The following is a 40,771-nucleotide window of genomic DNA, read 5'->3' on the forward strand; positions in this document are numbered from 1 at the left end:
AAAATGAACCAACAGCAAACTATGAGCTTATCGAGTACAAAGGCGACAAAATGCCCGTAGCTATTCATATTATAATGAACAACTTCACCAATTACGAATTCCAACTCGAACAAGGCGATATGCTCTATCTCTTCTCCGATGGCTATGCCGACCAATTTGGGGGCGAACATGGCAAAAAATTTATGTACAAGCGTTTTAAAGAACTTATTTTAGCAAATGCCCATAAACCTATGAACGAACAAAAACAAGCATTCGAAGAAACCATTGTGCAGTGGATTGGAAATGGAGAACAGACTGATGATATCACTGTGGTTGGAATAAAAGTATAAAATTATTTTTTACAAGTTAAATAAACTTCAAAATATAACTAACCAAAATAATCAAAGTATTTATAATAAACCAAAAAATTAATATACGAGCTCCATGTTTAAATTGAAATTTAAGATGTAGAATTAAAAAAATAAACATTAAAATAAGAGGAATTAAAGCAGGGAACAATTGTAAACTCTCAACAATATTACCCTTAAGCAAAGCTATTAACGAGCGTTGCATACCACACCCCGGGCATTCAATGCCCAAAAATTTCTTATAAAAACAAGCCCCCTGGTGATCTTCAAGCCATTGAATAATAGAATAATACCAATGCATTATTCATCATAATTTTTATAATCTTTAGGAATAATAAAAAGCGACTTATCAAGAAGCTTTTTTTGTATTGAAATAACGCGTAAAGTCATTTTTTGCTCACGTAGTGTTGTTCGTTCTTCGCTAAGCATAGGAAAATAACCATAAGAATCGGGTATTTTTAAAAAATAGCTGGCATGTTTTTCTGACCTGTTCCAAAGTCGAAGAAAATCTACAAAAAAATCAAAATTATCTTTTGCCACCCAGTAAGCAATTTCAGTGTTTTGTTTTTTATTGCGAACACGCCACTGGTAACATTTATAACCCAAAATTTTCTTACTATTATTTGTTTTTAAAATTGTATAATCATCTATATTTAATTTATTTTCATGATATTCATTAACAGGTAAATATAAATACATTTTTCGCTGTGGATTAACGGCTATGATGGTCTTTTTTTCAAGATTATAAAGTATATAATTTTCGGGGGTTTTACAGTTTTTGCATCGATTATGCTCATCCATTCGAACTAATTTATCCTTTACATAATAAGTGTAATAAAGCGTGTCCGAAAACATTTCCATCGAAAAGAAAATAATTCCCTCGAAACTTTTACTTAAATCAGAAACAATTTCTGTTTTTACACTTGGTTGTGCCATCAATCCTAAAAACGATAAACAAAAGCAAAAAATATTAAAATACTTCATTCAAAATAATATTTAGTTTGTAAAAAAGTAATTTTTTTACGAATGATGATATTAAAAGTTTCGTTTATTTTGCATTAATTATGAACAATCTAAATCATTTAGCAATAGGATTAAAAGGAGAATCGATTGCCTCGCAATTTCTTATCGAAAAAGGGTACGAAATACTTAAAACCCGATGGACTTATAAGCATAAAGAAATTGACATCATTGCAAAGCATGGCAACATATTAGTGGTTGTAGAAGTAAAAACCCGAACCAATAATCAATATTCACAACCCGAAGAAGCTGTCGATATAAAAAAACAACATTTTTTATCCGAAGCCGTCGAAGCATTTATTCAAGAATATAACGATTTTGATGAAATTCGTTTCGATATAATAGCTATTATTTTGAAACAAAAAGAATATACCATTTACCATATCGAAAACGCATTTGAACCTATATAAGCTATGAGAGTAATAATACAGCGAGTCAAACAAGCTAAAGTTGAAATAGAAAACAAAACGCATTCCCAGATTTCTAAGGGATTATTGATTTTTGTCGGCATCGAAGAGCAAGACACCGCCGAAGATGCTACTTGGCTTGCTCGTAAAATTGTCAATCTTCGCATTTTCGACGACGAGAATGGAGTGATGAATAAATCAGTTAAAGAAGTAAATGGTGAAATATTACTTGTAAGTCAATTTACTTTACACGCTCTTACCAAAAAAGGCAATCGTCCTTCGTATATTCGTGCCGCTCGACCCGAATTAGCAATCCCTTTATATGAACATTTTCAAAAGGAGTTGGTATTAGAGCTTGGCAAAAAAATTTGCACCGGCGTGTTTGGTGCCCATATGCAAGTATCCTTAATCAACGATGGGCCTGTAACCATTTGGATTGATAGTAAAAACAAAGAATAGCCTTATTTTTTATGCGTTCTGCGTATCCATGGAGGTAAAAGAAATACACCTACAAAAAGATAGGGATAATAACTAACCATTCGCCAGGATAGAGCAAGCAAAGCGACAAATCCTACAGGTATAAATACCGATAAATAATCGGAAAAGACGACTTCGGCAAAACCGCTTGCACCCGGACTTGGAAGCACTAACATCATAACCCACATTACCAATTGACGTGCAAAAATCTCAAAATGCTCGTATAAAGTTATACCATTATTTTGCAAATTGATACCGGCAAGCAAAGCAAGCAACAAAAAATTTACCACCCAATAACGAGCCGTCCATGAAATAACCGTAGCCCCAAATGTTTTTAACCAAAATATAAACGATTTACCTTTTAATTCGTTCGATGCTAAAATAATATCATCTCCAATATGATCTGCTTTTTCTCGCCATTTCTTTAAAAACCATAAGCGAAATATAGCCGTCAGAATATTTTTTAAAGCCTGAGGATTTATAAATAAACCATAAGCAATAAAAGCATCGAAAATAAATTTAATGCCATAACCAATAAAGGCAAAATACAAATAATTGCCAGCAAACGCACTGCTACTAATAAAAAGCTGATGAATGCCAACCGAAAAAACAATAAGAGGAAAAAATATTATAAAATAAAGCTCATCTAAAAAAGCCGTTGCCATAACAAGTGCCGTGCTTTTTCCTAATGGAATTCCTTCTTTGTAAATAAAATAGGTAGCAACGGTTGTTCCTCCAACCGCAGAAGGCGAAATGGCAGAAGCAAATTCCCAAAGCATAATAATATAAAAAACTTTTTTCCACGGTAGTTTTTTATCGCTCAGTATTCGCAAACGAATCATGTACCCCACATCGCGCAAAAACATCATAAAAAATGATATGACAATAAAGAGCAAAACTACATGATTGAACGAAAAGGTATCAACCGCTTGTTGATTCCAATCTTTGTAAATTAAATAACCCACAATAGCCAAACCAAATAAAATAGGAAGAATAATTTTTATGGGCGATACTTTACGTAATATAGTAGGTTTAGCTTCTGTCATTTTTTTTCAGCATAAAAGTAATTATTTTTAAACAAATTTTTTACGACTATGAAGCATAATAGTTTTTTAATAAGCATCCTTTTTTTAGTTTATTCAATTCAAATAAGAGCATCGCACAGCGATTCTATTGATGTTGTTCATTACGATATACATTTAGAAATTACCGACTTTACCAATCAAATAATTAGCGGTTACGTGGAGTTAACGGTGGTTTCAAAAATAAATAATCTTCAGCAGGTGAATTTAGACTTGCTCGAAATGGTTATCGACAGCATTACGGTTAACGATGTTAAAATTCCTTCTTTTACTTACGACGACAGAACCTTACAAATACCCCTTTCGTCGGCAATCAATGCCAATGACACCGTGCGGATAGCGGTTTTTTATTTTGGACACCCTCAAGAAGACCCAGGTTCGAGCCATTGGGGAGGATTTAAATGGACTTCGAATAGTGCGTTTAATTTAGGCGTGGGCTTCGAAACCATTCCACACGTTTTTGGGCGTTGCTGGATTCCTTGTAACGATGATTTTGAAGATCGAGCTACCTACGATTTTTATATCAACGTGAATGCGGCACTGAATCATATGGCTGTATGCAATGGCGAATTAGTCGATTTTCAAAATACATGTAGCGGTAAAAGACTTTGCCATTGGCGCATGCGAGACGAAATTCCCACTTATTTGGCTTCGGTTGCCGTTGCCCCTTATGTTTGCCTAACCGATACCTTTAATGGAATGTTAGGACAAATTCCCATTGAGCTTTGGATATTGGAAGCCGATACATTAAAAGCTAAAAACTCTTTTGCAAATCTTAAAAACATACTCCAGCTATACGAAAGCAAATTTGGACCTTATCGTTGGCAGCGAGTAGGTTACGTTTCGGTCGATTTTTCAAGTGGTGCGATGGAACATGCCACCAATATTGCCTATCCACGCTTAGCCATCAACGGCAATACCACATACGAAACCTTGTATGCTCATGAGCTTTTTCACCATTGGTTTGGAAATTTAATTACATGCAGTAAAGCAGAAGAGATGTGGATAAACGAAGGCTGGGCAACTTTTAGCGAATTTTTACATGATGAGACCTTTTCAGATTACAACACTTATCTTACTAACAAAAGAGCTATGCAATATAATGTTTTACGTTATGCTCATATCGAAGATGGTGGTTACTATGCCCTCAATAATATTCCTCAATCGAATACTTACGGAAAATCATCGTATGACAAAGGAGCATTGATGGTTTTAAATCTTCGGCATTTCTTGGGCGATAGTTTGTTTTATGCCGTTATGACGAATTATTTGGCTGATAGAGCTTTTAAAACAGTCAGTTCCGAAGATATGCGCGATTATTTAGCTCAACACGCCAATCCCAAGGTGCACGATTTTTTCGACACTTATATTTTTACACCCGGATTCCCTCATTTTTCGGTCGATTCGTTCAAAGTTGAGCCTCTCGGTTTGCAATATCGACTCATCGTGTATTCTAAAGAAAAATTAAGAGGACGTTCTACGTTCTCATCTTATGCTCAAACCGAAGTTACAGCGTTAGATAACGCTTGGAATATGCGTACATTCAGAATCACCCTGCAAAATGGTTATGGCATCGACACTTTTTATACCGATATTAATCCTATAACTCTGATAACCGATCTTTTTGAACGTGTAAACGATGCAACCACCGACCAATATAAGGTTATTAAAACAGCCACCAATTATACGTTCGACAAATGTAATTTTGTCGGAATTGTATCTGCCATTTCCGATTCTGCATTAGTAAGAGTTGAAAACAATTGGGTGGCACCCGATGGTTTTAAAAATCCTATACCCGGCTTATTTATTTCGCATGAGCATTATTGGTCGGTAAATGGCATTCTACCCCAAAACTTTGTCATGAAAGGACGGTTCCAATACATAAGAACAACCACACCCGAAGGCGGCGGATTCGATAATGAGCTCATCAACAACAGCATCGATTCGCTGGTATTATTGTATCGCCCCGACAGAGCACACGATTGGCATATCATCCCATTTACAAAGACTGGCACCCCTTATTCAGGATATTTAACCACCGATACCGTGCATACCGGCGAATATACTTTTGGTATATGGAATTGGGCTGCATGGAACAATATGGGACAAATTACCAAACCTAAACCCGAAATACAAATCATACCTAATCCCACCACGGGCGATTGTGCGCTAAATTATGCTTTTGTTCCCAACACCTTGCTAGAAATAGTAAATGCTAATGGACAAGTTGTTTTTCAAGATAAGATAAAGCATGCAACTGACCATTATTGGCTTTCAATGGCAAATTTAAAGAATGGTATTTATTGGGTTAAAATATCAAACACAAGCAACATGCCTGTATTTACTAAGATTGTAAAAAAATAATATTCCAAAATATTCATACCGTTTTAAACTACTTTCGGTTTAGCTATATGTAAAAAAAGAATTTTGATTGAAAGTTTACTGCACATCATACCCGTCCAAAATAATTTATAAAATTAAAAAAGTAGGGGTTGGTAACACTTCAAAAATGAAGTAATTTAGACCTTTGCAAAACTCTCGATGTATATAATACAACCATTTATCGAGAATAGCTATAAATAATGCAAACTATTTTATATCTTTGTTTGTTTTTGGTTTTAACTGTTTAAAACAATTTCAGATAAAAGCTATTTTTATGAGTATATTTTCAGCTTATCTGCCTTTATTACCATTATTGCAAAGTATTTTCTTTTTGATTTTATTCTTATCGTTTTTTAAAAAGTCTTTGTCTTATATTTTATTAACATTAAATTTTATTTTTTTATTTCTAGGTTTTACCATTGAGTATTTTAGTTCTTTAGCCAATTATTCAGTTTCAAGCTGGTCTTATTATATATTTTTTTTGGTTTTATTATCAGTAAATCCTCTTTTTTATTTATTTATTAAAAGTATTTTAACTGAACATTTTAAGTTTAAACTAAAATATCTGTTTCATTTTTTACCCTCATTATTATTTTTTATTCTATCTATTTTTATAATTTACTATTTACCTAAATATATTTTTATACGTTTAGTAGAAAACAATCTAATAAAAAATGATTACAATAATATTTACTTAATCATATTAACAAATATATATTGGATAGTACAATATGGTATTTATAATATTCAATTATTATTCTATTCAATATTAATATTCATTATGTTAAGAAAATACATGTTAGAAATAAGTAAAAACTATTCTAATGCTGAAAAAATGAAAGTTAAATGGATATATGTCTTAATAATAATTAACTTATTATTTAATATTTGGGATATAGCCTCTATATATATACATGTTTTTCAGAAGTTTCCAGACATGTATTATTTAATGAACTTTTTATATATTACATTGTTTGGAATCAATGCCTTAAAGCATCAACTTTTATTAACTAAAAACGATAAAATTCATATTTTACAAAGCGTAGAACTATTAGATGATATTCAAGATAAAGATGATAACGAGCAATCATTTAAAATTGTAAAAGAAAGGGAACTCATTGGTAAATTAGAATACTTAATGAACCGTGAGCAACTTTTTTTAAACCCTGATTTAAAACTTAATGATATTTCTCAAAAGTTAAAAATACATAGAAATGTTATTTCTAAGGTTATAAACCAACATTGGAAAGTAAATTTTTTTCAATGGGTTAATAATTACAGATTGGAAAAAGCTAAAGAATTATTATCGAGCCATGATTTCAATCATTTATCTATTGAAGGCATTGCTAAAACAGTAGGCTTTAATTCAAAATCAGTTTTTAATCCTTTGTTTAAAAAAAAGTATGGTATCACGCCGTCCGATTTTAGAAAAAAATATGCTAAATAATGTAATAATATAAACTCTTCATTTTTACACATAATACACAAAATCAGGTTAATATACAAATAAGAACGTTTAAATTTAAAACTCGAACGTTTAAAAAGAATATTTAATTTTAATATATACTACTTTTGCAAAAACATGGTTATGAAAAATTATCTTTTAATAGTATGTGTTTATTTTGTATTGCTCAATTTTAATTACATCAAAGCAGCAAAATTTACGGTAACAAATACAAGCGACTCTGGGACAGGTAGTTTAAGAGAAGCCATAAATTCGAGTAATTCAAATTTTGTGGCCGATACAATTATATTTAATATACCAACATCCGATTTAGGATATAACCCACAAACCAATACCTTTACCATATCAATAAATAGTTTGTTGCCTTATTTAATCGGTGGTAATTTATTTATTGATGGAACAAGTCAGCCTGGTTATTCCGGGTTACCTAAAATAGCAATAACAACTGGTAATCCTTTGTCCGTCCCTTGGGCTTTAGGTATATTTTCTTCGAATAATAAAATCAAAGGGTTACAAATTATTGGTTTTTCTATTGGAATTTTATTATCTGAATCTACAGGCACCAATAACCATGTTGAATCTTGTTTTATTGGCACAAATCATAATGGTACTTCAGCAATGCCTAACACAAACGGTATTGTTATAAACAATAACGCTAATGGGAATGTTATTGCAAACAACATTATTTCAGGTAATACAGCCAATGGTATTGTCATTAAAAAATCGAACAATACTTCAATAATTGGAAATAAAATTGGCTGTGATTTTAATGGCACCCATCCCATCCCTAATGAGAATGGAATAACAGCCGATTCATCAAGCAATAATGTTATTGGTGGATTATTAAGTTCAGAACGCAATATTATATCAGGTAATAGCCAGAGTGGTATTCTGATTACAGGCAGAACATCAACAAATAATATTGTACAAGGCAATTACATTGGCATAGATGTTACAGGTACAGCCAAACTTTCAAATTTATATGGAATAACTGTAACTAAGGCATACGGCAACATTATAGGAAGAAATAATATTATTTCTGGCAATATAGATATTGGTGTTCTCTTTACAGGGAAGCACACAAGAAACAATATAGTAAAAGGAAATTTTATTGGTACTGATTATACTGGGACTCAATTATTAGATAATCATAAAGGTGTTGTTATTAAAAGCTTAGCAAATTCTAATATTATAGGAGGAAATACGGCATTGGATAGAAATATAATTTCTGGTAACATAGAAATTGGTGTGTATATCGAAGCAGCTGATAGCAATAAAATTACCGGAAATTATATAGGTCCCGATGTTACCGGAACAAATAAAGTTCGAATTCCGGACGTAAACGGCAATGATTCTTTGATACAAGGCAATGGAGTAGAATTTAATATTGTTGCAAAGTATAATATTTTAGGAGGACCATCATACGGCGAAAGAAACATAATATCGGGACACAAAGTTTATGGTGTGGTATATTATGGTCATTGTAATAATAATACTACTATAAACAACTTTATTGGTACCGATGTTACAAGCAAAAATTCTTTGCCTAATGCTACCGGAATTTGTTTCGATTGTGCTTCAAATCATAACGACGTTATTAATTGTGTATTGTCTGGCAATATTGGATATGGATTATTTTATGTAACCCGAGGTACAGAATATAATAGATTGTTAGGCAATATGATTGGAGTCGATTCATCTGGAACTCAAGCGGTACCAAATGATATTGGCATGGTAGTCTCTACAGGTACAGCAAATAATATTATTGGAGGAAATTCGCCAAACGAAAGAAACATTTTTTCGGGTAATAATTTGAGTGGACTAATGATAACAAATCAATTGACCGAAAATAATATTATTAAAGGCAATTATTTTGGAACAGATATAACGGGAACAGTTGCAATTCCAAATTTATATGGAGTAATGTTCTCTACATTTACAAAACATAATACGTTAGACAGCAATCTCATTTCCGGAAATTTATCATCAGGTATTATTATATACGAAGAAGCCGATAGTAATTTAATAATTAATAATAAAATAGGTACAGATATCTCAGGCATGAACGCTCTTGCTAATCAATCTGCTGGAATTTATATTGACCAAGGAGCGAAATACAACACGGTAGGAACCCTAAATAAACCAAATATAGTGGCATATAATATCGGAGGTGGAATATTGATTAATAATGAAAATACTAAGTTTAATAAATTATCAGGTAATGCTATATTTGATAATGATGGGTTGGGAATTGATATTTTCCCATTTGGCATAGTAAATCAAAATGATTTGGGCGACTTAGATGATGGACCTGCTAAAATGATGAATACACCTCTTATCAATTATGCAGAATACAATGGAGTTGATACATATGTTCAAGGAACAATAGATACACAAAACCCATCGGGAGTTACTATTGAAGTTTATGCCGCAAAACCTGATGCATATAATTGTGGACAAGGTCAACGTTTTGTTGGGGCTGCCTTGGCTGATGTAAATGGGAATTGGAATTTAACTACTAATTTGCTTTTAGGAACAGATGTAGTTACCGCAATTGCTATTGATAATGAAGGTAATACTTCAGAATTTTGTCAAAATGCTTCAATTATTACCAATATCAGTCAACATGAATTTTTGCAAGTAGAAATGTTTCCTAATCCTTGCTCGGATAAATTTGTAATAAGAATACCTAATTCATACAATAATTTTTGTGTTTCAATTTATGATATGCACGGAAGAATTATTAATAAAATGATAGACTGTAAAAATACTAAAGAATACATTTGGAATTTAGAAAATGACCAAAAACAAAGAGTAGTCTCTGGACAATATATTATTTCGATAAGTTTTAACGATGGTTCTTCGATATCTAAATTAATAACTGTTTTATAATTAAGAATATGAGAAAGTTTATTTTACTTATCCTTTTAATATTTAGTGTTAACTTTTTATTAGCTAATACTTACGTTGTTACTAACACAAACGATTATGGAACAGGCTCATTAAGAGCAGCCCTGCTCAATTGTTTATCTAATCCAGGAACACCCCATACTGTTGTTTTTAATATTCCAACTTCCGATCCGGGATATAATCCAACCACGGGTGTTTGGACTATTGTGTTCTACGACGAAGGTTTACCTCCTTTAACCACGGGTCATATTACTATTGACGGTACTACACAAACCAATTATGCAGGGAATACAAATCCCTATGGTCCCGAAATTTGCCTTAATGGAAATATGAATACCGTTGAATATTGTATTACCATTCAGAATTCGGCTTATAATGTAATAAAAGGGTTAATAATTAATGAATTTCTTTATGGCATTCAAATTTATGGATCGGGCTCTCATCACAATTCTATATTAGGATGTTATTTAGGTTGTAATCATGATGCTACAGTTAGAAAAGGGAATTATAATGCTATCGAAATTATAAGTGGAGCTAACCAAAACCAGGTTGGTGGACGTACACCCGATGAGCAAAATATCGTTTCGGGCAATGAATATGCAGGTATTAGAATAAGTGATGCGCACTATAATCTTATAATTAATAATTTAGTTGGGGTTAATCGAACAGGAAGTTCCGAATTACATAATTATGATGGTATTACAGTTGAAGGAGCTTCAACATATAATCAAATTGGTGGTGATTCAACTATTGAACGCAATGTAACTTCTGGAAATGTTGCCTATGGTATAGATATTTTTGGAGTTGGATGTATGGGAAATAAAATACAAGGAAATTTTATTGGTACAGATATTACAGGTTCGTATGCCATTGCAAATACTTATGGTCTATTATTTGACGACCGTTCTCATCAAAATTTGGTAGGTGGTTATAATGTAGGCGAAGGGAATTTAATTTCTGGAAATACTGCCTTTGGAGCTTATTTTTATAATAATGGAACGAATAGTAATGCATTAATTGGTAATAAAATTGGAACCGATATAACTGGAACATATGCTATTCCAAATGAAACAGGTGTTCATATTGATGGTTGTACTTTTGCCAATTTAGTAGATAGTAATTTAATTTCCGGGAACTTAGCAAATGGCATCACTTTATTTGCTACATATACCGATTACAATACCATTATCCGAAATAAAATCGGCACCGACATTTCAGGTCATTTACCATTAGGTAATGGAAACCAAGGTATATTAATAACACAAGGTTCTGCCAATAATACTATTGGTGGTACGATTCAAAATGCTAATATAATTGCATTTAATGGAAAAAATGGCGTAAAGATTGAATCTGAAAATTCAGATCATAATCTCATTTCATGTAATTCAATTCACAGTAACGGAAATTATGGTATTGAGCTTTATCCTGTTGACGGTTTTAATCCAAATGACCTTAATGACTCCGATACTGGTCCAAACGATTTATTAAATAGCCCAGTAATTGATACAATAATATATTCTGGTTCGCAAGCAACCATTCAAGGACATATAGATGTAATAAATCCAACTACTACTAAAATTGAAATATATAGAGCGTTACAAAATATAAATTATTGTTCAGAAGGTAAAGATTATCTGGGATACACTTATTGTAATAATTTTGGCTTATGGTCGTTCTCGTTTAATTTTTTAAATGCGAACGATTATTATACTGCTTTAGCTATTGATAATGCTAACAATACTTCAGAGTTTAGTAGGGAGTTCCCATTACAACCAACAACTTTAGTAAAACCGAAAGATATAGAAAATAGAAATCTGCGTATATATCCCAATCCAGCTTACGACAAAATATATGTAGATTTTGATACTAATAATGAAAATAAAATGTCATATGAAGTCATAAATATGCTTGGAACTATTGTAAAAGAAGGCGAATTTTGCCCTTTAACGAACAAGGTTATTGAAATTAATAATTTAGCCGAAGGGAAATATATTGTTCGTTTAAAAAATGAGCAAAATATACTTATTGGTAGTTTTGAAAAAAATATCTATTAACTTAAGTTTATTTATGATTTATGAAATAGCCATGAGAACAAATTCACACAAACCGAAAATGAAATTTACACACAAACAAACATCACTATTTGTTCGAATGGCGTATTCCATGTAACCTTAGTATATAATTTAAAAAATAATTACACATGAAAAGATTATTATTTATATGCCTAATTTTATTAGCAAATTACTCTCAAAGTCAGGTTTTAACAATTGAGAACAAGATTGATAGTATTTTAAGTAAAATGACGTTCTGGGAGAAATTGCAACAATTATACCCCTATGATGTACTCAACACGGGCGATAATCCACGTTTGGGAATTCCGGGTTTCTATATGACTGATGGTCCACACGGTTACAGATATCCTGAATCAACAGGTGGAATGACCTATCCGGTTCCAACCGAGGCAATGGCTACAAGTTTTCCAGTAAATATGGCCATTGCAGCAACCTGGGATACCGATTTGGCTTATCGAATGGCAAAATCAATGGGAAACGAATTTGTAGCAAAAGGAATCAATCAACCATTAGCACCAACCCTATACTTGTGTAACGATCCTCGAAACGGAAGAAGTGGCGAAAGTTATGGCGAAGATCCCTATTTATGTGCAAAGATAGGAACGGCTACAGTTAAAGGCATTCAGGCTACACCATCTATAGCAACCATTAAATCGTATATATGCGAAAATGCTCAGAATACCCGCATGACAGATACTATCACCGTCAGTCGTCGTATGCTCATGGAACATTGGGGATGGCCTTTTAAACAAGCGATTCAAGATGCAAATGCAATGTGTGTGATGAGTGCTTATGTAAGGGTAAACGATACAGCCGCATCGCACAATTATACATTAAATACCGAAATTCTTAGAAATGATTGGGGATTCCCATATTATATGGTTTCCGATTGGGGGTCGGTTTATGATGCAGAAAAAGCTATAAAAAGTGGCTTAGATATTTGTATGGGAAGTTGGCATTATGCATTTGACTTATGGCCCTTGTTTTATTCAGGTTCATTGCCAGAATCTTATTTAAATAAAGCAGTGAAAAGAGTATTACGTACCAAGTTTTTATCTGGAGTTATAGATTGGCAACCCACAGTTCCAACAAACGTTGTTAGTGGTTCAGAAAGTCAGGCTATTAATTACGAAGCAGCATTAAAAAGTTTAGTTTTATTAAAAAATTCAAATAATATTTTACCGTTAAATAAAAATACCATTGGTTCTGTTGCTGTAATTGGTCCAAGTGCTGCAATTACTCAACTCGATGGTTACGGAAGCAGTTATGTTTTTCCAACCTATACTGTTAGTCCTTTACAAGGAATTATACAAAAAATTGGTGGTTCAAAAGTAAAATATGCCAAAGGGTGTGGTATAAACGATAATGATTATACAGGTTTTAATGATGCCATTAATAAGGCAGCAAATTCTGATGTTGTAATTTTTATAGGAGGCTTAGATTATACTCAAGAAGGCGAAACTTTAGATAGAGTCGGAGGTTCTGTTGAATTGCCAACAATTCAACAAATCTTAATCAATTACTTAGCTTCAGTTAATCCAAATATTATTGTTGTAATAGAAAGTGGTGGTGTTGTTAGTCTAAGCCAATGTTTAAATAATATAAAAGGTTTAATCTATGGTTTTTACCCAGGGCAAGAACAAGGTCATGCTATAGCCGATGTTATTTTTGGAGACTATAATCCGGGTGGTAAACTTCCGATAACGATGCCAGTAAATGATTCACAATTACCTCCAAGAAACAATAATTTTAATGACGATTGGGGATGTGGTTACCGATGGTTCGACAAACAGTCTATTACTCCTGCATTTGCATTTGGTTATGGATTGAGTTATACTACTTTTACATATAATTCTATGAATATTCTGAATCCCAATGTTACAGAAGGAGAAACCATTTCTATTGATATTACCCTTACAAATACTGGTAATCGAGATGGAGATGAAGTAGTTCAGCTCTATATATCACATCCTGTAAGTGGCTTACCAATGCCCGTTAAACAATTAAAAGGTTTTAAAAGAGTTCATATAAATAGCGGACAAACCATAACTTTAAATTTTAAACTAAAACCAGAAGATTTATATGTGTATGACGAAACAACAGCCTCATATAAATTACTAACAGGAACTTATACTATTAAAGCGGGCGGAGCATCTGATAATCTTCCGCTAAATGGTTCATTTACAATAATGCCAGGCATTCACAAACCAGACCTAAGCGTATCTTCTCTGCTTTTTTATCCTCCATACCCACACCAAGGCGATACCGTTTTCTTTTTAGCCAATGTTAAAAATCAAGGAATAGCAGATATTAACAATGAACATCTAACAGCTGAAATTTATCTCAATAATCAGCTAATTGCTGAAATGGATACCTCTATATCCATTAAAATAGGAGGCATGAAACAGATTGATGCCCATAAGTGTGTACTTGGAAAAAATTTTTGGATAGCCGATGCACCCGGTCAATATAACCTGTCAATAACTCTAGACAATACTCAATTAATTGATGAAACCGATGAAAATAATAATGTTTTTAATAATATTTTAACGGTCTATAATAGCATATCAGACTCCCTTGAAATTAATTTAGCATGGAAAAAACCAGTTATATCATCTTCTTTTTCAGATTCTAGCTTTTTGCCTCAATATGCTGTAGATGGGCTTAGAAACTCGCGTTGGGAATCTGATAGTGCTATCAATCCGTTTTTTCAAGTAGATCTTTTAGCACCTTATCAACTTTCATTGGTTAGGATAAAATGGGCTGATGCCTATGCTAATCAATATACTCTATTAAGCTCAATTGATTCTCTACAATGGGATACTATTGCAGTAAGCTATTTTGGGAATGGACAAGTAGATGAATTTAATACCAATAAATTGGCAAGATACCTAAAATTGGCAAACATCTGTCCTGCAACGAATAGGGGTATTTCTATTTTTGAATTTCAGGCATTTGGAAAATCGTATCAATCATCAATTGAAAATAATACTGTAAATTTATTTTCAGATTTAAATGTGTTTCCCAATCCATGTAATATTAATGATAAAATATATGTTGCAAAAAATAACTTGAATTATGTTAATGTTTATATTTGTGACCTATATGGAAGAAAATGTTACGAAGAATTAAATAAAAACGGAAATATAATTCAAATACCTACTGATAATTTGAAAAAAGGAATATACATTATTAGGATAGATGATTTAAATAAAAACTATTCTGTTTTCAAAAAAATAATGATTATTTAGGAACTATGTTCAATAATAATTTGAGTCCTTTGCAAGGCTATTAACATGCAAATATCTGATTGTTAATAACTTATTGATATTTTTATTTTAAATTCCAGAAATAATGCTTATTTTAGCGTTATGAAATTAGAAAAATCAGGAAATAAGACCTTTGCAAAACTTCTTTTTTGGTCGAGTCCAACCTTTCTCTCGTCATTCTGAGCTTGTCGAAGAATGACCCCCATGCACATTTAGTTTTATGAATGGTTATACCTCGAAAGACTCTCAGTATGCCGATGGGTATAGAATTGATTGCTCTAAAAATATTTCTATTTTTATTAGACTGGTTGAATTTGTTTATTCATCGTACTTAGATTTAATTTTATTTTACTACCTCTCAACTCAAACTTTATATATACAAAAAACACTTGAATATATATAAGCAACTCATTAAATGGTTTTAAAAAAGTATTATCTCGAATACACTTTTTGTTTAATCCTTTATTGTTTTAACTAATTTTCATAAATTTGCAAGCATAAAATTAAATCATGAATAAAACATATTTCGCACACGAAACAGCTGTTATTGACGAAGGTTGTACGATCGGCGAAGGCACTAAAATATGGCATTTTAGTCATATTATGCCACAATGTATCATTGGTAAAAACTGCAACATAGGTCAAAATGTTGTAGTATCGCCCGAAGTTGTTTTAGGAAACAATGTAAAAGTTCAAAACAATGTCAGCATTTATACAGGCGTTATTTGCGAAGACGATGTATTTCTTGGTCCATCAATGGTTTTTACCAATGTTATAAATCCTCGAAGTGCTGTTGTTCGTAAAGACCAATACAAAAAAACCATTGTTAAAAAAGGTGCAACCATAGGCGCCAATGCTACTATTGTTTGTGGCGTTACAATAGGCGAATATGCTTTTGTAGGAGCTGGTGCTGTAGTAACAAAAGATGTTAAACCATATGCCTTAGTCGTTGGTAATCCTTCGCGACAAACCGGATGGATGAGCGAATACGGTCATAAACTCCATTTTAATGAAGAAGGTATAGCCATTTGCCCCGAAAGTAAAGAAAAGTACAAATTAGAAAACAATCAAGTTATTAAACTTTCAACTCATGATTAAAAATTTTGCCATCATTGGCATAGCCGGCTATATTGCTCCACGCCATGTTAAAGCAATAAAAGATACAGGCAATAAACTCATTGCAGCCCTCGACCCTTTCGATAGCGTAGGCTTTTTAGATTCTTATTTCCCCGAAGCCGATTACTTTTCTGAATTTGAACGCTTCGACCGTCATATAGACAAATTAAAACGACAAGGAATTAAAACCGATTACATTAGTATTTGCTCGCCTAACTATTTACACGACTCACATATACGTTTTGCACTCAAAAGCGGAGCCGAAGCAATTTGCGAAAAGCCCCTAGTCCTTAACCCATGGAACATCGACGCACTTACAGAAATCGAAAAAGAAACCGGCAAAAAAGTAAATACTATTTTACAACTTCGCTTACACCCAAGCATTATTAAACTCAAACAAGAAATCGATCAAAATCCTAATAAAATTTACGATATCGATCTAACTTACATCACAAGTCGAGGCAATTGGTATTATTTTTCATGGAAAGGCGACATTCAAAAATCGGGCGGTATTGCTACCAATATTGGCATTCATTTTTTCGATATGCTCATCTGGCTCTTTGGTTGTGTTCAAGATCAAAAATTATACTTATCTAAACCCAATAAAGCTTCAGGATTTATCACCTTAAAAAATGCTCGCGTGCGTTGGTTTTTAAGCCTCGACCTTAACGATATTCCACAAGAAATTAGAACACAAGGCAAACGTACTTTTCGTTCAATAACCCTTAATGGTAATGAGATTGAATTTAGCGATGGCTTTACCGATTTACATACAGAAAGCTATAAAAATATTATTGAAGGTAAAGGATTCGGATTATGCGAAGCACGCCCTTCTATAGAACTCGTTTATAATATTCGAAATGCTCCTATAAGTGAATTAAAAAGCGATTTTCATCCATATTGTATAAAAAATAAATAACTATGAACCTTTTCGAACAACTATTAAAAAAAGAGACGAAACTATCGGTCATTGGATTAGGTTATGTGGGTCTTCCTATTGCCCTTGATTTTGCAAAAAAAATATCTGTCGTAGGTTTTGACATTAAACCCGAACGCATAGAAATGATGAAAAAGGGTATAGACCCAAGCAAAGAGCTCGACAACAAGGAATTTGAAGGATGCGATATTCTTTTTACAAGCAATTTAGAAGATTTAAAACAAGCCTCTTTTCATATTGTTGCAGTTCCTACACCTATCGATAAACACAATTTGCCCGATTTGCGTCCTGTTTTGAGTGCAAGCGAAACAGTGGGTAAAATACTCAAAAAAGGCGATGTAGTCGTTTACGAATCGACCGTTTATCCAGGATGCACCGAAGAAGATTGTATTCCTGTACTAGAAAAATTTTCCGGCTTAAAATACCCCGAAGATTTCAAAGTAGGTTACTCCCCCGAACGCATCAATCCTGGCGACAAAGAACACACTTTTAAAACCGTTGTAAAAGTAGTTTCGGGCTGCGATGCTCCCACACTCGACATTGTTGCTAAAGTCTATGAATTAGTGGTTGCCGCAGGAGTACATAAAGCCTCTTCTATAAAAGTTGCCGAAGCAGCTAAAATTATTGAAAACACTCAACGCGATGTAAACATTGCTCTTATGAACGAACTTTCAATTATTTTCAACCGCATGGGCATTAACACTTACGAAGTACTCGAAGCCGCTGGCACTAAATGGAATTTTCTAAAGTTTTCGCCTGGACTTGTTGGTGGACACTGTATTGGCGTTGACCCTTATTATCTCACATACAAAGCCAAAGAATATCGATATCATGCTCAAATCATTAATTCTGGACGTTTTGTCAACGATTCCATGGGCTATTATGTGGCAAAGCAAACCGTAAAAAAAATCATTGCTGCCAATAAAAATGTTTTAAATAGCCGCGTTTTAGTTATGGGCATTACATTTAAAGAAGACGTTGCCGATCTACGCAACTCACGTGTTGCCGATGTGGTAAACGAACTTAAATCGTACGGCATTAAAGTTGATATTGTTGACCCCCTTGCTGACAAAGAAGAACTCAAAGAAGAATACGGATTTGAATTATCCGTTGAGCCTAATGGGAAATACGATGCTGTTATTGTAGCCGTAGCTCATAAACAATACAAAGATTTAAGCGAAACATATTTCGAAAACTTACTAAACGAAAACGGCATTTTAGTCGATGTAAAAGGCATATACAGAAAACGTCAACATACTCTAACTTATTGGTCTTTATAAAATGGGAAAAAAAATCTTAATCACAGGAGGCACCGGTTATATTGGCTCACACACAGCAGTAGAGCTTATACAGCAAGGATACGAAGTTTTTATTGTAGATAATTTTTCAAATTCGCATAGTTCTGTATTGCAAGGCATAAAAAATATTACTGGTATTGAACCTCATTTTACAAAACTCGATCTAACGCTCAAAACCGATGTAGATAATTATTTTGAACTTCATCACGATTTAGATGCCGTTATTCATTTTGCTGCCCTTAAAGCAGTTGGCGAATCGGTAACCAAACCCCTGTTATACTATAAAAATAACTTATTATCGCTTATTCACGTACTCGAAAACATGGTAGAATATCAAATCCCTTATTTAGCCTTTTCATCTTCGTGTACGGTATATGGCGAACCTGATAAATTACCAATAAAAGAAAATGCTCCTATTAAACCAGCTATTTCGCCCTATGGCAACACAAAACAAATTGCCGAAGAAATTATTCAAGAAACTGCTAAAGCTTCTGAAATTATTAAAGCCTCATTATTACGCTATTTCAACCCCATTGGAGCCCACCCATCTGGTTTAATTGGTGAACTTCCTATTGGCATTCCTAATAATTTAGTCCCCTACATTACCCAAACAGCAGCTGGTATTCGCGATGTATTAAGAATTTATGGCGACGATTACGACACGCCCGATGGCACTTGTATTCGCGATTATATTCATGTAGTTGACTTAGCAAAAGCTCATATTGCGGCACTCAACCGCTTATTAAAGTCAGAAAACGAAAGCGATTGCGAAATCTTTAACATAGGAACAGGACAAGGAAATTCTGTTCTCGAAGTCGTTCAAACATTCGAAAAAGTAAACAACATAAAACTAAAATACATTATAGATGAACGACGCGAAGGCGATGTCGAAAAAATTTGGGCTGATCCGTCTAAAGCGAATAAAATGCTTCATTGGAAGGCAGAATTTACACTCGAAGATGCACTTCGTGATGCTTGGAATTGGGAAAAAAGGTATCGTGGAATACAATAATGATATAATTTAATAAATAAACATGCAAACCCAAAGAAATATACTAATAACCGGTGGAGCAGGTTTTATTGGCTCCCATGTAGTACGATTATTCGTCAATAAATACCCTAACTGGCATATATTTAACCTCGATAAATTGACCTATGCCGGTAATCTCGAAAACATTAAAGATATTGAACATAAACCAAACTATACCTTTATTAAAGGCGATATTTGCGACACCAACTTAATTCAACGTATTTTTGAACAATATAACATCGATGGTGTAATACATTTAGCTGCCGAGTCGCATGTCGATCGCTCCATTGCTAACCCTATGGAATTTATACAAACCAACATTGTAGGTACCGTTACACTTTTAAATGCTGCAAAACATTACTGGCACAATCAATTTAATAATAAACTTTTTTATCATATTAGCACCGACGAAGTATATGGCTCATTAGGCAATGAAGGTTATTTTAAAGAAACCACACCCTACGATCCACGTAGTCCCTATTCTGCAAGCAAAGCAAGCAGCGACCATATAGTTAGGGCATATTTTCACACCTATGGATTACCTATCATTATTTCAAATTGTTCAAATAACTATGGTCCCTACCAATTTCCTGAAAAGCTTATTCCACTTATGATTAACAACATTAAAAACAACAAACCCCTGCCAGTGTATGGTAAAGGTGAAAACATTCGCGACTGGCTATTTGTAGAAGATCATGCACGAGCTATTGATTTAATTTTTAATAAAGGTAAAACAGGCGAGACCTATAATATTGGTGGCGAAAATGAATGGCAAAATATTCAACTTGTAAAAAAACTTTGCGAAATACTCGATTTTAAACTACAACGCCCCAAAGGTACTTCTGAAAAACTCATTACGTTTGTAAAAGATAGAGCCGGACATGATTTACGTTATGCCATTGATTGTAGCAAATTAAAACAAGAATTAGGATGGCAACAGCAAGTTGACTTTGAAACCGGGCTTCACATTACTGTTGATTGGTACCTAAATAACGAAGATTGGCTTCAAAACGTAATTACCGGAGAATACGAAAAATATTATCAAAAACAATATTTTCAACGATAATGTTGCAAAACATAACAACAGATATACATTCGCACATTTTACCATGTTTAGACGATGGAGCTAAAAGTATTAGCGAAACCATCGAAATTTGTAAAATGATGCATCATTTAGGATATAAAAAACTTATTACTACTCCTCACAATCAAAAAGGATGGTTTCATAATCCACCCGAAAAAATATATGAAGCCTTAAATAAAGTGAACGTTGCCCTTTCTATTCATCGTATTCCAATAGATATAAAAGTTGCCTCTGAATATTATCTCGACGATCTTTTTATTCAACAAGTAAAAGCTAAAGAATTGTTAACATTTGGTAAGCAATATGTTCTAATCGAATTATCACCTTTTATTTGTAGTAAAACATTATGGGACGATATTAAAACTATTTTCGATTCGGGTTATATTCCAGTTTTGGCGCATCCTGAGCGTTATATTTATTTTTATAATTTTAAAGAAAAATACCATAAGTTAAAAGAAATGGGTGTTAAATTTCAATTAAACCTTATATCGCTTTCTCCTACTGTATCAAAAGAATTGCGATGTCATGCTGAGTATTTAGTAGATCAAAAATTAATTGATTTTTGTGGAAGTGATAGCCACTCTATTAAGAATCCTACCATAATAGCAACATTAAAAACAAGCACTCCATATTATAATAAACTATTAGAATCAAACTTGTTACTTAATGAAACTTTATAGTAAGATTTTTATAACTTATAATAAAATAAAAAGGCGATTCAAAAAACAGAATCGCCTTTTATAATTATTAGAAAAAATAACTTTATTTTACAAACTTAGAATTGAATACTTTACCATTATTGCTTAAAGCCACAACCGAATAAATACCATTTGTTAAATCTTTTACATCTATTTTAATTTCTTGCTCTGCTGATAATGCTAGTTGTTTTACTACTTTACCTTGCATATCGTAAATTTTCACATTGGCAATATTTTCATTAGCAGAAATCATTATAAAATCTTTTGCAGGATTTGGATATAAGCTTGCTTGCATAAAACTATTTTCATTTACACTTTGTGGAGTTGGAGTTACCGAAGCCCAAGTTGTTCCCACTCTAATTTCGTCAATTTCTGCTTTAGGAGTTCCACACGTATTGGTATTATCCCAACCATTTCTAATGCATATGGCTGCAATTGCCGATGCTGTAGAAGTAGAAGCATTATTTGACACAAAACCTGTTGGTTCATTTTGCCCTAAATCAGTTGGGTTTACCCATAAATATGCTGTATTTGCAGAAATGTCATATTTTACAACAGCAAAAACGGGTGTATTAAAAGGCAAATCTACCGTGCTTACAGTATATGCATTAACAGCAACATTTAGATTAGAAACAGCAAGATTAAAAGTACCTGGTGTACTGCCTTTTTTTATTCCTAAACGAGCAGGGAAAACAGTTACATTCGAATTTCCACTTGTAGTTGCAAAATGCATAAAATAATTCACGTTGGTTTCATGCAAATTTGTGCTATCTAAAACATTAATAATAGCTGAATAGTAAGCAACATTGCCTGAAATAGTAACGGGATGGTTAACATCTCTCGAAAGTTGTGTGTTATTGCCAATAATGTAAATTTTATTGCCAGTAGATGCTTGTAAGCCGTTATATGACAAACTACCTGCAATAATATCGATAGTACCATTAGTACCACTATGAGTATACCATCCATTGCTTTCGCAATCGGGTGTAGCTCCTATTGTAGTACAATTACCACCAATGTTTCCTGTACCTGTAAAACCATCGTAAAACTGACCAAACGAAATTTGACTTATGGCTAATAATGCCACTAAAAATAAAGATTTGTAAAATTTTCTCATAATTAAATACATTTTATTAGTTTTGAACAACAAATATACAACGAATATTGATAATATTAGATATTTTGGAGTTATATTTTTGTAAACTCTTTTTTAATTTTTTCGCACACTTCATTCAATTCACTTGGACTAAGTTTTAATTTTTCATGCGAAAAATTAATATCTTCGACATGATTGATAGGTATTAGATGTATATGAGCATGAGGAACTTCTAAGCCTATAACAGCAATTCCAATACGTTTACATGGTACTGCCTTTTCGATAGCCTTTGCTACCTGTTTAGCAAAAATGATCATTTCGCCCAACATATTATCGGGTATATCAAATATATAATCGATTTCTTGTTTAGGAATAACGAGTGTATGGCCTTTAGCAAGAGGATTAATATCTAAAAATGCCATAAACTTTTCGCTCTCTGCAACTTTATAGCATGGAATTTCACCTACAACAATTTTTGAAAAAATACTGCTCATATTATCTCGATATTTCTAGTATTTCAAATTTTACTTTGCCATTTGGAACCTGAACTTCTACAATATCGCCTACCGATTTTCCTAATATTCCTTTTGCAATCGGTGTATTTATAGAAATTTTTCCTTCCTTCAAGTTTGCTTCGCTCTCAGAGACAATGGTATATTCAACTTCCATTTTATTGGATAAGTTGCGTATTTTAACTTTAGATAAAATTTGTACTTTGCTATTATCTATTTTTGAGTCATCAAGAATTCTACTATTATTGAGTGTTTCTTCGAGTTTTGCTATTTTTAATTCGAGCATTCCTTGTGCTTCTTTGGCAGCATCGTATTCGGCATTTTCGGATAAGTCGCCTTTATCGCGGGCTTCAGCTATCATAGCAGAAATTCGCGGGCGTTCAACAGTTTTAAGATATTCTAATTCTTCTTTTAATTTTTTATAGCCTTCTTCAGATAAATAAAATACTTTGTTCATAAGAGTTTCGATTTTAATAGAAAAAAAGAATTCTTCTTTTTCAAGAAGAACCCTTTTTAATGCAAATATATAAAAAAATATTATTACAACGTTACTTTTGCTCCAATAGAATGTACTCCGTTAAATGGGTTTGTTGCTCTATACGAATAATCAATCGAAAAAGTACTTCCTTTTTCTTTGTTCATGGGTATCTGAATGGATACTCCTGCTGTAGGACCTGTAAATGCGGTAGTACGAGTATCATAATCGAATATGCCTTTTTCGTAGATATAGCCACCTCGTATCATAATCATTTCTTTAAATGCAAACTCTATTCCGCCATGTATTTGATCTTTTGTAAATGAGTTTGACGTAAAATTACCAGCAATAGATAACCGATAGTCGCTTGATATTTTGGAAGCTACGGTATCAACTTTGGTTCCTAAATGAAAATCGAATGTCGCTCCAATGGTTATTAAAGCAGGTAGTTCGAAGTCGGCCGAACGCGATAATACCGTCATAACTACATCATTAGGTGGCACATTCGATCTAAACGATAACCCATCGCCACTATAACGCATGGTGGGACCCCAGTTTTTGAGTGATATACCTAAATGCAAATTGTCTCGAATTTTTTTACCTAATTTATTAACACCTAAACCTGTGAGATATTGAATACCTGCATCTACACATACCCCATTGGCTGCAAGGTTAGCAATCTTTTCGTTTATTACCTTTACATTTAATCCGCCATAAATACTATTTGAAAATTCTTTAGCATAAGCTAATCCAATTATAGTATAGGATGGATGGAATGTACCAATGCCACCTTCGGGAAGGTCGTAGGTTGTAATATCAATTTCGCCAAAATCCATATTCATAAATGACAGGCTTAATACTCCGGTTTCGCCAACTTTTTGCGATAATCCAAAAGCATTGATATTAATACCGGTTCCGGCTAGCCAATTTGTATGTGAGAAAATTAATTCTGTTTTTTTGGTAAATGCTGTTCCGGCAACGTTTAGGCTAAGTGCTTCTAATCCTTTGGCACCACCTGTGTTGGCCCCTCCCCATCCTGTACTTCTAGCCCAAGGATTAATTAACAATTCGCTTGCACCAGCTTGACCAGCACGCTGTTCATTACCTGCTTTAGTATATTGAGTAAATGTTATTCCCAATATTACTAAAACTCCAATAACTATTTGCTTTTTCATATAGCTCATCTTTTTCATTATTTTCTATTAGAAATTATTTAAATCGATGGGACGTAATGCACCAAACCATTTAATAACTTTTTCACCTATACCAGGCGCATCAATATGAACAATGTACATACCACTTGCTATGGTTATATTATATTCATTTTTCAAATCCCAATCCTGATAAGAAACAGGGCTGTCTTTTTTAAAGCGACGAATTAATGTTCCGCTCACATTGTATATACTAATAGTACATTTTTGTGGCAAGTTTGTTATTCTAACTTTATTATCAACTTGCGAAGTTTCATAACCACTATAACCATAGTATGGATTAGGTACTACTTTAATTAAATCGAGTGCATTTTTTGCAGTAGCATTGTCATTAGTAATAGGGCTTACGTCTTTTAATGAGAAGTAATACATGGGATAACCGTTATTGGGGTCGGTGGTCGTTAACAGTTCGTTTGTTTTCTTTTGATATGGGTTGGCAACTGAAATATGAATTTTAACATCGCCTTTAATAAACCAATAAGGATCGTTATTATTACTGGGTTTTACTAATTCAGAATTGAGTAAAGGAACAGATACCCACATTGCATTATTCCATACCATAGACATTCTTGTTTCATATTGAGAACCACTAAAGCTTTGAATTTGTTTGAGTTTGCGAATTAAGTATCTTCCTTCATCGTATCTTGGCATAGTATCAACGTATGTGGTACTATTGGATGGTTTATCGTTATGACCAAATACCCAGATATAGTGCTGTCCTCCGATAAATAATCCATTTAAATCGCCGGTTTGGAAATAAATATTGCTAGCATATTCAGCAGTGGGGTTCCATATCATATCAGTACCATTTTGTGATGCATAACGTGAGTTTTCACCAAAAACAATGTTTAAGCGTTCGCCTGTTTCCATATCGATAGCATATCCGGGGAACCATCCCATACCTGTTGATGATATATAATTTGAATAATTAGCATTAGTGCTATCGCCAATATTATTAGTCCTTCCTTCTTTATCAACTGAAGGATGGCGGCGTAATTCAAATTTTTTAGCTCCTCCTTCGCTAATTCCTGCCGCATAGTTACCCGATGCTAAATCTAAATCGGCGGTTTCAATAACAGGACAACGACTCCATTTCGATTTATCTTTGGTAATAACAACCATTATACTCGACAACCTGTGTTTACTAGTAGAAACCTGAGAATCTACGCGTTTATAGAATTGCATTCCTTTTGTTTGTATGCTTGCATTAGAAGCAGGTTTTGAATCTTTCATAGTTAGAGCATAGGGTGCCCATGTGCCTTCTACAACTTTTTCGTAAAAACCCTTAGAATCTGGTGTAGATGATGTTGAAGCATAATCATTACAGCTTACATCGTTAGCATCGCTTACAGTACCAGAACGAATCCAATTGGGGAAGTCGCAACCATCTACATCAGGTATAAAGTTTACCCAACGTTCCATGGGGTTTTCGTAACTTATACTGCTGTTAATATAACCGTTCTGGAATGATTTAGCATCATCTTTTAATGGCCATGGCACTTGTGTTATGGTTACTGAAATACCCCATTTGGGAATAAGTTGTTCATTTTGAATATCGATGGCAGATTCTGAATATACGGTATCGCCTTTTGTAGCATTATTAACTTTGTAAATCATCCATCTTGTTTTTGTTATGCTATTATCGTTAGTATTAATGGTAGTTGAATCGGGTAAAAATTTAAGAATAAAATCGTTGGGTTTAACATTCAAGGGGTCAACTACTTTAATAGCAATAGGACCGTAATTATTTTCATATTCAACACTATCTGTTTTATGTAATGGCGAAGTAAGTATTCTATTAATAGTATTATCGGTAAGTTTTAATTCATTATTACCGTTTCCATGTCCATCTAATTGTATTATTTTAGGACCATATCCATATGTGGCATTAAGTATGGTTCCATTATTAGCAGGATTTGAGATATGTGGCATAGCCGAATAGGTTTGAATAGGTTTTCCATAACCCGAACGACTGGGCAAATATGGTAATTTTTGACCATCAAGTTTATTTGGATCGTTAGGATCGTAGGTTTTATAATTATTATATGCATAAGCGATAGCAACATAATAGTATGTTTTATGATTTACTAAACGTTTATCGCCTGTAGCAAAAGCATCATCTGTTAATCTAAAAGTATGTTGAATACCAGCATCTGCACCTTCAACTTTTACTTTAGGAACAGAATAACCAATTTGATTATCGTATTCAAAATTAACAATTCGTGAAACGCTATCTTTAATATCGCATTGGAATACTAAACGAGCTTTAGTTACATCGTTAATGTCATTTACTGAACATGATTGATCTTTTAATTGGAATACTTGATAACCTTGGAATCGGTATTTGGTATCGCAATTTGGGTTATCAGTAGGGCATACAATAAATGGATCTTCTTCAACGTAATCTTCGCTTGTTTTTAAGTTATTATTTGAACCTTTTATGTTGTAAATATGGAAAATTAACTCTCTATCTAACTCAACTATTTGTAATTCGGGTGCATGAGGGGCATCAACAATTTTAAAACATACTTCGAACAAACGTTGTGCTTTATCGTCAGCGCGTTTAACTTCTCCTACCGAAGCCCATGCGCCTCCCTGATTAGCGCGTGCCCATACCATACCCACAGTAATATCATTTGTTGCTCCTGGTAATAATGTAAATGGTCCAGCAGATTGTACAAAACGGCGGTCAGCAGGTGTATTGTTTTCAGATTGTTCTGACCATACAGGTACTTGAACACCACCTGTTCCCCAATAGCAGGGATCGGTATCATCGGGAAACATAAAATCAGCAGGAGTAGTACCACCATAACCTGTTCCTCCATAGGTCATACGCGAACCGTCTTTCCAATAACCTCTTAAATAACGATAATATTCAACCGCAGTAGAAGGGTCGGACATAGGACCACTGGCTTGATTATTAAAATATAAAAATCTTCTCATTCCCCAACGTTCATCGTCAACCACACCATCTTCGAAATTCAAACCATTTATACTTCCTTCGGTTATGGGTGCTCTATTACAATCAAGTTGCTTTTTACCAGTTGAAGGATTTTTATACCAGTTGCTAGCATTATCAATTCCATCAGGGTCTTGGTAAGGACCTTCAAAAAAGTCAACTCCTACAGCTGGAGGTTGTGTTCCATAAGTTTTTCCATTACCATCACCATCTTGTTCGTCACCATTATACAGATAACCTAAACCTCTGTTTACATCAGTTCCAACATAGTCGTCTGAATGGTCACCTAAATCAGCATCAGTCCATACACCAAAGTAGGTATCTTGTAAGGTATAAGTTGAACGATTGATAAGTGCATAATTTCCAAAGGTCATATTATTTAATTCGTCGTTGGTAGCAAATGCAAAATATTGTGCTTGAATTTCCATACCAACACTAGCACCTTTTGACTCTGTATGAATATTACCACGATCGTTATATACCCACCATAATGTAGCATCGCCATAGAGGCGTGGGCGACGTTTATCGGGTGTAGTTCCACAAGGAACAATTTTATCAAGATCGTAAAATGGATAATCGCCATCTTCGTAATTATAAACGCCGTCGCCGTTTTCATCCCAGAAAGGAGCTAAGGTAGGCATATAATCAGGTTCTGTATTATTGCCTGGCCAATTTTTAATATTATCGGGTACTTCATACCCTGCAAAGACATCTTGTAATAATTGTTGATTATTATCGCGTACAGCTCTCCACCATGAGCGGAAACGAACAACTTCATCTTTGGTAACAGGAAAATGTTTATCGTAACGTGTACACATTTCGGCAGATGTATTTCCTTTATCATTACCAAAAGCTTTCAAAGGTCCTGTAAAATAATCTTGACCAACTTGTCTGTATCGTGCAGCGGCTACACGCAATTGACCATTCACGTCTGTACCTCCAATCCAAATGGCTCCTGCAAACAAAGCATGTTTTCCGCTAAACTTAGGTACTTCATAAAAGGGATTATCCAATAAATCCCACCACATGTCGCCACCTGTAAAAATCATGGTGCGGACATTATTATATTCAAAAATAGTACGTCCACCCGGTGTAACACATCCAGCAACAACCGACTTTTCGCCTTCGCTATTTTTTGCACCTCCAATATATTTGTAGGCAAACGTATATGTGCTCAAAAGCATGCTTGCTACAAAAAAGACTTGAATTTTTTTACTATGTCTCATATTTATATCTTTTTATTTCTAAAATTAAAAACTAAATAAAACACCTAAACGAATAGTGCGTGCAAACGAATAGTTATATGGATAATTAATATACATAGTATAATAATTTCTGTATGCAGTTGGGTCAACTTGTGAATTAATTGTTACTTGATTTTTTGCGTTAGATAAATATCCATCATCGTTTGCATTACCAGTGGTTTCGTAAACATTAAGAATACCTTTATTGTTTAATAAATTATTGATTTCTAGATAAACATTGAGTCCAGCAGTTTTATTTTTTTCAGCTCCATATTTAATTTCAATATCTTTATCAAAGCGAGCATTAATGGTTAAGCGTGCTGGTTTGCGAGCACCATTAAGCGATCCTACTAAATAACCCGTATTTAAATCGCGTTTGCTATAGGGACTTCCGGTTCCATAATTAATTGTAAAGTTAGCACCTGTATTTTGTAAGAAGTCCATACCAAACCATTTTGGTCCATTGTATGCAGGGCCACTGGCAAAGCGATAATCTAAGTTTCCGCTAATAGCATGACGTTGGTCAAAATCAAGTGGAATGGTAGCTCTTAGGTTTGGTTGTCCTGTTTGGATAAGTGCTTTACTTGTTTCGGCATTTGAACCAGTACCATTAGCAAATTGCAATGTATAATTAATACGTAAAGTAACATTACCTGTTCTACGTAAATCATAACCAACGGTTAATCCTTTTACGGTTCCAAAGTCGATATTCGTATATGTCATATATCGAACAGGATAAGCTCCATTTACATATTGTACTTGTATCATATCACGCATTTCGCGATAAAATACTGATAATTTTAATGATGAAGTATTGGATAATTTTTGTTGGAACCCTAACTCATAATCGATGGTTTTTTCTGTTTTTAAGTCAGGATTGTTAATAGCATCAGAACCTTGTTGTATAATGTATAGGTATTCGATAGGGTTCATACGCACATAGCCACTTGGACGTTTGGTAAGAATATCGTAATGAGCGAAGAACAAAGCAACGTCAGAAATTGGAAACGAGAATGCAACACGTGGCATTACATTGATTTGAGGTTCATAGTCCTTAAAGGCTTTAACGGTCATACCTGCTTGTGGGTCGGCTAATATAGGTGCCATGCCATTTGCTGAAGATATTAACGATGGGTCGTTAACTTGAGTACCATTAGCATCGTACCATTTAGCATCTTGTATATTAGTTCCTACCCTATATCCAGTAATTTTTGATGGATTGGCCACATCGTCGGCGTAAACAACTGCATCTGAAGGCATATTGCCTGGGTGTGCTCCATTAGGATTTAAACTACCTGATACTTCGCTTAATTTTTTAGTTTCATATAATGAGAATGGGTCTTTTAATACCATTTGGTTTGCATCAAAACGGTCAACGCGAACACCTATATTAAATATAAGGTCGTTAAAAGCAAATTTATCTTGTATATAGGCAGCACCATAAATAGGTTGGAATGAAGGTATTTCGCGTAAATAACGACCATTTTCATCTTTTTTGGTAAAGAAATCGTTTAAGGTAGGTTTGCCTGATAATTTTTTACCATGAGCATCGAAGCCGTAATAAGTAACAAGGATATTACCATTATTTAATAACTCATCAGCGCTGAAAAAATCGATTTTATAAATAGATGGATCGTAAGAGTCAAAATCAATCCAATTGGTACCATTGATAGGCATTCCTAATGCTTCGCGGAGTTTTTGGTCGAATTGATATTGAGTAGCAGCAGAATAAAGACGATCGTACCATATTGTATCTTGAAATACTCCATTGGCATCGTATACAGGGTGAGGATTCGCTTTGTCTAACTCTAGTATGTGTGCATTGGTAAATGCTCGTCCATATGTCCATAAGGCCATGGGACTAACACCAAAATAACGGTCATCGCGTTGTTCAAATTCGAAACCTAATGATATTTCATGATCTTTCACGTCGGCAGAGCCATTGGCAGAAACACGATATTGTGTTTGATTAAGTTTATAATATTGATTATATGGAGTTCCTGGCGATGTGTAAAGTCCATAAACACTTCGAGGTGCTTGTCCATTTAATAAGCCACCACCAGCCTCAACCAATACTGAATTTGAGTACATAAAGCTCATCGGATCGTACAATGAATAATAGTAAGAAGTATAAGCGGCTAAGTCGGGGTTAATATCGGAAGGAGTAAATGAATATCTTAAATCTCTGAAACCATCGTGTTGCCAAACTCCAGAAGAGTATCCGGGAACCGTATCGGTATATGAATAAGAACGGACTTGTGTAGTTGTAAATTTACCAACATACCCATAATTAAATAATTGATCTTTATGACGAGGGTCTTGTACAATTTCGTTGAAATAATTATAGTCTAATTGTAACTGATAATAGGCATTTTTAATAAGTGCAGTAGCATTTTCTTTTTCGTCAGCACTTTGGAACTTTTGTGTAAAACGTACAAATCCTCGTAAGGTATTGTCGATTGCTTCGCCATTGTTATTTGAATTAAATAAGGTATTAGCGTAACTAAACAAACGATTTTGCTGATGATCGTAGGTAGCACCCACCGTTAAACTTACATTTTTAGATAACTTAAAATCTACCTTACCTTGTAACATCATTTGTTTTTGCGATACATCGGAGCGTGCTTTAACCTTTTCGAATTTATCACTACCTAAAAATTCAGCATTTAATAATGTACCGAATCCTGTTTCGTTGGTTCTATAAGGATTGGCTAAAAGATCATCGACAACTCCATCTTTGGCTTTCCAAATACCAATAACCGAAGGAGCATTATCTTTTTCGTAATTAAAAGAAGCTGTTAAAAAATAACCGGCTTTTACATCTTTTTTCGTTTTGGTAGAATCGTAGGGATCTTTATATTTTTTTGAGAATAAAGGTCCTGTAATTGAACCTTCAGCTAAATAATAGCCATAAGGGTCAAGAAATTTTGATGTTGATAATTCTACTGATCCATGTGTTTCACGCGAAGGTTCCTTAGTTGTAATACTAATAATACCGCCCGTTACGTCGCCATATTTAGCAGGGATCCCACCCATAATAACGTCAACCTGTGCTGTTGCTGATTTAGGTAATGCTGTAGTACCACGAACCTTAACACCATCTATAATGTATACGGTAGCTTCGGCACGAGCACCACGAATACTCCCCACTTCACCACGTTCGCTATATACTCCCCCTACGGTGGTTGCTACGGCTTCTGCCGAACGTCCGGGCATTTTGGCTATTTCTTTATCGGTAACACTACCGCCCGATTGGGTTTGGTCTTTGCTAATTAAAGGAACTTTATATTCTTTAACTTCTACTTCTTGCAGTTGTTGAACAGCAGGCGAGATTCGAAAATCTTGGAATGTAATTTTACCAGCCATAATTTTCACACCCCTATATTGTAAAGGATGATACCCCACATATGATGCTTTAACATCATAAGTTCCAGCAGGAATAGGTTTAATTACAAACTTTCCATCAAAATCGGTCATACCACCAGTAATTACTTGACCATTTGCTTCGATAGAAACGTTAGCAAATGCAATTGCCTCACCCGTGGTAGCATCAATCACTTTACCTTGTAAAGTTCCAGATTGTGCAAAAATGGTAGCCGAAACCAGCAAACCAAAACAAACTATAACTAACCTTCGCAACATAATAATTTGATTATTATTTATTTAACAATTATTTTACGTTTATTTAACACCTTTTAACAAGCGTTCAAATATAAATATTTTTATTTAAATCAACAACTATGATTTTTTTTTTAAGACAAAAGTTTTCATAAAAAATGTTGCAAATTCATATTTTATTAATTATATAAAAAAAGAGGCTGTCTCGAAAAAACAGCCTCTTTTAAATTATTGATTATTTTTAAACCATTATTCGATAGTAACTTTATGCGAACGTCTATATTCACCATTATTTACTTCGATATAATAAATTCCTTTAGAATACCCTTTAAGGTCGATTAATTGTTGATGAACTACATTATCTCTTTCGTATATTTTTTGTCCCATCATATTATATACTTTAACGGTATATACGCTTTGATCGCCTAAAGTTAAATTAAATAAACCATCAGAAGGATTGGGATATACCTTTTGCATAAACATGGCTAGTGGCATTTTTTCGCCTAAAGTTCCAACAAAACTTAAATCATCAACATATAGTGTTGAATTTTCTTGTGGTGCATAGCCGGCAGAAGAAACACAAATAACTTGAAAAGTATCGGGCACAACTGTAGGTGGATCATATTGAATGGGTTGATTAAATGGTGTATAATCGGTAACCGATTGATTGGTCATAACTCCTGCCATGCCTATAGTATCGCGCGAAGTTCCATTCCATTTGGTCATAATAACTGCAATAACCATGGTATCGCCATTCACACTATTGTATTTAAACCAACCTGAAAAAGATTCGGGTTTTACGGTCATTGGAACTCCACCAGTTATACCAGAACCTCCCAGTAAGTCTATGTTTCCTGTTACCGCAATACCCGGCAATAATCCTAATAATGAGGCATTTATGGTTTTTAATTTCATTGCATATGACCCCGTATGTTTATCGGTTGTTTGAGTAACTGGAGCATATGAAAAAAAACCTAAATTTAGATTTGTTGTTCCCCAACTATTGGGTGTAATAGTATCGGTCCATTGCTCAAAGCCATTATTTGGAATAGTTGGCTGAGCCATTAAGAAATTCATGCTAATAAAGCATGCAGAAACAAAAAGTAAAAATTTTTTCATAAGCATATAGTTTTATGGTTAAACTGGTTTCAAATATATACCGTTTTATTGATTTATGCAAATATTAGTTTGAATTTTTTTAATATTTATTCAATTGTTATTTTTTTTTTTTGATTAGTCTTGAATTGAAAAAATTACTCTACTTTTGAATTTAAATTATTAAAATAAATGATACCCAAAAAGTGGTTTACATTCATAGCGATTATAGTTATAGTATTGTATGCACATACATTACATTTTCCACATTTGCTTTATTGGGACAATGCTAATTATTCTTATACGCATCATCCAATTATTCAACAACTTAACATCAATCATCTTATTTCATATTTTACACAAAGCTTCGACAACCATTACCATCCTTTAACACTCATAAGCCTTTCAGTTGATTATTCATTGGGGCATGGAAAGCCCATTTATTTTAGACTTACAAACCTTATCTTATATATTGGAATTGTTTTATTTCTTTTCGTTTTTATTTTAAAACTATTAAAAAACTTAAAGGCAACTTTATTTGTAACGCTTTTTTATGCTATTCATCCTTTTAATGTGGAATCGATTGTTTGGATTTCTGAGCGTAAAAATTTACTTTTTATGTTTTTTCTTTTACCGTCGCTTATATATTATATAAGGTATATTGAAGAGCCAAAACGGAAATATATTGGCATTAGTTGCTTTTTTTTCATTTTAAGCTTATTATCAAAATCGCAAGGCTTACCGCTAGTGGGATTACTATTTATTGTTGATTATATAAAACAAAGGTCATTTAATAAATATTTATTTTTTGAAAAAATACCATACTTAGTTATAGGAACTATTTTTTTGTTTTTTATGTTTTATTTTCATGTTCCAGAAAACTTTGTTAGAACCCATCCTCACCAATTTAGCGATTATTTTTTTAGTGGCTTTCGTAATATCTTTTTTTATATCTATAAAACTTTTATCCCCTTTAATTTTTCACCATTTTACCCGTATCCACAAAATCCAACTGCATCTTATTGGTATTTTCCTTTATTGTTTATTTTGATTTTATTCTTATTATTAAAATATTTTAAAACGAATCGTCTTTTTATAGCAGGTATTGCATTTTATATAATTAGTATTTTCCCATTGTTAAAGTTTTTTTCTATTCCTTATGGAAACTATATAGCAGCCGACCGTCATATGATATTGCCTCTCATAGGATTATCTGTTGTAGCATGGAGTATTATAGAACAAAAAGCTAACAGACCCTTTTTAAAATATACTTACTTTGCCTTTCTTTTAATATTATTTATTTCTACTTATTATTATAGCTCACAATGGCAGAATAGTAAACACTTTTATAGTTATTTAATTAAACAATACCCTCAAGTTATTTCGGGTTGGGGCAACAGAGGTCGTCTCTTTTTAAAAGAACATAAATATAAACTTGCTATTCAAGATTTTAAACAAGCATTAAAATTAAAATCGGACAATTCCAATTTAAATATAAATCTAGGCTTAGCTTATGTTCATTTAAATCAATTTGACAGTGCTTATTATTACTTTTCAGAAGCAATTCGCTGCGATTCGAGCAATTTTAAAGCTTATAGCAACCGGGCCTTAACCTTAATCAAACTAAATAAACCCAACGAAGCTTTAATAGACATAACCAGTTGTGTAATTTTACAACCCAATTTTGCTGAGGGTTGGTTTAATAAGGCTTTAATAGAATTTAGACTTCATTATTACCAGCAAGCCATCGAAAGTTTGAAGCAATCTCGAAATTTAAAAATGGATGAGCGTAAAATTGTTTTACTAGAAGAACAAATAACTTCAGAAATGAAAAAATTAAATCATTCTTCTTTTTATTAATTTTCAAAAAGATTATTTTTTACTGCATCAATATTTCTCCTTAATGCTCTTAAACCTATTCTACTAATAGGAGTTTTAGATAAAAATTTCTTAAAACGTCCTGTTGTAATGGTAAGCCATTCGTCATTTGTCCAATAGACATGTGGTTGAAGCTTAAAAAAATAATTTTGCTGAGCACTAACACGTTTATTAAATGGACAGACTAATTGACAGATATCACATCCGGCAATATAATAAGTAGAGTTTTTATGGGGCAATTGAGGGTCTTTATTTTCTAGTGTTAAGTATGAAACACATTTAGCCGCATTAATTATTTTAGGTTCAACAATAGCGTTAGTTGGACAAGAATTTATACAAATATTACAATTGGTTGGGCATTGCAAATTTAACGCACGATCATATTCAAGCTCCACATTTAGCGCAATACCACCTATAACCACCCATGACCCCAATTCGGGATGAATTAAAAGCCCATGCTTACCAATCCACCCTAATCCAGCCGAAACCGCATACGATTTTTCAAATATAGGAGATGTATCGCAAAAAATATTTCCATCTATATTATTGGATATATTAGCTTTGATATAATTAAGCAATTCGGCTAATTTCGATTTAACTATATAATGATAATCGTTTGAAAAAGTATAGTAAGCAATTTTAAATTTTGAGTAATTTGTTTTTATTTCTGGAAGATAGAAGGCTAAAACAATAATAATTGATTTTGTTCCTGGAAATAAAAGTTGAATATCACGACGTTGTTCAATTGTATTTTTCAGATAATGTAACGAAGCATGATAACCATTTTTTAAATATAACTCAAGTGCTGCCTTATCAAATTCTTTTAACTCTGGTTGAGCAATACCAATTGCATTAAAACCCAACGAGAGTGCTTTTTGCTTAATAAGCCTCGTCCATTGAGTTTTTTCCATGAAACTAAAACTCACCGTTAGATCTTCCTGCCATATAGCCCCTCATTATTCCACGTGTTGAATTGCGAATGAACATAATAATATCATCACGTTCTTTCGATACGGGCAATTCTTTCTCAATATATTCGAGTGCTTGCGAAATATTTAGATTACGTAAATACAAATAACGATAAATTTCTTGAATTTGTTGAATTTGTTCGTTGGTATAATTTCTTCGTCTTAAACCAATAGAATTAACTCCTACATAACTCAATGGTTCACGAGCAGCCTTTACAAAAGGTGGCACATCTTTTCGAACTAAACTACCTCCCGAAATATAGCAATGAGCTCCTATTTTTACAAATTGGTGAACAGCTACTAATCCGCCTAAATTTGCAAAATCTTCAATTTCAACATGTCCGGCCAAAGTGGTATTATTGGCTAAAATACAATTATTTCCGACTATACAATCGTGTGCAACATGAACATAAGCCATAAGCAAACAATTACTACCAACTACTGTTTTATAACTGGCTTTGGTACCACGATTGATGGTTACAAATTCTCTTATCATGGTATTGTCGCCAATTATAGCTACAGTATTTTCGCCGGTAAACTTTAGATCTTGTGGTACTGCTGAAATAACTGCACCCGGGTATATTTTGCAATTTTTACCGATACGTGCACCCTCCATAATTACAGCATTCGAACCTATCCAAGTTCCCTCGCCTATTTCTACATTTTTTTCAATAGTAACAAAGGGATCGATAATTACGTTATCAGCAATTTTTGCTTCAGGATGAATATATGCTAATGGTTGCTTCATACTATTATGAAATTATAATTATTCTTTTTTTGCAATTTGTGCCGTTAATAAACCTTCGGTAACAACAGTTTCACCGACAAAAGCAGTCCCTTTCATAGTAGCAATACCACGACGAACAGGACTCATCAACTCTAACTTGAAAACCAATGTATCACCTGGAATTACTTTTTTCTTAAAACGAACTTGTTCTATTCTTAAAAAGTAAGTAGCATAATTTTCTGGATCTGGAACGGAATTTAACACTAATATACCACCTACTTGTGCCATTGCTTCAACAATAAGTACTCCGGGCATAACAGGCTCATTAGGAAAATGACCAACAAAAAAACCTTCGTTATAAGTTACATTTTTTAACCCTATAACACTATTTTCGTCTATTTTCAATATTTTATCAACTAATAAAAAGGGATAGCGATGGGGTAAGCGTTTTTGAATTTCGGCAATATCCATTATAGGTTTGGCATAAATATCAATAATTGGTAATGCTGGTTTGTTTTTTTCTTTACGAATAATTTGCGTAAGATATTTAGCAAATTCAACATTGGCTTTATGCCCTGGTTTTTTGGCAAATATCTTTCCCTTGATAGGCATTCCCACTAACGATATGTCGCCAATAAAATCGAGTAGTTTATGTCGTGCTAATTCGTTCGAAAAATGTAATGAAGTGTTGTTTAAAAGTCCTAACTCGGGTTCATATTCAAGATGAGGTTTGTTTAAAACATCAGCTATTTTATTAACCTCTTCTTTGGTTAATTTTTTGTCAACTACTACAATAGCATTATTAAGATCGCCTCCTTTTACCAAACCATTTTGAGCTAAATATTCTAGTTCATGTAAAAAAACAAATGTTCTACAAGAAGCTAATTCCGTTTTGTAAAAAGGTAAAGAAGTTAAAGTTGCATACTGATTGTTTACAATCTCAGACGGATAATCAATTAAAACAGTAGCATTAAATTCATCATCGGGCAAAGCTATAAATTCGCTACCTGTATCGGCAAAAGTAAAATTTATAGGTTGTTTTATCTCAAAAAAAGTTTTAGGTTCGTCTTGTTCGAATATTCCAACATTTTCAATTCCATTTACGAATGCAATAGAACTTCCATCCATAATGGGGACTTCTTCGCCCGATATTTCAATAAGCAGATTGTCTATTTCCGAGCCATAAATTGCACTTAATAAATGTTCAACCGTATGAACCGTTACTCCATTTTCGGTCAACGAAGTTCCACGTGAGGTATGGCTTACATTATCGACATGACATTTTATAATAGGGTTACCATCTATATCTACACGCTGAAAAATAATGCCATGATTTACTGGAGCAGGTTTAAGAGTAATGTTACATATAGAACCTGTATGCAAACCATTTCCAGAAAAAGAAACGGGCATTTTTACAGTTCGCTGCATTTTTCCTATCATGATAAAATTTTTTAAAAAAGTGGCACAAAGATAGGTTAATCATATTGATTTTCAAAACAAATTTTACATATAATCTATTATTTCATAAAATGCATCATTTTTCTTAATTGTGCTCTGGTTAGTCGATGTATCATACCTGTAGGTTTATTTTTCATTAAAAGCGATTCAAATGTTTTTTGCTGATTTAGATCTAAATTTAAATCATTAAATCGAATCGGGCAATTTATTGCTAGGAAAAAGTCTTCTATTTGCTTAATCGTTTTTGAAGTTGTTTTTATACCCCACCATTCATTTCCAAGCCATATTATCCGCTGATTTAATTTACGACGATGCAATTTTAACCAAGCAGGATAAACAACAGAAAGACTGGCACCATGAGGAATATCAAATAATACCGATAAATGATGAGCTACGTCGTGAACACCCCAATCGCCCGACTTTCTACCATGAAATGTAATCCCATTTAAAGCACAGGTAGATGCCCACATCATGCGTTCACGTAATTCATAATTTTGCAAATCGCTTAAGAGTAGCTCTGCTATTTGGCTAACTTCTTTTAATACACTTATCACAAAACGGTCAGAAAGCAGAGCATTACCATCGCCAAAATAAGCTTCTAACAAGTGGGCAACAATATCGGCTAAACCATAAGCAGTATATTCTTTAGATACAGTTAAGGTGTAAGTTGGGTCGCAAATAGATATAGTTGGATAAGTAAAAGGCGAACCAAAACCAAGTTTTTCGTTAGTTTCGTTATTTTGTAAAACAGCAAAAGGATTCATTTCTGAACCGGTTGCCGCTAATGTTAAAACGGTGATAATGGGCAAAGCATGTGTTGGTTTTTCTTTACCTTTCATTACATTCCAAGGGTCGTTATTCTTTGGAATGCACAAGGCTATTATTTTGGCAGAATCAATAACACTGCCTCCTCCGACAGCTATTACCATATCTACTTTTTCTTTAATCCCCAAGGCAATTGCTTCTCGCACTTCTTCAACACGAGGATTAGGTTTTATACCCCAAAATTCAACAAAACGAATCTGGGCTTTTATTAATTGAGCTATCACATCATCATAAGCTCCATTCGCTTTTGCAGACTTACCACCAAAAACTAATAAAGCCTTTTGCCCAATTCGTGGCAAATGCTTCGATAAATATTCTATACTTTGCTTTCCAAAAAACAATTTGGTAGGATTATAGGCTATAAATGTTTCCATAAATATTTTTTTTAAAATTAGAAATTCTTTTTCTAATAAAACGAAACTTTTGTATTATTACTTTAGTATAAAGTATTGTAAATTGTTAAAACTTATGCTTATGAAAAAACTATCTATTTTTTTATTTTTTGGTGTTTCGATAGCCTTGTTGCTTCAAACATCGTGCAGCATTGAAAAACGTCATTATCGTCCAGGTTTTTATGTAAATAATGGCTCTAATAAAAATACCAAAGGAACAATGGTTGAAAAGAAAGCCAGTCCTGCTGTAGCTATTAACAACACTGTTGCTGAAGTACAAAGCGAACCAATGACCGAAGCCAACGCTCAGCCTATTTTCCATCAAAAAGCCGAAGAACATTTGGTGATCACTACACAAACCGCCTTTGCTCACAAAGCTAACCCTTCAAAAACGGAGGCTAATGTAGAAGCAAAGCAAATAAACAAAAGCGAAGCCATCAAAGCATTAAAACAAAATGCGAAAGCCTTAGCTTTTTATGCACAATCGCATAAAAACAAAGGAGGTGGAGGCGAACAAATTGTTGCACTTTTACTCTGCTTCTTTTTAGGATTCCTTGGCATTCATAGCTTTTATTTAGGGAACAAGAAAAAGGGAGTCCTTTGCAAGGCTATTAACATGCAAATATGTGATTGTTAATAACTTATTGATGTTTTTATTTAAAATTCCAGAAATAATGGTTATTTTAGCGTTATGAAATTAGAAAAATCAGGAAATATGA

At 33.4% G+C, this 40,771-nt stretch carries 30 protein-coding genes; 16 read left to right on the forward strand and 14 right to left on the reverse strand.

From position 1 onward, the window contains the following. On the forward strand, nt 1-329 hold a 329-nt coding region (locus HPY79_08300; GenBank protein NSW45799.1), incomplete at its 5' end, for a SpoIIE family protein phosphatase. 16 nt (nt 330-345) lie between these two features. On the opposite strand, the gene HPY79_08305 is transcribed toward HPY79_08300, so the two are convergent. Both HPY79_08305 and HPY79_08310 read right to left on the reverse strand, forming a co-directional pair. Then, complete coding sequence (locus HPY79_08305; GenBank protein ID NSW45800.1) at nt 346-648, reverse strand: DUF2752 domain-containing protein; 303 nt, start codon at nt 646-648, stop codon at nt 346-348. Next, entirely contained in the window at nt 648-1,331 is a 684-nt protein-coding gene (locus HPY79_08310) for a DUF4412 domain-containing protein (GenBank protein ID NSW45801.1), read from the reverse strand. The genes HPY79_08305 and HPY79_08310 overlap by 1 nt, the downstream gene beginning before the upstream one ends. Nucleotides 1,332-1,411: 80 nt before the next feature. Here HPY79_08310 and HPY79_08315 point away from each other — a divergent pair, with 80 nt between their 5' ends. Both HPY79_08315 and HPY79_08320 read left to right on the forward strand, forming a co-directional pair. Further along, nucleotides 1,412-1,777: a YraN family protein gene (locus tag HPY79_08315; protein ID NSW45802.1), complete on the forward strand. Its 366-nt coding sequence runs from the start codon at nt 1,412-1,414 to the stop codon at nt 1,775-1,777. Between the two features lie 3 nt (nt 1,778-1,780). After that, on the forward strand, nt 1,781-2,233 hold the full coding sequence (locus tag HPY79_08320) for a D-tyrosyl-tRNA(Tyr) deacylase (protein NSW45803.1): 453 nt from the start codon (nt 1,781-1,783) through the stop codon (nt 2,231-2,233). A gap of 2 nt (nt 2,234-2,235) precedes the next feature. On the opposite strand, the gene HPY79_08325 is transcribed toward HPY79_08320, so the two are convergent. Next, the gene (locus tag HPY79_08325; GenBank protein NSW45804.1) at nt 2,236-3,297 is read right to left on the reverse strand and encodes a flippase-like domain-containing protein; all 1,062 of its coding nucleotides are present in this window, start codon (nt 3,295-3,297) and stop codon (nt 2,236-2,238) included. Between the two features lie 48 nt (nt 3,298-3,345). Between HPY79_08325 and HPY79_08330 the strand changes: the two genes are divergently transcribed. The 11 genes from HPY79_08330 (at nt 3,346) to HPY79_08380 (ending at nt 21,576) form a co-directional block, all read left to right on the forward strand. Further along, nucleotides 3,346-5,697: a T9SS type A sorting domain-containing protein gene (locus HPY79_08330; protein NSW45805.1), complete on the forward strand. Its 2,352-nt coding sequence runs from the start codon at nt 3,346-3,348 to the stop codon at nt 5,695-5,697. 814 nt (nt 5,698-6,511) lie between these two features. Further along, nucleotides 6,512-7,162: a helix-turn-helix transcriptional regulator gene (locus HPY79_08335; protein NSW45806.1), complete on the forward strand. Its 651-nt coding sequence runs from the start codon at nt 6,512-6,514 to the stop codon at nt 7,160-7,162. A 141-nt stretch (nt 7,163-7,303) separates the two neighbouring features. Continuing rightward, complete coding sequence (locus tag HPY79_08340; protein ID NSW45807.1) at nt 7,304-10,072, forward strand: T9SS type A sorting domain-containing protein; 2,769 nt, start codon at nt 7,304-7,306, stop codon at nt 10,070-10,072. 8 nt (nt 10,073-10,080) lie between these two features. Next, entirely contained in the window at nt 10,081-12,144 is a 2,064-nt protein-coding gene (locus tag HPY79_08345) for a T9SS type A sorting domain-containing protein (GenBank protein ID NSW45808.1), read from the forward strand. A 146-nt stretch (nt 12,145-12,290) separates the two neighbouring features. Then, on the forward strand, nt 12,291-15,413 hold the full coding sequence (locus HPY79_08350; protein ID NSW45809.1) for a glycoside hydrolase family 3 C-terminal domain-containing protein: 3,123 nt from the start codon (nt 12,291-12,293) through the stop codon (nt 15,411-15,413). Nucleotides 15,414-15,941: 528 nt separating this feature from the next. Then, the gene (locus HPY79_08355; protein NSW45810.1) at nt 15,942-16,529 is read left to right on the forward strand and encodes an N-acetyltransferase; all 588 of its coding nucleotides are present in this window, start codon (nt 15,942-15,944) and stop codon (nt 16,527-16,529) included. Continuing rightward, nucleotides 16,525-17,466 (forward strand): Gfo/Idh/MocA family oxidoreductase, encoded by a 942-nt coding sequence (locus tag HPY79_08360; protein NSW45811.1) that lies wholly within the window; start codon nt 16,525-16,527, stop codon nt 17,464-17,466. Before HPY79_08355 ends, HPY79_08360 begins: the two co-directional genes overlap by 5 nt. Before the next feature lie 2 nt (nt 17,467-17,468). Further along, on the forward strand, nt 17,469-18,764 hold the full coding sequence (locus tag HPY79_08365) for a nucleotide sugar dehydrogenase (GenBank protein ID NSW45812.1): 1,296 nt from the start codon (nt 17,469-17,471) through the stop codon (nt 18,762-18,764). A 1-nt stretch (nt 18,765) separates the two neighbouring features. Then, on the forward strand, nt 18,766-19,794 hold the full coding sequence (galE, locus tag HPY79_08370) for a UDP-glucose 4-epimerase GalE (protein NSW45813.1): 1,029 nt from the start codon (nt 18,766-18,768) through the stop codon (nt 19,792-19,794). A gap of 22 nt (nt 19,795-19,816) precedes the next feature. After that, nucleotides 19,817-20,878, forward strand: a complete 1,062-nt coding sequence (gene rfbB / locus HPY79_08375) for a dTDP-glucose 4,6-dehydratase (protein ID NSW45814.1) — start codon at nt 19,817-19,819, stop codon at nt 20,876-20,878. Further along, nucleotides 20,878-21,576 (forward strand): capsular biosynthesis protein, encoded by a 699-nt coding sequence (locus HPY79_08380; protein ID NSW45815.1) that lies wholly within the window; start codon nt 20,878-20,880, stop codon nt 21,574-21,576. The genes rfbB and HPY79_08380 overlap by 1 nt, the downstream gene beginning before the upstream one ends. Before the next feature lie 82 nt (nt 21,577-21,658). On the opposite strand, the gene HPY79_08385 is transcribed toward HPY79_08380, so the two are convergent. The 7 genes from HPY79_08385 to HPY79_08415 form a co-directional block, all read right to left on the reverse strand. Then, nucleotides 21,659-22,711, reverse strand: coding sequence for a T9SS type A sorting domain-containing protein (locus tag HPY79_08385; GenBank protein ID NSW45816.1), 1,053 nt, complete (start codon nt 22,709-22,711; stop codon nt 21,659-21,661). 71 nt (nt 22,712-22,782) lie between these two features. Then, nucleotides 22,783-23,184 (reverse strand): HIT family protein, encoded by a 402-nt coding sequence (locus HPY79_08390; protein NSW45817.1) that lies wholly within the window; start codon nt 23,182-23,184, stop codon nt 22,783-22,785. A 1-nt stretch (nt 23,185) separates the two neighbouring features. Then, nucleotides 23,186-23,659, reverse strand: a complete 474-nt coding sequence (greA, locus tag HPY79_08395; GenBank protein NSW45818.1) for a transcription elongation factor GreA — start codon at nt 23,657-23,659, stop codon at nt 23,186-23,188. A gap of 83 nt (nt 23,660-23,742) precedes the next feature. Beyond that, complete coding sequence (locus tag HPY79_08400; protein NSW45819.1) at nt 23,743-24,852, reverse strand: PorV/PorQ family protein; 1,110 nt, start codon at nt 24,850-24,852, stop codon at nt 23,743-23,745. 27 nt (nt 24,853-24,879) lie between these two features. After that, nucleotides 24,880-29,073, reverse strand: a complete 4,194-nt coding sequence (locus HPY79_08405; GenBank protein ID NSW45820.1) for a T9SS type A sorting domain-containing protein — start codon at nt 29,071-29,073, stop codon at nt 24,880-24,882. Between the two features lie 24 nt (nt 29,074-29,097). Next, on the reverse strand, nt 29,098-32,733 hold the full coding sequence (locus tag HPY79_08410) for a carboxypeptidase-like regulatory domain-containing protein (GenBank protein NSW45821.1): 3,636 nt from the start codon (nt 32,731-32,733) through the stop codon (nt 29,098-29,100). Nucleotides 32,734-32,958: 225 nt separating this feature from the next. Then, nucleotides 32,959-33,828 (reverse strand): T9SS type A sorting domain-containing protein, encoded by an 870-nt coding sequence (locus HPY79_08415; GenBank protein NSW45822.1) that lies wholly within the window; start codon nt 33,826-33,828, stop codon nt 32,959-32,961. 168 nt (nt 33,829-33,996) lie between these two features. Here HPY79_08415 and HPY79_08420 point away from each other — a divergent pair, with 168 nt between their 5' ends. Further along, nucleotides 33,997-35,664, forward strand: coding sequence for a glycosyltransferase family 39 protein (locus HPY79_08420; GenBank protein ID NSW45823.1), 1,668 nt, complete (start codon nt 33,997-33,999; stop codon nt 35,662-35,664). Here HPY79_08420 and queG read toward each other — a convergent pair. The 4 genes from queG to HPY79_08440 form a co-directional block, all read right to left on the reverse strand. Beyond that, nucleotides 35,661-36,593 carry a tRNA epoxyqueuosine(34) reductase QueG gene (gene queG / locus HPY79_08425; protein NSW45824.1) on the reverse strand — a complete coding sequence of 311 codons (933 nt, stop codon included), beginning with the start codon at nt 36,591-36,593 and terminating at the stop codon, nt 35,661-35,663. The two genes, HPY79_08420 and queG, sit on opposite strands and share 4 nt — an antisense overlap. Nucleotides 36,594-36,597: 4 nt before the next feature. Beyond that, nucleotides 36,598-37,398, reverse strand: a complete 801-nt coding sequence (gene lpxA, locus HPY79_08430) for an acyl-ACP--UDP-N-acetylglucosamine O-acyltransferase (protein ID NSW45825.1) — start codon at nt 37,396-37,398, stop codon at nt 36,598-36,600. A gap of 18 nt (nt 37,399-37,416) precedes the next feature. Then, nucleotides 37,417-38,814 carry a bifunctional UDP-3-O-[3-hydroxymyristoyl] N-acetylglucosamine deacetylase/3-hydroxyacyl-ACP dehydratase gene (locus HPY79_08435; GenBank protein ID NSW45826.1) on the reverse strand — a complete coding sequence of 466 codons (1,398 nt, stop codon included), beginning with the start codon at nt 38,812-38,814 and terminating at the stop codon, nt 37,417-37,419. An 80-nt stretch (nt 38,815-38,894) separates the two neighbouring features. Beyond that, nucleotides 38,895-40,034: an iron-containing alcohol dehydrogenase gene (locus tag HPY79_08440; GenBank protein NSW45827.1), complete on the reverse strand. Its 1,140-nt coding sequence runs from the start codon at nt 40,032-40,034 to the stop codon at nt 38,895-38,897. Nucleotides 40,035-40,272: 238 nt separating this feature from the next. Between HPY79_08440 and HPY79_08445 the strand changes: the two genes are divergently transcribed. Beyond that, the gene (locus tag HPY79_08445) at nt 40,273-40,689 is read left to right on the forward strand and encodes an NINE protein (protein NSW45828.1); all 417 of its coding nucleotides are present in this window, start codon (nt 40,273-40,275) and stop codon (nt 40,687-40,689) included. Nucleotides 40,690-40,771 lie beyond the last annotated feature (82 nt).

The organism is Bacteroidales bacterium (genome assembly GCA_013314715.1).
Lineage (GTDB): Bacteria > Bacteroidota > Bacteroidia > Bacteroidales > GWA2-32-17 > Ch61.

Bases quoted from the DNA above. Each gene is read 5' to 3' on its own strand.
- HPY79_08305 (NSW45800.1), bottom strand. From the start codon at position 648: ATGCATTGGTATTATTCTATTATTCAATGGCTTGAAGATCACCAGGGG.
- HPY79_08310 (NSW45801.1), bottom strand. From the start codon at position 1,331: ATGAAGTATTTTAATATTTTTTGCTTTTGTTTATCGTTTTTAGGATTG.
- HPY79_08315 (NSW45802.1), top strand. From the start codon at position 1,412: ATGAACAATCTAAATCATTTAGCAATAGGATTAAAAGGAGAATCGATT.
- HPY79_08320 (NSW45803.1), top strand. From the start codon at position 1,781: ATGAGAGTAATAATACAGCGAGTCAAACAAGCTAAAGTTGAAATAGAA.
- HPY79_08325 (NSW45804.1), bottom strand. From the start codon at position 3,297: ATGACAGAAGCTAAACCTACTATATTACGTAAAGTATCGCCCATAAAA.
- HPY79_08330 (NSW45805.1), top strand. From the start codon at position 3,346: ATGAAGCATAATAGTTTTTTAATAAGCATCCTTTTTTTAGTTTATTCA.
- HPY79_08335 (NSW45806.1), top strand. From the start codon at position 6,512: ATGTTAGAAATAAGTAAAAACTATTCTAATGCTGAAAAAATGAAAGTT.
- HPY79_08340 (NSW45807.1), top strand. From the start codon at position 7,304: ATGAAAAATTATCTTTTAATAGTATGTGTTTATTTTGTATTGCTCAAT.
- HPY79_08345 (NSW45808.1), top strand. From the start codon at position 10,081: ATGAGAAAGTTTATTTTACTTATCCTTTTAATATTTAGTGTTAACTTT.
- HPY79_08350 (NSW45809.1), top strand. From the start codon at position 12,291: ATGAAAAGATTATTATTTATATGCCTAATTTTATTAGCAAATTACTCT.
- HPY79_08355 (NSW45810.1), top strand. From the start codon at position 15,942: ATGAATAAAACATATTTCGCACACGAAACAGCTGTTATTGACGAAGGT.
- HPY79_08365 (NSW45812.1), top strand. From the start codon at position 17,469: ATGAACCTTTTCGAACAACTATTAAAAAAAGAGACGAAACTATCGGTC.
- galE (NSW45813.1), top strand. From the start codon at position 18,766: ATGGGAAAAAAAATCTTAATCACAGGAGGCACCGGTTATATTGGCTCA.
- rfbB (NSW45814.1), top strand. From the start codon at position 19,817: ATGCAAACCCAAAGAAATATACTAATAACCGGTGGAGCAGGTTTTATT.
- HPY79_08380 (NSW45815.1), top strand. From the start codon at position 20,878: ATGTTGCAAAACATAACAACAGATATACATTCGCACATTTTACCATGT.
- HPY79_08385 (NSW45816.1), bottom strand. From the start codon at position 22,711: ATGAGAAAATTTTACAAATCTTTATTTTTAGTGGCATTATTAGCCATA.
- HPY79_08390 (NSW45817.1), bottom strand. From the start codon at position 23,184: ATGAGCAGTATTTTTTCAAAAATTGTTGTAGGTGAAATTCCATGCTAT.
- greA (NSW45818.1), bottom strand. From the start codon at position 23,659: ATGAACAAAGTATTTTATTTATCTGAAGAAGGCTATAAAAAATTAAAA.
- HPY79_08400 (NSW45819.1), bottom strand. From the start codon at position 24,852: ATGAAAAAGCAAATAGTTATTGGAGTTTTAGTAATATTGGGAATAACA.
- HPY79_08405 (NSW45820.1), bottom strand. From the start codon at position 29,073: ATGAGACATAGTAAAAAAATTCAAGTCTTTTTTGTAGCAAGCATGCTT.
- HPY79_08410 (NSW45821.1), bottom strand. From the start codon at position 32,733: ATGTTGCGAAGGTTAGTTATAGTTTGTTTTGGTTTGCTGGTTTCGGCT.
- HPY79_08415 (NSW45822.1), bottom strand. From the start codon at position 33,828: ATGAAAAAATTTTTACTTTTTGTTTCTGCATGCTTTATTAGCATGAAT.
- HPY79_08420 (NSW45823.1), top strand. From the start codon at position 33,997: ATGATACCCAAAAAGTGGTTTACATTCATAGCGATTATAGTTATAGTA.
- queG (NSW45824.1), bottom strand. From the start codon at position 36,593: ATGGAAAAAACTCAATGGACGAGGCTTATTAAGCAAAAAGCACTCTCG.
- lpxA (NSW45825.1), bottom strand. From the start codon at position 37,398: ATGAAGCAACCATTAGCATATATTCATCCTGAAGCAAAAATTGCTGAT.
- HPY79_08440 (NSW45827.1), bottom strand. From the start codon at position 40,034: ATGGAAACATTTATAGCCTATAATCCTACCAAATTGTTTTTTGGAAAG.
- HPY79_08445 (NSW45828.1), top strand. From the start codon at position 40,273: ATGGTTGAAAAGAAAGCCAGTCCTGCTGTAGCTATTAACAACACTGTT.